Annotated in this window: 54 protein-coding genes and 1 CRISPR repeat array (2 of these 55 running past the window's edge); of the genes, 26 read left to right on the top strand and 28 right to left on the bottom strand. The window is 72.1% G+C overall.

The window, feature by feature from the left end; translation table 11 throughout:
- The 5 genes from BUE43_RS08965 to BUE43_RS08940 form a co-directional block, all read right to left on the bottom strand.
- A protein-coding gene (locus BUE43_RS08965; protein WP_073480880.1) for a radical SAM/SPASM domain-containing protein crosses the window boundary here: on the bottom strand, positions 1-562 show its beginning. It extends 1,052 nt beyond the left edge of the window; the window shows 562 of its 1,614 coding nt (coding positions 1-562); its start codon is at positions 560-562; the stop codon falls past the left edge of the window.
- Positions 559-2,022, bottom strand: a complete 1,464-nt coding sequence (gene amrS / locus BUE43_RS08960; protein ID WP_200797418.1) for an AmmeMemoRadiSam system radical SAM enzyme — start codon at positions 2,020-2,022, stop codon at positions 559-561. Before amrS ends, BUE43_RS08965 begins: the two co-directional genes overlap by 4 nt.
- Positions 2,023-2,253: 231 nt before the next feature.
- On the bottom strand, positions 2,254-3,600 hold the full coding sequence (locus BUE43_RS08955; RefSeq protein WP_073480878.1) for an ATP-grasp domain-containing protein: 1,347 nt from the start codon (positions 3,598-3,600) through the stop codon (positions 2,254-2,256).
- An 85-nt stretch (positions 3,601-3,685) separates the two neighbouring features.
- Positions 3,686-4,165: a hypothetical protein gene (locus tag BUE43_RS08950; protein ID WP_073480877.1), complete on the bottom strand. Its 480-nt coding sequence runs from the start codon at positions 4,163-4,165 to the stop codon at positions 3,686-3,688.
- A 327-nt stretch (positions 4,166-4,492) separates the two neighbouring features.
- The gene (locus tag BUE43_RS08940; protein ID WP_143174037.1) at positions 4,493-6,961 is read right to left on the bottom strand and encodes a hypothetical protein; all 2,469 of its coding nucleotides are present in this window, start codon (positions 6,959-6,961) and stop codon (positions 4,493-4,495) included.
- A 458-nt stretch (positions 6,962-7,419) separates the two neighbouring features.
- On the opposite strand from BUE43_RS08940, the gene BUE43_RS08935 reads away from it, so the two are divergent.
- Positions 7,420-7,890, top strand: a complete 471-nt coding sequence (locus BUE43_RS08935; protein WP_073480874.1) for an NUDIX hydrolase — start codon at positions 7,420-7,422, stop codon at positions 7,888-7,890.
- Positions 7,891-8,022: 132 nt separating this feature from the next.
- Entirely contained in the window at positions 8,023-8,820 is a 798-nt protein-coding gene (locus tag BUE43_RS08930; RefSeq protein ID WP_073480873.1) for a TetR/AcrR family transcriptional regulator, read from the top strand.
- On the opposite strand, the gene BUE43_RS35935 is transcribed toward BUE43_RS08930, so the two are convergent.
- Both BUE43_RS35935 and BUE43_RS08920 read right to left on the bottom strand, forming a co-directional pair.
- Complete coding sequence (locus BUE43_RS35935) at positions 8,727-9,338, bottom strand: alpha/beta fold hydrolase (RefSeq protein WP_407697106.1); 612 nt, start codon at positions 9,336-9,338, stop codon at positions 8,727-8,729. The two genes, BUE43_RS08930 and BUE43_RS35935, sit on opposite strands and share 94 nt — an antisense overlap.
- A 176-nt stretch (positions 9,339-9,514) precedes the next feature.
- Entirely contained in the window at positions 9,515-10,057 is a 543-nt protein-coding gene (locus BUE43_RS08920) for a MarR family winged helix-turn-helix transcriptional regulator (RefSeq protein WP_083959472.1), read from the bottom strand.
- A gap of 256 nt (positions 10,058-10,313) precedes the next feature.
- Between BUE43_RS08920 and BUE43_RS08915 the strand changes: the two genes are divergently transcribed.
- Positions 10,314-11,384: an alkene reductase gene (locus BUE43_RS08915; protein WP_073480871.1), complete on the top strand. Its 1,071-nt coding sequence runs from the start codon at positions 10,314-10,316 to the stop codon at positions 11,382-11,384.
- Positions 11,385-11,414: 30 nt separating this feature from the next.
- On the top strand, positions 11,415-12,338 hold the full coding sequence (locus BUE43_RS08910) for an NADP-dependent oxidoreductase (RefSeq protein ID WP_073480870.1): 924 nt from the start codon (positions 11,415-11,417) through the stop codon (positions 12,336-12,338).
- Here BUE43_RS08910 and BUE43_RS08905 read toward each other — a convergent pair.
- The 4 genes from BUE43_RS08905 to BUE43_RS08890 form a co-directional block, all read right to left on the bottom strand.
- Positions 12,319-12,540, bottom strand: coding sequence for a hypothetical protein (locus BUE43_RS08905; protein ID WP_143174036.1), 222 nt, complete (start codon positions 12,538-12,540; stop codon positions 12,319-12,321). The genes BUE43_RS08910 and BUE43_RS08905 overlap by 20 nt on opposite strands.
- Positions 12,541-12,599: 59 nt before the next feature.
- Positions 12,600-12,962 carry a hypothetical protein gene (locus tag BUE43_RS08900; protein WP_200797417.1) on the bottom strand — a complete coding sequence of 121 codons (363 nt, stop codon included), beginning with the start codon at positions 12,960-12,962 and terminating at the stop codon, positions 12,600-12,602.
- Positions 12,963-13,039: 77 nt separating this feature from the next.
- Positions 13,040-13,555, bottom strand: a complete 516-nt coding sequence (locus BUE43_RS08895) for a hypothetical protein (protein ID WP_073480867.1) — start codon at positions 13,553-13,555, stop codon at positions 13,040-13,042.
- 381 nt (positions 13,556-13,936) lie between these two features.
- On the bottom strand, positions 13,937-14,608 hold the full coding sequence (locus BUE43_RS08890; protein WP_083959471.1) for a TetR/AcrR family transcriptional regulator: 672 nt from the start codon (positions 14,606-14,608) through the stop codon (positions 13,937-13,939).
- A 103-nt stretch (positions 14,609-14,711) separates the two neighbouring features.
- Here BUE43_RS08890 and BUE43_RS08885 point away from each other — a divergent pair, with 103 nt between their 5' ends.
- Positions 14,712-16,193 carry an MFS transporter gene (locus BUE43_RS08885; protein ID WP_073480866.1) on the top strand — a complete coding sequence of 494 codons (1,482 nt, stop codon included), beginning with the start codon at positions 14,712-14,714 and terminating at the stop codon, positions 16,191-16,193.
- Positions 16,194-16,220: 27 nt separating this feature from the next.
- Here BUE43_RS08885 and BUE43_RS35000 read toward each other — a convergent pair whose 3' ends face one another.
- Positions 16,221-16,685: a carboxymuconolactone decarboxylase family protein gene (locus BUE43_RS35000; RefSeq protein WP_073480865.1), complete on the bottom strand. Its 465-nt coding sequence runs from the start codon at positions 16,683-16,685 to the stop codon at positions 16,221-16,223.
- 337 nt (positions 16,686-17,022) lie between these two features.
- On the opposite strand from BUE43_RS35000, the gene BUE43_RS08875 reads away from it, so the two are divergent.
- The 4 genes from BUE43_RS08875 to BUE43_RS08860 all read left to right on the top strand — a co-directional run bounded on the left by BUE43_RS08875 (position 17,023) and on the right by BUE43_RS08860 (position 19,781).
- Positions 17,023-17,427, top strand: a complete 405-nt coding sequence (locus tag BUE43_RS08875) for a winged helix-turn-helix transcriptional regulator (protein ID WP_073480864.1) — start codon at positions 17,023-17,025, stop codon at positions 17,425-17,427.
- 89 nt (positions 17,428-17,516) lie between these two features.
- Positions 17,517-18,176 carry a DUF4232 domain-containing protein gene (locus BUE43_RS08870; protein ID WP_234995609.1) on the top strand — a complete coding sequence of 220 codons (660 nt, stop codon included), beginning with the start codon at positions 17,517-17,519 and terminating at the stop codon, positions 18,174-18,176.
- A 24-nt stretch (positions 18,177-18,200) separates the two neighbouring features.
- Positions 18,201-18,827: a nucleoside triphosphate pyrophosphohydrolase family protein gene (locus BUE43_RS08865; RefSeq protein WP_073480863.1), complete on the top strand. Its 627-nt coding sequence runs from the start codon at positions 18,201-18,203 to the stop codon at positions 18,825-18,827.
- 93 nt (positions 18,828-18,920) lie between these two features.
- The gene (locus tag BUE43_RS08860; RefSeq protein ID WP_073480862.1) at positions 18,921-19,781 is read left to right on the top strand and encodes an alpha/beta hydrolase; all 861 of its coding nucleotides are present in this window, start codon (positions 18,921-18,923) and stop codon (positions 19,779-19,781) included.
- Between the two features lie 59 nt (positions 19,782-19,840).
- Here BUE43_RS08860 and BUE43_RS08855 read toward each other — a convergent pair whose 3' ends face one another.
- Entirely contained in the window at positions 19,841-20,608 is a 768-nt protein-coding gene (locus BUE43_RS08855; RefSeq protein WP_083959469.1) for a CPBP family intramembrane glutamic endopeptidase, read from the bottom strand.
- 276 nt (positions 20,609-20,884) lie between these two features.
- On the opposite strand from BUE43_RS08855, the gene BUE43_RS08850 reads away from it, so the two are divergent.
- Both BUE43_RS08850 and BUE43_RS08845 read left to right on the top strand, forming a co-directional pair.
- Positions 20,885-22,228, top strand: coding sequence for a sensor histidine kinase (locus BUE43_RS08850; RefSeq protein WP_073480861.1), 1,344 nt, complete (start codon positions 20,885-20,887; stop codon positions 22,226-22,228).
- A complete protein-coding gene (locus BUE43_RS08845; RefSeq protein ID WP_073480860.1) occupies positions 22,198-22,872 on the top strand; it encodes a response regulator in 675 nt (224 codons plus the stop codon). The genes BUE43_RS08850 and BUE43_RS08845 overlap by 31 nt, the downstream gene beginning before the upstream one ends.
- Before the next feature lies 1 nt (position 22,873).
- On the opposite strand, the gene BUE43_RS08840 is transcribed toward BUE43_RS08845, so the two are convergent.
- Together BUE43_RS08840 and BUE43_RS08835 are read right to left on the bottom strand one after the other, a co-directional pair.
- A complete protein-coding gene (locus tag BUE43_RS08840; protein ID WP_073480859.1) occupies positions 22,874-26,047 on the bottom strand; it encodes a glutaminase domain-containing protein in 3,174 nt (1,057 codons plus the stop codon).
- A gap of 263 nt (positions 26,048-26,310) precedes the next feature.
- Positions 26,311-26,865 carry a 6-pyruvoyl trahydropterin synthase family protein gene (locus BUE43_RS08835; RefSeq protein ID WP_083959468.1) on the bottom strand — a complete coding sequence of 185 codons (555 nt, stop codon included), beginning with the start codon at positions 26,863-26,865 and terminating at the stop codon, positions 26,311-26,313.
- 318 nt (positions 26,866-27,183) lie between these two features.
- Between BUE43_RS08835 and BUE43_RS08830 the strand changes: the two genes are divergently transcribed.
- Positions 27,184-27,900 carry a Crp/Fnr family transcriptional regulator gene (locus BUE43_RS08830; protein WP_073480858.1) on the top strand — a complete coding sequence of 239 codons (717 nt, stop codon included), beginning with the start codon at positions 27,184-27,186 and terminating at the stop codon, positions 27,898-27,900.
- Positions 27,901-28,034: 134 nt separating this feature from the next.
- On the top strand, positions 28,035-29,171 hold the full coding sequence (locus tag BUE43_RS08825; protein WP_073480857.1) for an adenylate/guanylate cyclase domain-containing protein: 1,137 nt from the start codon (positions 28,035-28,037) through the stop codon (positions 29,169-29,171).
- A gap of 74 nt (positions 29,172-29,245) precedes the next feature.
- Here the strand turns inward: BUE43_RS08825 and BUE43_RS08820 are convergent, their stop codons facing one another.
- Positions 29,246-30,436 carry an alpha/beta hydrolase family protein gene (locus tag BUE43_RS08820; RefSeq protein ID WP_083959467.1) on the bottom strand — a complete coding sequence of 397 codons (1,191 nt, stop codon included), beginning with the start codon at positions 30,434-30,436 and terminating at the stop codon, positions 29,246-29,248.
- 362 nt (positions 30,437-30,798) lie between these two features.
- On the opposite strand from BUE43_RS08820, the gene BUE43_RS34635 reads away from it, so the two are divergent.
- Positions 30,799-31,170, top strand: coding sequence for a VOC family protein (locus BUE43_RS34635; RefSeq protein WP_234995608.1), 372 nt, complete (start codon positions 30,799-30,801; stop codon positions 31,168-31,170).
- Positions 31,171-31,602: 432 nt separating this feature from the next.
- Complete coding sequence (locus tag BUE43_RS34630) at positions 31,603-33,165, top strand: endonuclease/exonuclease/phosphatase family protein (RefSeq protein ID WP_073481032.1); 1,563 nt, start codon at positions 31,603-31,605, stop codon at positions 33,163-33,165.
- 113 nt (positions 33,166-33,278) lie between these two features.
- Here the strand turns inward: BUE43_RS34630 and BUE43_RS08805 are convergent, their stop codons facing one another.
- Positions 33,279-34,736: an L-lactate permease gene (locus tag BUE43_RS08805; protein WP_073481030.1), complete on the bottom strand. Its 1,458-nt coding sequence runs from the start codon at positions 34,734-34,736 to the stop codon at positions 33,279-33,281.
- 100 nt (positions 34,737-34,836) lie between these two features.
- Here BUE43_RS08805 and BUE43_RS08800 point away from each other — a divergent pair, with 100 nt between their 5' ends.
- Complete coding sequence (locus tag BUE43_RS08800; RefSeq protein ID WP_073480855.1) at positions 34,837-35,382, top strand: XRE family transcriptional regulator; 546 nt, start codon at positions 34,837-34,839, stop codon at positions 35,380-35,382.
- Positions 35,383-35,454: 72 nt separating this feature from the next.
- Here the strand turns inward: BUE43_RS08800 and BUE43_RS08795 are convergent, their stop codons facing one another.
- The 3 genes from BUE43_RS08795 to BUE43_RS08785 all read right to left on the bottom strand — a co-directional run bounded on the left by BUE43_RS08795 (position 35,455) and on the right by BUE43_RS08785 (position 38,196).
- Positions 35,455-36,510: a CobW family GTP-binding protein gene (locus BUE43_RS08795; protein WP_073480854.1), complete on the bottom strand. Its 1,056-nt coding sequence runs from the start codon at positions 36,508-36,510 to the stop codon at positions 35,455-35,457.
- A gap of 41 nt (positions 36,511-36,551) precedes the next feature.
- Complete coding sequence (locus BUE43_RS08790) at positions 36,552-36,911, bottom strand: DUF3558 family protein (RefSeq protein WP_143174035.1); 360 nt, start codon at positions 36,909-36,911, stop codon at positions 36,552-36,554.
- 166 nt (positions 36,912-37,077) lie between these two features.
- Positions 37,078-38,196 carry an FAD-dependent monooxygenase gene (locus BUE43_RS08785; RefSeq protein WP_073480852.1) on the bottom strand — a complete coding sequence of 373 codons (1,119 nt, stop codon included), beginning with the start codon at positions 38,194-38,196 and terminating at the stop codon, positions 37,078-37,080.
- A 134-nt stretch (positions 38,197-38,330) separates the two neighbouring features.
- On the opposite strand from BUE43_RS08785, the gene BUE43_RS08780 reads away from it, so the two are divergent.
- From BUE43_RS08780 to BUE43_RS08765, 4 genes are all read left to right on the top strand, one after another.
- Complete coding sequence (locus BUE43_RS08780; RefSeq protein ID WP_073480851.1) at positions 38,331-39,326, top strand: TetR/AcrR family transcriptional regulator C-terminal domain-containing protein; 996 nt, start codon at positions 38,331-38,333, stop codon at positions 39,324-39,326.
- Positions 39,327-39,496: 170 nt separating this feature from the next.
- A complete protein-coding gene (locus BUE43_RS08775; protein WP_073480850.1) occupies positions 39,497-40,312 on the top strand; it encodes a class I SAM-dependent methyltransferase in 816 nt (271 codons plus the stop codon).
- A 29-nt stretch (positions 40,313-40,341) separates the two neighbouring features.
- On the top strand, positions 40,342-42,840 hold the full coding sequence (locus BUE43_RS08770; protein WP_073480849.1) for a molybdopterin oxidoreductase family protein: 2,499 nt from the start codon (positions 40,342-40,344) through the stop codon (positions 42,838-42,840).
- Positions 42,837-43,322: a hypothetical protein gene (locus BUE43_RS08765; RefSeq protein WP_073480848.1), complete on the top strand. Its 486-nt coding sequence runs from the start codon at positions 42,837-42,839 to the stop codon at positions 43,320-43,322. Before BUE43_RS08770 ends, BUE43_RS08765 begins: the two co-directional genes overlap by 4 nt.
- Here BUE43_RS08765 and BUE43_RS08760 read toward each other — a convergent pair.
- Positions 43,319-43,540, bottom strand: a complete 222-nt coding sequence (locus tag BUE43_RS08760; RefSeq protein WP_143174034.1) for a hypothetical protein — start codon at positions 43,538-43,540, stop codon at positions 43,319-43,321. The genes BUE43_RS08765 and BUE43_RS08760 overlap by 4 nt on opposite strands.
- Before the next feature lie 421 nt (positions 43,541-43,961).
- On the opposite strand from BUE43_RS08760, the gene BUE43_RS08755 reads away from it, so the two are divergent.
- Positions 43,962-44,687, top strand: a complete 726-nt coding sequence (locus tag BUE43_RS08755; RefSeq protein ID WP_143174033.1) for a GNAT family N-acetyltransferase — start codon at positions 43,962-43,964, stop codon at positions 44,685-44,687.
- Between the two features lie 79 nt (positions 44,688-44,766).
- Here BUE43_RS08755 and BUE43_RS08750 read toward each other — a convergent pair whose 3' ends face one another.
- The gene (locus BUE43_RS08750; protein WP_073480846.1) at positions 44,767-46,044 is read right to left on the bottom strand and encodes a serine hydrolase domain-containing protein; all 1,278 of its coding nucleotides are present in this window, start codon (positions 46,042-46,044) and stop codon (positions 44,767-44,769) included.
- Between the two features lie 222 nt (positions 46,045-46,266).
- On the bottom strand, positions 46,267-47,088 hold the full coding sequence (locus BUE43_RS08745) for a lipase family protein (protein WP_073480845.1): 822 nt from the start codon (positions 47,086-47,088) through the stop codon (positions 46,267-46,269).
- A 346-nt stretch (positions 47,089-47,434) separates the two neighbouring features.
- Between BUE43_RS08745 and BUE43_RS08740 the strand changes: the two genes are divergently transcribed.
- On the top strand, positions 47,435-48,427 hold the full coding sequence (locus tag BUE43_RS08740; protein ID WP_083959515.1) for an SMP-30/gluconolactonase/LRE family protein: 993 nt from the start codon (positions 47,435-47,437) through the stop codon (positions 48,425-48,427).
- A 129-nt stretch (positions 48,428-48,556) separates the two neighbouring features.
- A complete protein-coding gene (locus BUE43_RS08735; protein ID WP_073480843.1) occupies positions 48,557-49,624 on the top strand; it encodes a GDSL-type esterase/lipase family protein in 1,068 nt (355 codons plus the stop codon).
- A gap of 131 nt (positions 49,625-49,755) precedes the next feature.
- On the opposite strand, the gene BUE43_RS08730 is transcribed toward BUE43_RS08735, so the two are convergent.
- Complete coding sequence (locus tag BUE43_RS08730) at positions 49,756-50,220, bottom strand: flavin reductase family protein (RefSeq protein WP_234995607.1); 465 nt, start codon at positions 50,218-50,220, stop codon at positions 49,756-49,758.
- A 221-nt stretch (positions 50,221-50,441) separates the two neighbouring features.
- Between BUE43_RS08730 and BUE43_RS08725 the strand changes: the two genes are divergently transcribed.
- Positions 50,442-51,146 (top strand): ArsR/SmtB family transcription factor, encoded by a 705-nt coding sequence (locus BUE43_RS08725; RefSeq protein ID WP_073480842.1) that lies wholly within the window; start codon positions 50,442-50,444, stop codon positions 51,144-51,146.
- 420 nt (positions 51,147-51,566) lie between these two features.
- Positions 51,567-51,962: direct repeats of the CRISPR family, unit length 28 nt; unit sequence GAACCATCCCCGCGCGCGCGGGGCCGAC.
- A 95-nt stretch (positions 51,963-52,057) separates the two neighbouring features.
- On the opposite strand, the gene BUE43_RS08720 is transcribed toward BUE43_RS08725, so the two are convergent.
- Together BUE43_RS08720 and BUE43_RS08715 are read right to left on the bottom strand one after the other, a co-directional pair.
- Positions 52,058-52,903, bottom strand: coding sequence for an aldo/keto reductase (locus BUE43_RS08720; RefSeq protein ID WP_143174032.1), 846 nt, complete (start codon positions 52,901-52,903; stop codon positions 52,058-52,060).
- Between the two features lie 122 nt (positions 52,904-53,025).
- The gene (locus BUE43_RS08715; RefSeq protein ID WP_407697099.1) at positions 53,026-53,310 is read right to left on the bottom strand and encodes a DinB family protein; all 285 of its coding nucleotides are present in this window, start codon (positions 53,308-53,310) and stop codon (positions 53,026-53,028) included.
- A 91-nt stretch (positions 53,311-53,401) separates the two neighbouring features.
- On the opposite strand from BUE43_RS08715, the gene BUE43_RS08710 reads away from it, so the two are divergent.
- Positions 53,402-53,890 carry a pyridoxamine 5'-phosphate oxidase family protein gene (locus tag BUE43_RS08710; protein WP_073480840.1) on the top strand — a complete coding sequence of 163 codons (489 nt, stop codon included), beginning with the start codon at positions 53,402-53,404 and terminating at the stop codon, positions 53,888-53,890.
- A 52-nt stretch (positions 53,891-53,942) separates the two neighbouring features.
- Here the strand turns inward: BUE43_RS08710 and BUE43_RS08705 are convergent, their stop codons facing one another.
- Both BUE43_RS08705 and BUE43_RS08700 read right to left on the bottom strand, forming a co-directional pair.
- A complete protein-coding gene (locus BUE43_RS08705; protein WP_200797416.1) occupies positions 53,943-54,392 on the bottom strand; it encodes an Lrp/AsnC family transcriptional regulator in 450 nt (149 codons plus the stop codon).
- A 10-nt stretch (positions 54,393-54,402) separates the two neighbouring features.
- Positions 54,403-55,557 (bottom strand): M24 family metallopeptidase, encoded by a 1,155-nt coding sequence (locus BUE43_RS08700; protein WP_073480839.1) that lies wholly within the window; start codon positions 55,555-55,557, stop codon positions 54,403-54,405.
- Positions 55,558-55,857: 300 nt separating this feature from the next.
- Here BUE43_RS08700 and BUE43_RS08695 point away from each other — a divergent pair, with 300 nt between their 5' ends.
- On the top strand, positions 55,858-56,720 hold the 5' portion of the coding sequence (locus BUE43_RS08695; protein WP_073480838.1) for a 5'-3' exonuclease. 91 nt of this gene lie beyond the right edge of the window; the window shows 863 of its 954 coding nt (coding positions 1-863); its start codon is at positions 55,858-55,860; its stop codon lies beyond the right edge, outside the window.

The raw sequence follows: 56,720 nt of genomic DNA, 5'->3' as shown, positions 1-56,720 counted from the left end.
CGAACAGGTCGAGCGCACCTTCGGGAAGCAGCGTCAGGTTGGTGGAAACGCGGTGGACGAACCGGACGCCGCGTTCGGCCCCGACCCGCTCCGCGCGCTCGCAGATCTCGCGCAGCACGGGGAAGTTGGCCAACGGCTCCCCGCCGAAGAACTCCAGCCGGACCGACCGGCGGGGCGTGAGGTTGCGCTCCACGAAAGCGAAGATGTGGTCGACGCTCTCGTGCCCCATGGCCTCGGTGATGCGGCCGTAGTCGCCGCCGTCGGCGAAGCAGTAGGCGCAGGCCAGGTTGCAGGTGTTGGTGAGGTTGACGTTGATCGCCAGGTCCGCGCCGTCGACGGCCGTGCTGGCGCTCAGCGCGTCGCGGTTCTCCTGCGACACCAGCCCCACACCGACCAGGCTGCGCCACTCGGCGCGCTCCTCCTCGGTGAGGTGGTCCAGGCCGTGGCGCAACCGGTCGGCCAGCCCGGGGTCGACCACGAACGCGCGGTGGTTGCCGGCGAGGAAGAGCAACCCGGCGTCCTCGTCCAGGTCGATCACCCGGTAGTCGACGTCGGGCCTCATCGCGTCGATCCCTCGACGTCGAGCACGGGCAGTGGGCGGCCCACCGCCGCGTCGTAGCTGGGCAACGGCGTGACGTCGTCGTTGAGCGAGCCGGCACTCGTCTCCACCGTGGGGAAGTGCGCGCGGTCGAAGACCTCGTGCAGGCTGCACCGCACATCGTCGGACACGGCGACCTCCACACCCTGCTCGCCCGGTGTCGCCTTCGCCGCGATGAAGCGGTAACTCTCGCCGGGCAGGAGGTTCAGCGGCGTCCAGGCCGGCGCGCAGTCCGTGCCGAAGCGGCGTTGGTAGAGGGTGCGGGCGGAGTCGCTGTCGTTGCGCACCTGGATGTGCAGGGAACGCACGTCCCCGTGCCAGTGGAAACCCGCGGTGCGCAGGTGCTGGCCCGTGGGCAGCTCGGCGAGAGTCGCGCGGGCGGGCCGCGCCGGGAGAAGCGTCAGGTTGGCGGGTTTGCCGCAGCCACCGCAGGTTCCGTCCGCACCGACGCCCACAACGCTCGCGTTGAGGCCGTAGCGGGTGACCTGCCGGTGCCCGCACCAGTGGCAGGTGGTGACGGTGGCGTCGGTGTCGTAGACGTTGCCCAGGTAGACGTGGTGAATGCCCATGTCCAGGGCCACGCGACGCGCGTGCTCCAGCCGGTCGAGCGGCGTGCGCCGACTGTTGGTCATCTTGTAGTCGGGGTGGAAGCGCACGAAGTGCAACGGCACGGCGGGGTCCAGTTCCTCGCCGACGAACCGGGCCACGGCCCGCGCGGTCTTCTCGTCGTCGCTGAGGTCGGTCACCATCAACGTGGAGATCTCCACGTGCCGGCCGGCGCGGTGCACCTGCCTCGCGCCGTCGAGCACCGGTTCGAGCCACCCCTTGGTGAGCCTGCGGTAGTACCGGGGGTCCATCGACTTCACCGAGATCGAGAAGATGTCGATCACCGGGAGCAGCTCCGCCACGGCCTCCGGGGAGATGAAGAAGGCCGACTTGAACAGGTTGACCAGCCCGGCCTTGCGCGCGAGCGCCGCGGTCTCCGTGACGAACTCGTGCCACACCACGGGATCGTTGTAGGTCCAGGACAGGACCCGGATGCCGTGGCGCAGCGCGATCTCCACGACCTCGTCCGGGGTGTAGCGGTGGATGTCGTCGTCGGAGACGAACCGCGCCTGCGACGTCTTCCAGTTGTGGCAGTAGTCGCAGTTGAGCATGCAGCCGATGTTGCCCATCGACAGGATCGGCTCACCCGGCGCGTAGTGGAACACCGCCTCGGTCTCGATGGTCTCCTCGGTGGCGTGCACGGACCGCCCGTAGTTGAGGCTGACCAGTCGGCCGTCGCGGTTGGCCCTGACCATGCAGAACCCGTGCTGCCCCGGCCTGATCCGGCAGTGGCGCGGGCTGAGCAGACAGCGCACGACGCCGTCGGGCAGCTCCTCCGCGAGCCGCGCCGGATAGGGATCTTCCTTCCAGTTCACCACACCCAGGTCTCCCCGATCGCTCGTCCCGGAACGGGAGTTCCGCCATGACATTGACCTCGACACGGACCTTGACACCGACCTTGACACGGGTTCCTCATCGGCGCACCGGCCCGGAGCGGGTCCGACGAAGTGGTGGGCACACGGCTTTCCCATCCCTTCGGGAGGGCCCCAACTCGGATGTCCACTGTGGACTGTCGGTGACGTCGTCGTCGGCTCGGCGCGCGGCCGTGGTCAGGAGACCAGAACACTGGCCCCCGCGATCTCCAGCCGGACGTTGTCCCGCAGCCACGCGGCCTTCTCCCGCACGCCTTCGGCCGTGTCGTCCTCGACGACCACGAACCCGTAGCGGCGCCGGGAGGTCCGCGACGCGTCGACCCGGTCGCCGGGGCGCACCTCCAGGTACACCTGGCGGACACCGCCCCGGGCGCGGAGCTCGGACAACCCCTCGATCCCGGTCACCAGCCCCGGCTCGTCGGCGAACAGGACCGACATCGCGTAGTGCCGACGCGGCGGCCTGCTGCGCACGTGCACGGGCTTGCCAACGGCCAGGTCGATGGCGACGTCCATCAGGTCGTAGCCGCGGCTGCGCCAGATGAGGTCGACGACGTGCTGCCCGGGCGGTCGGGCGGCGCACTCGACGACGTGCGGGACGCCCTCCCGCAGGTGGACCTCCGCGTGGAACACGCTGTCGCGGATTCCCAGCGCCGCCACGCAGTCGGTGACCACCGCCCTGACCTTCGCCTCCTCCTCCGGCGACAGCGCCGCCGGCACCAGGTGCCCGAGGAGCACGAAGTCGTTCGAGGTGATCTTCTCGCAGAAGTTCAGGAACTCCACCCGGTCGTCCCGGACGTAGCCCTCGGCGCTCAGCCGCCGGCCCAGGACGACCTCCTCCAGGAGGATCTCCCTGCTCAACGGGAACGGCCCCGGGATGGCCAGTCGGTTGGTGATGATGGAGTCCCAGGCGTCCGCGAGCTGCTCCCGGCTGTTGACCCGGAAGACGTTGGCGCTCGTGCTGTGGTCGACCGTCTTCACCACGCAGTCCCGACCGAGGGCGATCCAGTGCCGCTCCGCCTCCGCCGGGTCCGCGGCGATCCGGAAGTCCGGAGTGGACACACCCCGTTCGGCCAGCCGCCGTTTCATCGCGCTCTTGGACTGCTGGCACACCGCGTCGGCGGGTGGCGGGCAGTCGAAGCCGAGCGCGCGGCCGGCCTCGAAGGTCGCCGGGATGTAGGGATCGTCACCGGGCAGCAGACCGGCGATCCGGCCGGCGAACGGCGCCAGCGCGTCGCGGATGGCGCTCGCGCTCCCGGTGTCGCACTGGATGAGCGTGTCGATGTGGCTCGTCGTGCCCACACCGGCGATCGTGGCGGTGTCCGTCACGGCGTCCATCCCGAAGGCGGCCCGGTTGTGCCTGGCCTCCTCGACCCGGCAGAACCCCGGGTCCAGCGCCAGCACCACCGTGCGGTACCCCTTGCGCCGCGCCACGGCCAGGTACCGGAACAACGCGACCTGGGGGTCGACCACCACCAGGACCGGCCGGTTGTCGTCACCGGGTTTCTCCGTCGTCACCGACTCCATCCGTTCTCCTCCTCGCCCGGCTCCCCGCGCCCCCGGTCCGTCGCCGGTCCGCCCGGCGGCGGGTTGGGGGCGCCGCCGTCCCGCATCACCAACAGGCCAACGCCATCGCCACCCGGGGCGTGCGGTCGGCCGCGTGTTCCTCGGCCTCGTCGGGCACGCACCTGGCCATGGCCTCGCGCGCCGCCGTGACGAGCTCCTCCCGCCTGTGCACCAGGCGCGCGAGGTCCGCGTCGATCCCCTCGATCTCGCTGTGGAATCCCCGCAGCCGCGCGTGCAGCGCCTCGACCTCCTGGCTCACCACCGCCGGGAGCTGGGCCAGGTGGCCGGCGGCGCGCGCCCCCAGCGCGCTCGGCGGGCGCTCGGCGGCGATCTCCCGCGCCAGCCCGCCCCTGACGTCCTCGGGAAGTTGTTCGAGCAGGGCCGTGCGCGCCCCGACCACGATCTCCTCGCGCCGGTGGACGAGCCGGGACAGCTCCTCGTCGACTTCCTCGATCTGGCGGTGGTACCCGGACAGCGCCTCCTGGACGGCCCGGAGGACGGCGTTGTCCCCGTCAGGTCTCGTCATCGTCGGTCCTCCCCGTCGCCGCTGGCCGCCGGGCGGCTGGCCGGCCCCTCCACAGTGGACCCGGCCGGTCCCGCTCCCCACTGTCCCCGCCCTCGGCCTCGCCCGCTGCCCGAAGCCACTGGTCGGCCCGCCCCGACCAGCACCGGAGCGCGGTCCGAACGCGGTCGACTTCACCCCAGCCGGTGATGGCCGAGAGATCGCGGACGGCGTACCGGTTCCACGACGACCGAAGGTCCACTGTGGTCCTTGTGGTCCTTGTGGTCCTTGTGGCCACGGCCCGGCCCGCCGCCCCGGCGCCGTCCCGCCCGCTCTCGAAGTCCACAGCGCCTACCCCTCTCCCCCACCCGACCCGCGCTTCGCGCCCGCGCCCTCGACCGGCCTGGCGACCATCGGGAGCACCGGGCCGAGGCGCGGACCGCTCGGACCGCTCGGTCCGTTTGGGCCGTCCTCGCCCGCCGGCACGCCGACCCGGGTCGGCGTGCCGGCCTGGCACACCAGCACCCGTTGGGTGAAGCAGGACAGCGCGAAGCGAGCGGTGAGCGCGAAGACGTGCAGGCTGGCCAGCTCGTCGTGCGGGCGGTCGCGGCAGGAGAACGTGAAGGTGAACGCCGTCTCCTCGCCCGGCCCCAGGTGGGTGTCGACGATCCCGGGCTCCACCGAGATCCCCTGCGCGCGCCACTCGGTGAACTGGGCGAACAGGGAGACGTCCTGGCGCACAGTCGACAGGTTGCGCACAGTGACCCGTCGGTGCTCCGTCCGGTCGGTGAAGGCCCCCGAACCGGCGAACGTCACGTCCAGCGCGGCCGGGTCCGGGGTGTCGGCGACGATGCCGCACCGCGGGCAGACCTCCACGGTTCGCGGCGCCAGGCCCCGACAGCCGCCGGTGTACCGCCAGGCGGAAGTGCTTGCCGCGCACCGAGGGCAGGGCCGCAGCGGGTCGTCGGCCCGCGTGCGGTCGGTCAGCCCGTAGCTCCCCGCGTAGCGGTGGCTGATCCACAGGGCCGTCTCTCCGAGGATCTCCCGCAGTTGGCCGAGGACGGCGCGACGCGCCACCCGCAGGACGCTGTCCCTGAGCGCGTCGTAGTGCCGGAGCAGGGTGTGGTTGAGGATGCTCTCCGGAAGCCGGGGATAGGCCAGGAGCGGGTCCAGGAGGTCGGCGATGCCCCGCGTCTGGGCGGCGAGGAAGGCGGGATCGAGCCCGAGGGCGGACAGGTCGGCGACGGCGCGGAGGTCGGCGCGCAGTCGGTCGAGTTCGTCCACAGTGGGCAGTGCGGCCCGGCGGAGCCGGAAACGCAGTGGAACGGCGGGAAACTCGGTCCGGCCGAAGACGAGAACGCCGACGCTGTCGGCGGTGGGCGGGGACCGGAAGGCGAACCGCACGTCGGCGGAGACGAGTTCCGCCGACACCGGCTCGACCGCCAGACCGCGGGGCACCGCGGTGACCGGACCGAGGTGGTCGAGGGGGATGACGCTGTCCAGCACCCGACTTCCGGCGGTTCGGCACTCGACGACCACCGCGTTTCCCTGGCGCGCCAACCGAACCGCCGAATCGACCCTCGGCGTGGTGGCCGGGACGAGCTCGGGATCGCCCAGCAGGACGAACGGCGCGTCCGGCACCCCGTGCGGGCCGACCAGCGAGTTCAGCCGCTCCGCGATCTCCCCCAACCGGTAGCCGCCGCGCACCAGGGCCTCGGCCAGCGACTCCAGCTCGGGGGTGACCATCGCGTGCTTGTAGGGCGCGATCACGGACGTGCACCAGCCGTCGAGCAGGTTGAGCAGCACGGAGTGCCCGCGCGGGGCGAAGCCGTCGCCGAAGGTCGCCGACTCGCAGCTCAGCAGGACGGCGGTGGTGACGGGGACGTCCGCGCCGCGGATGCGGCCGGGGTAGGGGCAGCCGCGCTCGCAGTCGAAGCCCTCCGGCGCCCCGGTGCGCTCCTCGACCGGGAACGCGCCGCAGACCACCTCGTCGTCGCCGTGGTGGACGTGCAGTTCGTTGCCGTGGCCGCTGAGGACGTAGTGCTCCAGGGGCGCGGTGTCGCGCAGCGGGACCGGCCGCCGGTCCGGTTCGCCGAACCGACCGCCCCCGGCCCGGAAGTCGCGGTGGGCGAGGAGCCGCCAGACGAGGCGGCTGAACCGGGCCGCCGAGTAGGCGGTCATGACGCCCGGCGCGAGCGGGGACTGCCGGGAGGTGGCGAGTTCCTGGAGGAACGGCTTGCCGAACACCCCGTGCTCTGCCACCAGGATCGCGCTGTCGTGCTCGACCCGGCGGAGCCAGTCGCCGAGGTGCTCGCCGCGTTCCACGACGGCGAACCGCTTTCCGGTGGCGGCTGCGTACCCGGCGGCGACGACGGCGAGCGGGCTGCGGGAGTCGGCGAGCACCCAGTGGCCACCGGGTTCCGGGGCCGGTTCCCGGAGCGCGGTGGCCGTCTCGGCGAACACCAGCGGCCGGTCCGAGCTGACGGCGGTGAAGACGGCGCGGGCGAGCGGGCCGGGCGGCCAGGTGGGCGCGGCCACCACGGGCGGGGCGTGCGCGGGGAAGAAGGCGTGCCGCAGGGCTCGGGCCCGCCGGTCCAGGTTCCCCGGCCCGGTCAGGGCGTCGAGGGGAATCCCGACGGTGCGGTAGTGCCCCTGCGCCCGCAGCTGACCGGGCGGCGGTCGGCCGGACACCGGGGTGGGGCGGCAGACGGGCTGGCAGGAGGACAGCCCCCGCTGGGCGGCGAAGCGGCGGCTGACCGACGCCGCGAGGGCGTACTCGCGGAGATCGCCGGTGAGCAGCATCGCGCTCGGTCGTTTCATGGCAGGAGTCTTTTCCTGACCGACCGACGCGCGACGGGCTGTTTCATCAGATCCGCTCACCTCGCCCCGGCGCGTTATTGATGACCGATTGAGCAGTGATCGCCTTTTTCGCCCCAGCCATGTCCGAGCCGGTCCGCGCCAGTCTGTGCCGGTCCGGGCTGGTCCGGGCTGGTTCCTGACCGTTGACGCCGTTGGGCCTGCCCACGGTACCGCCGGGCGCGAAGACCGCGGTATGCCTCTACCGGGGGTAAGGACTCACCGGATCGAGCAGCGAGTTTGACCCGCTGTCACGATCAGCGCCCCGGAAAATCAGGTGCCCCGCGAGGTGCCGGCGCGGGCGATGATTCGGTGAAGAATTTTCCACGAAACCAGGCCGGACAAAGAGGGAAGAACAATTTCGCCGAGGATTTCTCACGTCGTCTCGGGAACGCCGGCGGGCAGGGTGCAGACTGGGCGACGTGACAACGAGGCACAGCGCCGGGATTCTGCTGTTCCGCCGGAACGGCGACGACGGGGTCGAGGTTCTGCTCGGGCACATGGGCGGCCCGTTCTGGGCGAGCCGCGACGCGGGCGCCTGGACGCTGCCCAAGGGCGAGTACCCGCCGGACGAGGACCCCCTGGCGGCGGCCCGCCGGGAGTTCGCCGAGGAGCTCGGCGTGCCGGCGCCGCCCGGCGAGCCGACGCCGCTCGGCACGACGCGGCAGTCCGGCGGCAAGGTCGTGACGGCGTGGGCCGTGGAGGGCGATCTCGACCCGGACGCGGTCGTGCCCGGCGTGTTCGAGATGGAGTGGCCGAGGGGGTCGGGCCGGCTGCGGTCGTTCCCCGAGCTGGACCGGGTGGCGTGGTTCGACCTCGACCGGGCCCGGGAACTCGTCGTGACGGGGCAGCGCGTCCTCCTCGACCGACTCGCCGAACTGCTCGGCGCGTGAGCTCGGCGCGTGAGCGGGAGGACAGTCGGTCGGACCACCGGGCGGCGTAGCGGTCCCGGTCTGGCGTCCTGCTACCTTTACGCCGTAAAGAGACAGCGTCGCCACGGTGCCCGAGGGCGCGAGGAGTTGCGGGTGGTCATCTACGCCGGCCAGGGCGATGTCCGTCGTTCGATGGCCCTGCTGTGGCGCGCCCCCGGGTCGCCCGAGGTGCGCGCGCCGGGGCCCCGGCCCGGCCTGAGCGTGGACCTGATCGTGGAAACGGCCATCGCCGTGGCCGACGCGGAGGGCATGGCGGGGCTGTCCATGCGCGCGGTGGGCGAGCGGCTCGGCCGCACCGCCATGGCCCTCTACACCTACGTGCCCAACAAGAACGAGCTGCTCGACCTGATGCACGACCGGGCGCTGGCCGAGCTGCCGACCGACTACGACCTGTCCGCGGGCTGGCGCCCGGCCGCGACGGCCTGGGCCGACGCCCTCTGGTCGTTCTATCTCCGGCACCCGTGGGTGCTCCAGGTGTCGCAGGCACGGCCGGTGCTCGGGCCGAACGAGTACGTCGTGCTGGAGACGTTGCTGCGCGTGCTGTTCGAGACCGGCCTGCCCTCAGCGGCGGTGCGACGGCTGGTCGGAACGCTCTTCCACTACGTGCGGGGTTCGGCGCAGACGGTCGCGGAGTCCCGCCACGCCCCCGCGACGACCGGGGTGTCCGACGAGGACTGGTGGCGCGCCCGCGCCAGCCTGCTCCTGGAGGTCGCACCCGACTTCGCCGAGCGCTTCCCGATGGTCGCCCGCCTGGAGGGCGAGTCGTCGCCCGAACCGCCGGCCGACGCGGACGAGCCCTACCTGGAGCGCGAGACGAGGAGGACCTTCGAGTTCGGGCTCTCCGTCATCCTGGACGGCGTCGAGGCGGCCATCGCCCGCGCCAACGCCTGACCCGTCAGCTGAGGAACCGCAGCAGCTCGACCGCGAGTCGCGCCCCCTCCTCGCGGGACCACCGCCGCACCGCTCCGGCGCAGACCGGGTCGAGCCAGGCCGGGTCGAGCCAGGCCGGCGGTCTCCCAGCGCAGGAACGCCCGCATGCCGTGCGCGCTGGGCATGACGAAGAGCGGCACCGCGCGAAGGCCGTAGGGCAACCGGGGGCCGGAGAAACAGGAGGACGGGGCGAGCAGCACGAGCCGACGAACCCGCTCGGTCGCGTGCAGGGCGTGGCTCAGTGCGAGCCACCCGCCGTACGAGTGGCCACAGAGGACACTGTGGACAGTCCAATGTGGTCGAACACGGCGTCCAACCAGGACATGAGGTCCTCGGGAGCGCGGAGCCGGAGCCCGTCGTTCACGCTCCGGCCGGCGTCGCCGATCTGGTCGACGGCGTAGACGCACCGCTCCCGCGCCAACGCCCCCCGCCGTGGGGAACCAGACCGTGGAGGTCGCGCCACCGCCGTGGAGCAGCACCAGCGGTGGCGCCGAGGGCTCACCGACCACGTACACCCGGGTGCTCCCGTACGCCGAGGGCACGTCGACCGGCTCGACGCGCCGCACCCCGCGCACTCCTGCGCACCCGCCCTATCAGTCCGAAGTGGACAGTGTGCGTCAGGTGCGGATGTCCCACTGGTGCGGCGAAACAGAGCTCACGACGCGGTGGCCTCGCCGCACCGCCCGCTGCCCACGACGTCGAGCAGGTTCTGCTCCAGTTGTTCCAGCGTTCGCAGCGCCTCGGCCCGCTCGTCCTCGGAGAGGCCACCCACGGTGATCTCCTCGAACCGCTGCCAGACCTGCTCGACCTCCCGCCGCAGGGCCTGGCTGGCGACGGTCGCCTCGATGATGACCACGCGCTTGTCGGTGGCGCACGGGCAGCGGCGGACGAAGCCGGCGTGCTCAAGGCGGCGGACGGTGCGGGTCATGGTCGCGGCGTCGGAGTCGAGCAGGCGGATGAGGTCCACCTGACGCTGCGGGCCGAGCTCCCACAGGTACATCATCACCAGCTCCTGACCGGGGTGGAGCCCGGTGCGGCGCAGGAGCTGGCCGGCGATCATGCGGTGCAGGCGCGCCACCCGGAAGATCGCGTGGCTGACCGGGCCGCCCCGTGCGCCCTCGGGCAGGGCCAGCTTCCCGTCACACGCCTCCGCCAGGTCGACCGGACAGCACTCCTCCGCGGGCGGCTGCTGGGTCATCTCTCGTCCGCCTTCCCTCGCGCCACAAAGTTGCTCGAACAGGTTCCACTGTACTCCGCCCAGCCGCGCGACGACGAGCACAAAGGCGAAACCGCAGGTCAGAGCGCATTAACCCGATTCGGTCCGACGTGACCTGGAGCACAGCAGTTGCGGGGAATGCCAGCGAGGGAGTTACCTGTTCGAACAGGTAATCAGCGGCCGACGTAGCCGGCACCGACGGCACGGCAGCACCCCACGTTCACCCGAAAGGCATGACATGACCACCGCGTTCGACCCGATCGACCTCGCCGGCCTCCGCCTGGGCAACCGCATCGCGATGGCCCCGATGACCCGCAGCCGCGCCTACGGCCCCGGTGCGACCCCGACCCCGGAGACGGCCGTCTACTACAGCCAGCGCGCCAGCGCCGGTCTGATCATCAGCGAGGGCATCCAGCCGTCCGTCGTCGGCCAGGGCTACCCGAACACCCCCGGCCTGCACTCCGCGGAGCAGGTGGCGGCGTGGCGGGCGGTGACCGACGCGGTGCACGAGAAGGGCGGCGTGATCTTCGCGCAGCTCATGCACACCGGCCGGATCGGCCACCCGAGCCTGCTGCCGGACGGGCTGGTCCCGGTCGCCCCGTCGGCGGTCCGCGCGGCCGGCCAGGTCTTCACCGGCGCCGGGCTGCTGGACTTCGTCACCCCCGTGGCGCTGACCGAGGAGGGCATCGCCGAGACGATCGCCGACTTCGTCCGGGCCGCGCGCAACGCGGTCGAGGCCGGGTTCGACGGCGTCGAGCTGCACGGCGCCAACGGCTACCTGCTGAACCAGTTCCTCTCGACCAACACCAACCAGCGCACCGACGGTTGGGGCGGGTCCGTGCAGGGCCGCATCCGCTTCGTCGTCGAGGTCACCCGCGCCGTCGTCGACGCGATCGGCGCGAACCGGGTCGGCCTGCGGATCTCGCCGGCGAACACGTACAACGACATCGCCGAGGACGACCACCGCGACACCTACCCCGCCCTGCTGGACGCGCTCAACCCGCTGGGCCTGGCCTACCTGCACGTCGCCGAGGGCCCGGACCGCGAGCTGACCGGGCTGCTGCGCAAGCGGTGGAACAGCACGTTCGTGCTCAACCCGTTCACCCCCGACGGCTCGACCGGGCCCGAGCACCTGGCCCTGGTCGAGGACGGCTCCACCGACCTCGTCAGCTTCGGCGCGCTGTTCCTGGCCAACCCGGACCTGCCCGCCCGGCTGGCCGCCGGCGGCCCCTACAACACGCCCGACCGGGCCACCTTCTACGGCGGCGACGCGCGCGGCTACACCGACTACCCCGCCCTTCCCGCCTGACGACCCGCGAATCTCCGAGGAGACAAACCCATGCCCAGAGCACTCCAGTACTCCGAGTACGGCGGCCCCGAGGTGCTGCGGCTCGTTGACATCGACCTGCCCGAGCCCGCCGCGGGCCAGGTGCGGATCAGGGCGCGCGCCGCCGGCGTGAACCCGATCGACTGGAAGATGCGGAACGGCTTCTACGCCCAGGGCGAGCCCCTGGCCGCGCCGGCGGGCAGCGGGTTCGAGGTCTCCGGCGTCATCGACGCCGTCGGCCCCGACGTCGACGGGTGGGCGGTGGGCCAGGCCGTGTTCGGCCAGATCCGCTCCGGCGGCGCGGTCGCGACCCACGTGCTCGCGCCCGTCGACTCGCTCGTCGCCCGGCCGGACTGGCTGGACGACGAACAGGCGGCGGCGCTGCCCGTGGTCGTGGAGACGGCCTACCGCACGCTGCGCGAGCTGGGGCTGCGCAGCGGCCACACCCTGCTGGTGCACTCCGCTGCCGGCGGCGTGGGCCTGGTGGCCAGCCAGCTCGCCCGCGTCTGGGGCGCGTCCGTCGTGGTGGGCACTGCCAGCGAGCGCAACCACGCCTACCTCCGCGAGCTGGGCGTGGTCCCGGTCGACTACGCCGGTGACGACCTCCTCGGGCGGATCAGGGCGGCGGCTCCGCAGGGCGTCGACCTCGTGCTCGACGGCTCCGGCCGGGGCGTGCTGCCGCTGTCGGTCGAGCTGACCGGCAGCCCGGACAAGGTGATCAGCATCGCCGACGGCCGCGCCGCCGAGCACGGCGTCCGCTTCTCGGCGGGCGGCCCCTTCGTCCCCGCGATGACGGCGGTCCTCCCGCTGCTGGAGAACGGAACCGTGCGCGTGCCGGTCGAGCACGTCTACCCGCTGGACCGGGCGGTGGACGCCTACCGCCTCAGCGAGGGCGGCCACGTGCGCGGCAAGATCGTCATCCGGATCGAGGACTGACCCCCTCGGCCACCGCCCGCCCCCGCCCGGGGCGGGCGGTGGCCTCCCGCACGACGGACGTCCGCTGGAGGGGTCCCAGGCGCGGGTGATGGCGGAGGCGATGCGGAGAGCTGACCGTGCTCTCGACCGCCTCCCGGGCCGGGTTGGCCACGAAGATCCACTCGGCCCGCGACGGTCGGAGCAGGCCGTTGTCGGTGCTCACCGGCGACCACGTCAACAACCGCATTTCGTTCTTGCTGGTCCTGGGCACTCTCCGGCGGATCAGGCCTCGGGGCCGAGGACCCGGAGGTCGTAGAGGTAGGAGCGGCCGTTCTTGAAGCTCCGCCAGACAGTGGCCGCGGGTTCAGGTCCGTCAGCGTGGCCGCTGAGGGGATGCGCGGTGACGAGACCATCAGCGTTCTCGCAGTGCCAGCCCTCTGTTGGCGACCAGACACACCACACGTTGCCGTCCGCTCGGCGGTAGGCAGGGCGTCCGTTGCGTTCGCCGTCGCGTTCGAAGGTGTAGCGAAGCCCGTCGATGTGGCGCACGAAGGTGAAGGACGTCAGGGCCGTCATGCCTTCGCCACTGTATGGGGCGTCGCCGCTGGCGGCTCCGGAGTTCTGGCCGTAACCGGTGCTCTCCACTCCGCGCACCGTGGTGGAGCGGTGTTCCCACCGGGTGGGTTCTGGGCACGCTGATCACGCGGCGGGGAAGGCACGGCCTAGGAGTCGTCGTCCTCCTGGCCGTTGGGGTGGTCCAGCTCCGCCAGGTCGTCGTTGAGCTGGTGGTGGAGGCGGGAGCGGGTCACCGTGGCCAGGCACAGGGCCGGCAGGTCCTCCGGCCACGCGCTCGGCGGCACCAGGGCGGTCAGCTCCCCGGCGACCCAGACCGCGGCCAGCAACGCGGCGGCGTCCGCGCGCAGCGCGGCCAGCGCCTCGACGTCGTCGGGCATCAGGAGCGCGGTCTCGGGGCTCCCGATCACGTCGCGCAGAGCGCTCACGGCGGCGGTGTCGAAGTCGTCGCCGAGCAGGGCGAGCGTGTCCTTGGCGAACTGCTGGGCCAGGATCGCGCTGGTCACCAGCACCTCCTCCACGCCTTCCACGTCCTCCCCCTCGCCCTCGTCCGAGGCGGGGCCGAGGGCGAGCAGTCGGATGTGGGCGCGCTGGAGCTGTTCCAGGTGGGTGTCGAGCAGCTCCGCCAGGCGTTGGCGGAGCCGGTCCGGCCGGGGTGAGGTCATCGCCGAGCCACCGCCTCGCGGGCGCCGGCCGCGGTGGCCGGGCGACCGGCGGAGCGTCGTGCCGACCGCCGCGGGCGCTGGCCGGCGCGGGAGGGACGAACCACAGGCATGTCACCGATGGTCCCGCCCGGCCCGGTCCCCCCGCTGGTCGGGCCAACACCTTGGGCGACCCCGTTCGGGTCACCCGACACGGTGGCGAGCGCGGCGGCGCCGCCTCATCCTGTTCGCAACAGCGCGTTCGACGCGTGCCGGGTGCTCGCGGAGCTCACGGCGGAGATCAGACCACTGTAGACAGAGGAAGTGTCCTAAGAGGACAGCCGGGGTCCCGAGGAGACAACGAGAGCGCGGAACAGTTTTCAGCGACCCCAGTCATTGAGGGAATCACGAACACGCACTGACCGGTCTCGAAGCCGTCCGGGCTTCGCCGCCGCCCGTCCGGGTCGTGGCGCACGACGCGCCGAACAGGCGGTCCAGGTGGTAACGCAGCACGCCCAACGCCTCCTGCGCGGTGCGTTGGCCGACCAAAACGCCGGTGCCCAGACCGTGGTTGAGCGCGACGAGTCGGGCCGCCTCCGCCGCCGGGTCGCGGTCCTCCGCCAGCTCACCGTCGGCCTGCGCCCTCCGCAGCACCTCGCTGAGCTGCCGCTCAAGCCGCCGGGGACCTTCGACGAACGGTTGTTCGGCGAGGTCGGGATCGGTCATCGCCAGTACGGCGTAGGAGGTCCAGACGAGGTGGAAGGCGCGGCTGCGCTCGTCGGTGGGCAGCGCCTCGGCGAGGAACGCCTCCACGACCTCGCGCGCCGATCGCGGGCGGGACGACCCGGCCAGGCGCGCGGCCCACCGGCCGTCGCTCTGGTGCTCCAGGTGCCGCAGGGTGCCGAGCATGAGCTGCGCCTTGGTCTCGAAGTAGTACTGCACCATGCGCAGCGAGACCCCGGACTCGGCGGCGACGGAGCGCATCGTGACCGCGTGCAGGCCGTCGCGCGCGGCGACCCGGACCAGGGCCTCGGCGATCCGGGCACGCCGCTCGGCGTGGTCGACAGTTCTCGGCACAATCAGCCTCCCGCGCGCCAGGTTGTGGTACAGCTGTATACGGTACCGCTGTATCACGAACCGAAGTCGGGACCCGGCCGTCCGGGCCCCAGGGGGTGGGCTCGTGGGACATCACGACACCGAGAACCTCACCGAGAACGGCGCCGAGAACGGCACCGCGCCCGGTGGCGCGCGGGAGACACCCGCCCTCCGCTCCCCCTCCCGGGCCGTGCTCGTCCTCGCCTGCGCGTCCCAGTTCATGGTGGTGCTCGACGCGTCCGTCGTGAACGTCGCACTCCCCTCGCTCCAGGTGGAACTCGGCTTCGACGCCACGGACCTCCAGTGGGTCGTCAACGGCTACGCGCTGGCCCTCGCCTGCTTCCTCCTGCTCGGCGGCCGACTCACCGACCTCCACGGCCGGCGGCGCGCCCTCGGGCTGGGACTGGCGCTGTTCACCGCCGCCAGCCTGGTCGGCGGCCTGGCGACCAGCGCGGGCGTGCTGGTCGTGGCGCGGGTCGTGCAGGGGCTGGGCGCGGCGATCCTGGTCCCCACCACGCTGACCGTCCTCACCACCACCTTCCCCGAAGGGCCGGAACGCACCCGCGCCGTGGCGACCTGGTCGGCCGTGAGTCTCGCTGGCGGCACGGCGGGCAACCTGGTCGGCGGTCTGCTGACGCAGTTCCTGTCGTGGCGCGGAGTTCTGTTGGTCAACGTGCCGCTCGGCGTCGTGGCCCTCGTCCTGGCGGCCCGCGTCCTGCCGGCCGACCACGGCCACCGCTCCGCGCGGCGACTGGACCTGCCGGGGGCGGCGCTGGTGACGGCGGGCCTCGCCGCCATCACCTACGGCATCACGCGGACCCACGACCACGGCTGGGGTGATCCGCTCACCGCCCTGACCCTGGCGGGCGGCGTCTGCGCGCTGGCGGTGTTCGTCGTGACGCAGGCCCGGTTCACGCGCACGCCGCTGGTCCCGCTGCACCTTTTCCGCGTCCGCGCGGTCTCCGTCGGCAACGTGGCGATGCTGCTCGCCGGGGCCGGTCTGATCCCGATGTGGTACTTCCTGACCCTGTTCATGCAGCGGGAACTCCACTACGGTCCACTGTGGACGGGAATGGGGTTCCTCCCGCACACCCTGTTGTCGATGCTGGTCGGCACCCGCGTGACGCCGCGGCTCATGCGGCGCTTCTCCACCCGCCACCTGGTCGTCGTGGGCGCCGTCCTCGCCGCGGCCGGCTTCCTGTGGCAGAGCCGGGTCGGTTCGGACACCGGCTACCTCTGGGGAGTCCTGGGGCCGGCGGTCGTCATCTCGCTCGGCGGAGGTCTGCTCAACACCCCGCTCACCACCGCGGTCACCTCGGGGGTCGACACGTCCGACGCCGGCGCGGCGGCCGGCCTGATGACCACCACCAAGCAGATCGGCAGCGCGCTGGGCCTGGCCGTGCTGGTCACGATCGGCCAGAGCTCGGAGACCGCCGTCGACCACGGCCGCGTGTTCCTGGCCACCGCCGCGACGCTCGTCGCCACCGCCCTGGTCGCGCTCGGCCTGCCTCGGCGGCGCAGCTCCCTCACTCTGCGGGCGACGCGTCACCGCGAGCGCTCGCGGTGACGCGGACCCGAGGCGAGTCGGCGCGACCTACGACGACGGGAGTTGCCGCCGGGAGGTCACGTTCAGCCGGTTGAAGGTGTTGATGATCGAGGCCAGCCACACGAGGGTGGCGTACTGCTCCTTGGTGAAGACCCGCGTGGCGTGCTCGTACACGTCGTCCGGCACGTCCCGGTGCTCGGAGATCGTGGTGATCGACTCGGTCAGCGCCAGCGCGGCGCGCTCCTGGTCGGAGTACAGCGCGGTCTCGCGCCACGCGGCCAGCACGTCGAGCCGCCGCTCGGTCTCCCCCAGCCTGCGAGCGTCGCGGATGTGCATGTCCAGGCAGAACGCGCACCCGTTGATCTGGGAGGCCCTGATCAGCATCAGCTCGATCAGCCTGGGGTCCACGCCCCCGTCCACGGCCCGGCGCTTGACCTTCGTGTAGAGCCCGATGAACTCCTGGAGGACGTCCGGAAGAGCCGGGGACGCACCAATCCTTGGCGTCTCGTTCACAGGTCCCGACCCTAGACCTGGCGGGGCGAAAACGGTGCCGAGAGAGATCACTTGCGTCGACAACGATATCCGCTCTGGCCACGAGCGCGAGAAACCGGGCAACGAGCCGAAACCCGGCAGAGGCGACGAAACCACACCGGCGACCGACCCCGAGCGCAACAAGTCCACTGTGGACTGATAGTGCCGTCGCGTGCGGCGAACGCCGCTCAGTGCCGGGAGAACAGCGCGCGCCGGACTCACGGATCCTTCATCAGTTACCAGTGGTGACCTGGTCACCACCATTTCTCGTGTCCTAGGCTGCGAAGACGGCACCTTCCCGAGACGAGGTGAGCCACAGGTGACCACGCCAGCACGTGCGACCGGGGCGAGACCCGACGACTCCCCCGGCGACCTGTTCAACCCGGCCTGCCCCACGCGCCAGGTGCTCGACCGGCTCAGCGGCAAGTGGGAGTCGATGCTGATCAAGGTTCTCGCTGGCGCCGCCCCCGGCGAGGTGCGCTTCGCCGAGCTGCGCCGCCGGGTTTCCGGGATCTCGCAGAAGATGCTGTCGCAGACGCTGCGCTCGCTGGAGCGGGACGGCCTCGTCGCCCGCCGGGTCGAGCCGACGGTGCCGCCGGCCGTCCACTACTCGCTCACCCCGCTGGGACTCTCGCTCGACGGCCCGCTCGACGTGCTGCGCCAGTGGGCCGAGCGCCACGTCGTCGAGATCGAGACCGCCCGCACCCGCTACGACGAGGCGTGATCTGAACACAACGCGTCCACAGTGGAAGCTCTGCTGGAATCTCTGCTCCGCCGGCGACGGCGCTGCGCGTTTTTGGCTACGGTGGCCGCATGACCTCGCTGCACACCCGCGGACGCGGCACGCGCCTCATGTCGGCCGTGGTGCCCACAGCCCTGATGTTGTCCGCGCTGCTCGCGGGCTGTGGCGGCAGAGCCGCCGCCGGGAGCGACGGCGGGATCGGCCGTCCTTCGGTGACCGACCCGTCGGGGTCGGCGGCGGTGCCGACGACCAGGACGTCCGTCCAGTCGCTCGACCTCCCCTCGGCCGCCGGCACGCCGGTCCCCGCGTCCGCGTCCTGCCCGAAGTCGGGCGCGCTGGTCACCGCCGGCCAGGTGGAGGCCGCGCTCGGGCACCGGGCCTCGGTGCTCGTCGTGACCAACTGCGGGCAGCAGCCCTACCACCTCAGCGGGTACCCCGAGGTGAAGGTTCTCGACGGCGAGCAGAAGCCCTTGCCGGTGCGGGTGAAGCGCGGGTCGTCGTACATGGCGAGCGACCCCGGCCCGCGCGACCTGACCCTGAGCCCCGGCGCCACCGCCCGAGCGGTGCTGTCCTGGTCCAACACCGTCACCCACGGCGACATCGTGAACGGCTCGCACGTCACGGTCACCCTGACCCCTGACAGGAGCTCCACCACCCTGCCCCTGTCGACCGATCTGGGCACCACGGGCCAGGTGACCGTGACGGCGTGGAGCACGGAGCCGCCGCGCTGAGCGCCAGTTCCCTACGATGCCCCCGTGATCACTGGTCTCGACGGGGCCGAGGTGGACCGGACGACCGCGTTGTACCGCCTGTCGCGGGCGTTCGACCTGCGCTTTCCCGAACACGACGCGCCGGAGCACCGGTTGGGCCGGCTCTGCGAGGAGGTCGGCGAGCTGGCCGAGGAGGTCCTGTTCGCCGAGACGGGCGCGACCCCGGCCGGCCCGACGCGGGCCAACCTGGTCAAGGAGTTGCGGGACGTGCTGCGGGCGGCCGTCGGGCTCGCCCGGCACTACGAGCAGTCGGTCCGGTTCACCGTGCCTCCCCAGCCCAGCGCCGTCGACACGGCGTGCGCGGCGGACAGCACGGACAGCACGGACACTGTGGACGTTCCCCCGTTGGTTCTCGTGGCACGGCTCGCGGTCGCGACCGGCGACTGCGCGCGGTGGGTTCACCACGACGCCGGGATGGGCGTGAAAGTGGAGAAGCACGGGGTGTTCCGGCCGGAGCGGCTGGGCGCGGCGGCGCAGGCCGTGGTCGACGCCGTGGCCGGGGTGACGGCGCACTACGCGCTGACCGGTGCTCTGGATCGGTCCATTGAGGACGCCTACCGCCGGTACCAGTGGGAGGGATTCCTCGGCCCGGAGGGAGAAACCACCCCCTGATCTGGGGGAACGGCGCCCGGCCCGCCGAAGCGCCATCGTGTGACGCACATCGCCCAGCAGCGTTTCCCTGGTGAAAGATGTCAGGATTGCGCGGTGAGTCCCACCTTCGTGTTCGTGCACGGTTCCAACAGCAACTCGTTCAGCTGGGCGCCTCTCCAGCGGGAACTGGCGCTGCTCGGGCACCGCACGCTCGCTGTCGACCTACCCGGACACGGCTTCGGCGCCGCGTTCTCGGCCGCCTACCAGGCGCCCCAGGACCTCACGGCGCTGGCCGGCGCACCGTCCACACTGGCCGGTGTCCCGTTCGCGGACACCGTCGAGCACGTCTCGGACGTCGTGCGGCGGGTCGCCGAGCACGGCCCCGTGATCCTGGTGGGGCACAGCCGGGGTGGGTGCACCCTCACCGGCGTCGGCAACGCGGTTCCCGAGTTGGTCGACCGGATCGTCTACATCTCGGCGTGGTGCTGCGTCGACCTCACCGTCGGTGAGTACATGGCCACGCCGGAGTACGCGACCACGGCGCTCAACGACACCGCCGGCGTTCTGGTCGGCAATCCCGTGGAGCTCGGCGTGCTCCGGATGAACTGGCGCACCGCCGACCCGCGGCTGCTCGCGGCGCTGAAGCACGCGATCCTGGCCGAGGGCACCGAGCAGGAGTTCCTCGCCTACCTCAACACCCTGGAGCCGGACGAGAGCCTGGACGCCGGCGGTCCCGAGGACCGCGCCCATGCCGACACCTGGGGCCGCGTCCCCCGCACCTACGTGCGGCTCACCCAGGACACGTCGATCCCGGTCGCGTTGCAGGACCGCTTCATCCGCGAGGCCGACGCGCTCACCCCGGACAACCCGTTCGACGTGCGCTCGCTCGACAGCAGCCACGTCGGGTTCCTGGTCCGGCCGGCCGAGGCCGCGGCCGTCCTGGCCGACCTGGTCGACCTGACCGACGGGGAGTGAGCGGATCGGGCCGAACCCCGCGCACCCTCGGGGTTCGGCCCGGCCCCGCGACGTGGTCACTACCGTGGACCAGCCGACGCGCGCGCCGCCGAGAACCGTCCACTGAGGACAATGAACGCGGTGAGCACGGCCATCGGGACGGCGGTGATCAGCGTGACCGCCATGACCCCGAGGCCCGCGCCGCCGGTCAGCAGGGCGCCCGCCAGCAACGACAGGACCATGTTGTTGCCGGCGTGCGCGAGGCTCGGCAGCCAGATGCTGCCACCCCTGATCCTCAGCCAGCTCAACAGGAACTCCTGGAACAGGAACGACACGGTCCACACCAGGAGGCCCAGCGCGACGTTGTCGAACTCGATGTACCCGAGGAAGGCCAACGGGTAGTGCCAGACCGCCCAGACCAGTCCGGTCAGGACGGTGGACAGCACCGGGCGGTGCGGGAGCAGGCGGAGCCGCAGGTAGCCGGTCCAGCCGAACTCCTCGCCCCAGTAGACCGGCGTGAGCAGGGGCACGACGAGCAGGAGCGCCAGGACCAGCCCCCAGCCGGGCAGTCCGGGCACCACGTCGCCCAGGGGCGCCAGGCTCGGCTGCCAGAGACCGGCCGCGGCGGCGACCGCGAGCGACGCCCCGAGCAGCGCCCACGGCCCCAACCACGCGGCGAGGTAGTGGGGCCAGGCGGCGCGCAGGCGCGGCGCGAGCCCCGCGTCGCCGAAGCCCTCCCTGGTCACCCACTTCCGCACGGCGTACCCGGCGATGGCGGGGGCGAAGGCGAACGTGAGCTGGACCAGCGGGTTGACCAGGGACATGCCCAGTGCCCTCGCGACGAACATGCAGGCCCACGCGATCCCGAACGAGAGAAGGAGAAACGCTCCGAGTCCCGAGGACCGCGACCGCGTCGCACGCGACGGCGTGTTCGGCGCGTTCAGCGTGTCCGGCGCGGAGCTGGCCGGGGAAGTGAGGGTTGTCGTAGCCACGGCGTCAGCAGACCAGCGCGGGGCGCGCGGTTCACTACCGCTGGAGACCAGAACCGGGGTGGGGCTGGATATACCTCGACCACACCACCCAGACCTCCCGACACGAGCCGCCCGACCGGTTAGCGTCGTACGGTGACCGTCCCCAATCCGAGAACCCCGTGGGAGGCGTTGACGCACCGGCGGTTCCTGCTCGGCACGTGGCCGTGGCAGGCCCTGGGCCACCTCCTCGGGACCTGCCTGCTGGTCGTGGCGGTGGCGCCACTGCTGGGGCTGTTGGCACTGCCGTGGCTGGTCGCGGGGTCCCGCCTGCTCGTCGCGTCGTCCCCTTCCCTCGGCTCGTCGCTCGCGATGACCGTGCTCGGCGCCGGACTGCTCGCGGTGGGCCTGCCGCTCGTGGCGGTGCCGCTGGCCGCGCTGGAGCGACGGCGGCTGCGGATGGTGGACAGCCGACCGGTCCACAGCGGACGGCCACGTCCGTCCACAGAGGACCGCTGGCGACAGCTCCGGACGTGGTACGGGGAAATGGCGACCTGGCGCGAGGTCGCCTACGCCGTCCTGTTGGTCACGGTCGGACCGTTCCTCTGCGTCGTCGGCTTCGGCACGCTGCTCGTGCCCGTCCTGTTCCTCGCCAGTCCCCTGCTCGTCCAGCGGGGCGGCGCCCCGGTGATCCTCGGTTTCGTCTCGGTCTCCAGCACCCCGGAGGCGCTGGGCTACGCCGCGCTCGGACTGCTCCTGCTCCCCCTGGCCGCCTACCTCCTGGCGCTGCTCGCGGGCGCACACGCGGCGGTGGCGCGCGCGCTGCTCCACGGCGGTCACGAGCAGTTGCGCGCCGAGCTGGTCGAGGTGTCCCGGTCCCGGGCCCGCCTGGTCGACGCCTTCGAGGCCGAGCGCCGGCGCATCGAGCGCGACCTGCACGACGGCGCCCAGGAGCGGCTGGTCAGCCTCACCCTCCGGCTCGGCCTGGCGCGGCTGGACCTCCCGCCGGGCTCGACGGCCCACCGGAACGTGGTGGACGCGCACGAGCAGGCCAAGCAGCTCATGGCCGAGTTGCGGGAACTGGTCAGGGGGATCCACCCCAGGGTGCTCACCGACCGGGGTCTGCCGGCGGCGTTGGGCGAGCTGGCCGACCGCTCGCCGGTCCGGGTCGCGGTGCGCGCCGACCTGCCGGACCGGCTGCCCACCCACGTGGAGGCCACGGCCTACTTCGTGGTGTCCGAGGCCCTGGCCAACGTCGCCAAGCACAGCGGCGCCACCGAGGTCGTGGTGACGGCGCGCCGGGACGGCGGCCTGCTGACGGTCGAGGTCGCCGACGACGGCCGCGGTGGCGCCGACCCGGAGCGGGGCAGCGGCCTGACCGGCCTCGCCGACCGGGTCGCGGTGATCGACGGCAGGATGTTCCTGTCCAGTCCGGCCGGCGGGCCGACCCTGCTACGTGTGGAGCTCCCGTGCAGCCAGATCACCCCACCGTCCGCGTAGTCCTCGCCGAGGACGGCGTGCTGCTGCGCGAGGGGCTCGCCGGCCTGTTGGAGCGGTTCGGTTTCGTGATCGTGGCCGCCGTCGGGGACGCCGCCGCGTTGGCCGACGCCGTGGCGGAGCACGAACCCGACCTCGTGCTCACCGACATCCGGATGCCGCCGGGCTTCACCGACGAGGGGTTGCGGGCTGCCGTGGCGCTGCGGAGGGCCAACCCGGACCTGCCCGTCGTCGCGCTGAGCCAGTACGTGGAACGCAGCTACGCCGCCGAACTCCTGGACTCCGGCCACGGCGAACGGGTCGGCTACCTGCTCAAGGACCGGGTGGTCGACGTGGAGGACTTCGTGTCCACGCTGCGGCAGGTGGTCGCCGGCGGCACGGTCGTCGACCCGCAGGTGGTGCGGCAACTGCTGAACCACCGCCGCGACCCGCTCGCCCGGCTCTCCCCCCGGGAGCACGAGGTCCTGGCCCTGGTCGCCCAGGGCCACTCCAACGCGGCCATCGCGCGGCAGCTCGTCGTCTCCGAGGCGGCCGTGGGCAAGCACGTCGGCAACATCCTCGCCAAGCTCGACCTCCCGCCGACCGAGGACACCAACCGGCGGGTGCTCGCCGTCCTGGCCTACCTCAGGGGAGGCGCCGACCGGTAGGTCAGGACGTGCCACGCGCCGGGTGGGAGTTCGGCGCACCGAGACTGCCCAGCGTCGTGGTGTCCCACCGGTCGCCGCCGGCCGAGGTCTGCCACCCGTGCAGCAGGTGTCCATCCTTGGCGCGGACGAAGAACGTGAGCTTGCCGCCCGGATCGGTGATGGCGGCGGGGTTGCCGTCCACGTTCGTCGCGAGCACCGCGAACCGCCACGGCCCTTGGCCCGGTCTTTCCTGGCGCCCGCACAGCAACTCGTCGTTCCGGTGCCGGGTCAGGACAACCAGGTGGCCGGAAGAGTCCAGAGTGGACGCTGGGTCGCCGTGCGCCATCGGGGTCAGACGTGCGGAATCCCATGTCGTCCGGCCGGGGTTGGTCTGCCACCCGTGGAGCAGGTGGTCGTCGCGGGTCCGGACGAAGTACGTCAGCTTGCCCGAGACGTCGAGGGCGGCCGAGGGAATCCCGGCAACGTCACGAGCGATGGCCTCGAACCGCCACGGCCCCCGACCCGGGCTCTCCTGCCACCCCCACACCAAATCCCCATCACGAGAACGCACGAAACAAGTCAGCTTTCCGTTCACGTCCAGCAGACTCGCCGCATCCCCCACCACACCGTCAACCAGCTCGGTCCACTCCCACGGACCCTCCCCCGGGCGCGACTGCCACCCGTGCGCCAACCGCCCGGACACCGTGGTGGCGACAACGGTGAGCTTGCCCGCGATGTCCAGTGCCGCAGCGGGACTTCCGGCGATGTCGCGGGCGATGATCTCGGATCGCCACGGCCCCCGACCCGGGCTCTCCTGCCACCCCCACACCAGTTCTCCACTGCGAGTGCGCACGAAATAGGTCAATTTGCCGTTCACGTCCAGCAGACTGGACGCGTCGCCCACCACACCGTCGATCAGCTCGGCGCGTTCCCACGGTCCCTGCCCGGGACGTGACTGCCAGCCGTGGACCAGGCGCCCGGAACTGGTCGTCGTGACGAAGGTGAGCTTGCCGACGACATCCTGCGCGACCGCCGGGCCGTGCCCCGTGGTCGGGGCACTCGGGGTCCGCTGGTTGTCGACGGTCAGCGGGGCGAAGAAACCGCCCACGACGGGCCGCGCCTGGAACCCCTTGTTCACCGCGGAATCCGTGTCGTGCCAGTCGCTCAACGGGACGCGGGACGGCGTCTGGTGCGCGTAGTCGTGCACGCGCTCCACGATGAGCTGCCGAACGTCCTGCCTGTCCACCAGCCAGGCCGCGCACCACAGCTCCCAGTCGTTCTTGGTGTAGTGGTGGCGCACGTCCAGCGGGATGCCGTACCGGGCGGCGGATCTGAGGTACCAGTTGGCCTCCTGCGCGGCGACCCGGTGCGGGACCAGGCCGAGGCGCAGCAGCCGGTCGGCGTAGGCGTTGTACTTCAGGCTCCAGGTTCCCGGCCGGTCGTAGGCGAGTTTGAGGTGGTCCTCGGCGTCGTCCCTGGCCCGGTCCGCCCAGAGGGTGATGTAGCGGAAGGCGGTGGCGCGGTAGCGCAGTTCGTCGGCCTCCTCGCCGACGGCAGCGGCGAGGCGGCTCATCGCGCCGAGGCCGGTGATTCCCTTGAGCGCCAGGTTGACGCTGTGCGCGATCGGGCCCGTGAAGTCGTCGGTGTGGTTCTGCAGTCCGGGGTCCAGCGCGTGGTCCACCAGGTACTCGGCCCACTGGCGGAACACCGGGTACTCCCGCGTCACGAACCGCCGGATCTCCTCGTCGGGCAGGCGACCCACCAGCGCCGCCGCCATCACGAGCAGGTTCGCCGACTCCTCCACGGGCATGTCCCCGCTGCCGTACGCCTGGCCGTCCGCCCTGGGGTAGAGGCCGAGGTCGTGCGGCGCGTAGGGCTTGGTCCACCCGGTCCGCGCGTAGTCGATCACCGGCAGGAGCAACGCCTTCAGGTGTGCCGGTCCCAGGTGCAGGTAGACGGGAGCCGCCGGGTAGAGAACGTCCACAGTGGACATGAACGCGCCGGAGGAGATCTCCTTCTGGAACGCCCAGACCGCGCCGTCCCCGCGCACCAGCTCCGCGCCGGCCACGGCCTGACGCAGGGCCAGCCGGCACAGTCGCGCGTAGGCCGGCCCGCCGACAGCGGTGGCCTCGGCCACGATCCGCTCGTCCAGGCTGGCGCAGCGCCGACGGGCCGCGGGGAGGTCGGCGCGGAACCAGGCCAGCATCTCCGGCCAGTCGCCCCAGTAGGCCGACCACAGCGGGGGCAGGTCCGCGCCCTGGTATCGGACGGCCGGCGTCCGGACGTGACCGAGGAGCAGCACGAGCTCCTGGCTCGGCTCGTGGGGGCGCACGACGCCCAGGTCCTGCCGGAAACCCGCCACGGGCCAGGCATCGTTGATCGCGCGCGGCATGCGGGCGTCCACCTGGTTGGCCAACCCGCCGGTCATGCCCTGCCGGCGGACCACGGTGTCCGCGCCGATCTGCCAGGTCAGGCCCGGACGCGCGTCGGCGGCCCACACCACCGTCCCCCACGACGCCTGGTCGTGCCGCTCGGTCAACGGCTCGGGCGACGCGGGCGTGAAGGTCAACGCGGTCAACGGATTCGCGCCGGCCAGGTCGTGACGTGCCCATCCGACCGGACTGCTCTGGTCGCCGTGCGCCCACTCCGCGGAGATGTCCAGGTAGACGCTGACCTGGTGCGCACGCCCGTCCACGCTCCGGGCGGTGACGACGACGTAGCTGGCGGGGACGGACTGCCGTCGGAAGTCCTCCAGGTCGACCGGCGAGAGGAACGTCACGGTCAGCGCGACACCGGCGCCCTCCATCGTGAAGATCGACTCGGTGGAGGTCAGCGAGAAGTCCGCCTGGCGCATCCGCTTCGCCTCGGCGAATCCGGGCTGCCCGGCGAACACGAAGGACTCGCCGTCGACCACGGCGATCCCGCACAGCGCGGTGACCGCCCCGGTCCAGAACCGGCTCCAGGACCCGGCGAGGTCGTCGCCCGTCAACCAGGTGTTCAGGTAGGGAGCGCGAACGACCAACGGCGTGGCTGGTGGGCGCAGCCCGACGGCGTCGGGGGGAACGGGCCGGACCGCGCTTCCGGCCTGTGCGTCCGCACCGGTCGGGACGAACCCCGCGGCCAGCGCCGCGACGCCCATTCCCCGCAACACACTGCGCCTGTTGGGAAGCGGCGACCAGACCGGCTCGTGCGACATGGCTTCCTCCTCGGCAGGACGGCGGTTCCGTCATCCCACGGGGCCGGCATCGTCGGCATCCTCGGCGTCGTCGCTCGTCTGCCGACACCCCACGCGCTCGCTCGCTCGTGCTTCGTCGGACGATCTCGCAACGTACGCCGGTACTCCACGGGAAGCCAGGGCGCTCACCCACCCCGGCCACGTGGAACCGTCCCCAACCGGTCCACTATGGACAGAGAGGTGACAGATGAGGAACGGCCGCGCACCCGTCGACGCGCCGGAGATCAGAGGATGCCCTCCGGCCCGCACTCGGCGGTGTTGAGCGGCGCTTCGCGGACGGCGACCCGTCCGACCCGCGCCTCGGGCGCGTGCGGCAGCTCAGCGAGGATCTTCTGGCTCATGCGGCGCAACAGCACGGCGACGGCTTCCACGGTCGGCCATGCCAGGTCGGCGGCCAGCTCCTCGCCGTCGACGGCGGAGTGGCCGGCACCGAAGCGGAACACCCTGCAGTCGGCCGCGAGCAGTGGCTCCACGAGCGGGTCCTCAGTCCCGAGCATGGTGCCGTGGTCGAGGCGGGTGTCGATCCAGTCCCGGACGGCGGTCTTGAGCGCGCCGAACTCGACGACGGTCAGGTCGCCATCCAGGCGCGGGGCGGCGACTCCGACAGCCACCCGCCAGGAGTGGCCGTGCAGGCTGGCGCACTTGCCACCCAGGTGTGGCAGGCGGTGCGCCGTCTCGAAGGTGTGGTCGATCGAGACCCAGTGGGCGGCGCGCAGGCCCTCCCCCGCCGCCAGGCCCGCAGGAGAGTTCAGGCGTTGTGGTGTTGCCGGCTCGGCCATGGGGAACGACACCTCCGTCCGCGTGGGCGGGTTCGTCTCGCCTCCGCCCCGGGGTGGTCCACGTGCTGGCGCACGACGTGCGAGGAGTTCGCCGTCAGTCAACAACGCGGCATCCGCCACCGCTCGTCCGCTGGCGCACGCCAACAGAAGATCACCGTCACCCCGCGTAAGCACACCGCGCGCACCTTGGGCCGTTCGGGGAACAGGGCGGGCAGTGATGATGCGTTCGGGTGCATTCCTCTGCCACCAGAACCAGTGACACCACTCCCTCGTCAGAGTGACCTGGGTCATAGCTGTCACGAACGGTATCGAGGTGCGATGTCGGCATTCCCGCCATCCGACGCCGTAGGCGCGAACACGCCCTTCTTCTCCGCGATCCCCCCGTCGGAACGGGCCGAGCTCCGCGCGCTGGGCGACGTCCGCCCCTACGCGGCCCGGCAGACGGTGCTGCGCGTGGCGGACCCCGGCGTCTCGGCGGTGGTCCTGCTCTCCGGGTACGTCAAGATCGTCGGCATCTCCGTGGCCGGGGCCGAGGCGGTGCTGGACTTCCTCGGCCCCGGCGACATCGTCGGCGAGTTCGCCGTGCTCGACGGCAGGCCCCGCTCGGCGTCGGTGGTCGCGCTGACCCCGCTCAGCGCCCTCGTCGTGCCGGCGCCGGCCCTGCGGGCCTTCCTGGACCGCCACCCCCGCACCGCGGCCCTGCTCCACCGGACCGTCCTGGCCAGGGTGCGGCAGGCCAACCACAACCGGACCGAGCACACCGGGGTGGCCAGGGTGGAGCGGCGGCTCACCCGGCTGCTGCTCGACCTCGCCCGCCGGTTCGGCCGGCAGGAGCGGGCCGGGGTCGTGATCGGGGTGCCGCTGTCCCAGGAGGACGTGGCGAGCTGCGTGGCGGCGTCCCGGGAGCAGGTGATCCGCGCGCTGCGCGTGTTGCGCCGCGACGGCGTGGTCGCAGTCCGGCGGCGCGAGATCACCCTGCTCCGGCCGGAGCCGTTCGCCGGCTGGGCCGCACCCGGCACCTCGGCGAAAGAGTGACCCGAGATCGCGCTCGGTCCCGGGTTCCCCCGCACTGCGTCACATGACGCGGTCACAACGGGCGATTGACGTCACCCTTCGGACGCAAGCGTTGCCCCTCACCTTCTCTCCCTGTCACCCCGTGGAGGTTGATCATGAAGTACTTCGAGGCGTTCAGCGACGCGCTCCGCACCGAGGACCGGCCCCGCAAGACGATCCTGTTCGCCGACATCGTCGACTCCGCCAAGCTCAAGGAGCGCACGGCCGAGGTCAACTGGCTGCCCACGATCGGCAAGTTCCTCGACATCGCCACCAACGCCGTGCAGCGCGAGGGCGGGCAGGTGGTGAAGTACCTCGGGGACGGCGTGCTGGCCGTGTTCGACGACACCGGCAGCGCCAGCGCGATCCGCTCCGGGATCGCCCTGCAGGAGGAGCTGCGCCGGCTCCAGCAGGAGACCACCCTCATCCAGAACTGCCAGTGCACGGTGGGCATCTCGACCGGCAAGGTGGTCGAGTACAACACGCCGGCCGGGGCGATCGACGTCATCGGCAGCACGGTGGACCTCGCCGCGCGGCTGTCCACCTCCGCGGCGCCGAACGCCGTGTGGATCGACGTCAACACGTTCCACGCGGCCGACATGACCAAGATTGGCTCGGAGATCGGCCGGGCGCTGGACAGACCGACCAACGAGTACCACCTGGCCGGCGAGGTCGGGCTCAAGGGGTTCGGGCAGCGGGTCAGCTACTACGAGATCATCTGGGCGCAGAGCCAGTTCGGGGCCAGGAACGAGACCGTGCGGGAGAGCATCCAGATCTCCGCCAGCCCGCGACCGGCCCCGGTCGTGCGCGCGGGCGGCGGGCCCGACCGGTTCCAGCACGGCGTGGTCGACAACTGGAGCACCGAGCACGGCCGCGGCTTCATCCGCACCGAGCGGGGCGACCACTACGTCGACCGGCGGTTCCTCGCCGACGGCCAGCAGGACCTGACCAGGGGCAAGAACGTCCGCTTCCTGCCGACCGACCCGCTGCGGCCCGGCGACCGGCCGGTGGCCGGGGCGCTGGCCCAGGAGGGCTGGCGGATGAAGGGCGTGTTCACCAAGGTGTTCGCCGAGCGCGGCTTCGGCTTCGTCGACGTGCAGGACCAGCGGGGCAACACCCAGTCGCTGTTCGTCCACCTCGGGGACGCGGCCAACCGGTTCCGCGTGGGCGACCGGGCCTCCTTCGTCGTCAGCGCGAACAGCCGGGGCCTGTCCGGCCAGCTCGACGAGGACACGACCTCCTCGGACGACTGAACGCCAGAGGTCGGGTGCCCTCCCCTCAACCCGGGGGAGGGCGCCCGACCCGTTCCGCTCGGAAACCGGCGGGATCAGGGCACGAACCGCACGTCCGGGTGGGCGGGCGACGGGCCGTCGAACAGCGTGGTGGACCGACCCCGCAGGTGGAGGTCGAGGAAGGCCGCGAGGTAGGCGCGCTGGGCGGCGAGGGAGCGCCGCGGGTCGATGGCGCCGATCAGCGCGGTCACCAGGTCCCCCGGCACGTTCAGCCGGGTGGCGAACTGCGGGAGCAGGGACTGCACGTCGGAGAACGAGATGTGCGCCGCGCCGGCGAAGCTCAGCTCGCGCACCCACCCGCGCTGGGCGGCGCGGAAGGCGGGCCACGTCGGGTCGGTCCCGTGGGTGTGCGATTCGTTGGCGACGAGCAGGAACGGCCGGTCGAGGTTGGCCCCGACGACCGAGCCGTAGAACCGGCCGTCGAGGTTGACGCCCACGTCGATCCGCGGGTCGTCGTGCGTCACCTGCGCCGCCGCGGCCCCGCCGAGCGAGAAGCCGGTGGCGGCCACCCGGGAGAGGTCGAGCGCGCCCCGCAGCCCCAGCGGCAGCCGCGCGCCGTCGACGTCCGGGTTGTGGCCGGCGTTGAGCGCGGTGATCTGGTCAAGGACGAACCGGGTGTCGGCGACCCGGACCTGGAACGCCTTCTCGACCTGGGCGCGGTCCTCGACCGAGACCCGTCCGCGCTCGATCCGGCCGCCGGGGAACTCCACCTGCGGCGCCTCGTGCGTGTGGTCGACGGTGACCACCACGTAACCCCGACTGGCGAGGTCCTCCACCAGCACGCTGCCCAGCGTCCGGACCGACTGGAGCCCCGAGGAGAACAGGACGACGGGCCGCGGGCCGCCCCGCCGGTCCACCGGCGCGCCCACGCGGGCGTGGGTCTTCGTGGCGGCCCAGTCGATCGAGCCCGCCGGAACGCGGAAGTACCGCGCCGCGTCGCCGGCGAAGTCCGCGGCCGCCGCCGGCGCCATGTGGGTGGCCACCGGGTGGTACGGCGTGTGGTGGGCGGGGTACCACACGCTGACCATGAGCTCCCGGTGCGGACGCCCCTCGACCCACGGCTCAGGACGGGAGCGGTCCACCAGGTGCAGGTCCGCCCTGCCGACCTTGTGCGGCCCGGTGGGCGCGGGCAGCGTCAGGGTCAGCGGCGTCGACGGGGCGGGCGCAGCCGCCGCGCCGGCGGGCGCGACGAGGGCGGTCACGACCACCGCGGGCAGTGCTGTCATGACGAGTCGTCGTGACCAACGAGCTCTCTGCATCCGGTTTCCCTTCTCTCACTGGAGGCAGCCGACGTCATCGTGGCTCACCGAGGCTGAGAAACCGCTCAGCGTTCGGGAGCGCATCGACGTTCGGGAGCGCATCGACACCGACAGGTTCGGGACAGCTCTCGGGCACTCACGCCCTGGTGGCCCCAACTCGTGGGAGCAGAAAAATGGTTGACACCGTTGGGAAAGATGGATCGCCGTGGCGAACGAGGTGACGATCCCGCTCCTGCCCTGCGCGTCGATCGACGAGATCGGCGACTTCTACCAGATGCTCGGTTTCGCGGTCACGCACCGGCAGACCCGGCCCAACCCCCTATCTCTCCGTGCGGCGCGAGGATCTCCAGCTGCACTTCTTCGGACTGGAGGACTTCGACCCCGAGAAGTCCTACGGCACGTGCCTCGTCTACGTCGAGGACACCGGCGCGCTGTACGAGTCCTTCGCGGCGGGAATGCGCGCGGCGCACGGAAAGGTGCTCGTGTCGGGCATCCCGAGGATGACGCGCCCGAGGCGGCGCAAGAACACGGGGGCCACGTCGGGCTTCAGCGTCCTCGACCCGGGCGGCAACTGGATCCGGTTCTTCGCGGCGGACGGGGACGACAGCGAGGACGAGCCCCGGGAGGAGCCGACCAGCAAGCTGGGCAAGGCGCTGGAGAACGCGATCGTGCTGGGAGACTCCAAAGTGGACCCCCAGTAGGCGGCCAAGATCCTCGACGGCGCGCTGCGGCGGCGCGAGGAGGACACCCCGACGCACGACCTCGTCTCCGCGCTGGTCTACCGCGCGGAACTCGCTCTCGCCCTGCACGACCACGACCGGGCCGAGGCGTTGTTGGCCGAGGTGCGGGCCACGGCGCTGACCGACGAGGAGCGCGGGCAGCTCGGTGACGTGCTCGCCAACGCCGAGGAGCTGGACCGCGCGCTGCGGGTGGACCGCGAGTCGTGAGACGTGTCGTCGTCCCGGGCCGGCGGCCGCGAACATGGTCGTGGCTGTGGCTGTGGCTGTGGCTGTGGTCCGGGGCGGCGGCGGTTCGTTCACCACGCGTTCTGGTCCCCGTCACGGGTTCCTGGTGAGGTTCGGTCGTCGGGCCAGGTGGGCCCGACTGACCTCTCGTGGCTGGAGGGCTCGACGATGAGACCTGTCCGACGAACCAGGGCCGTGGTGGCGGTCCTGGTGCTGCTCAACCTCCTGCTGCCGATCTCGGCGGTGACGGCGCACGCCGCCACCGGCGCGGGCGCGCTCGTCGTGCCGGCCTCGGTCGAGAAGGGGCAGACCCTGGAGATCGGCTACCGGACCGACCGGCCGGCGGCGAAGAACTGGGTGGGGCTGTACACCGAGCCCGGCAACGGGCCGGTCGACCAGAAGTACGTGGGGCCGTCCACGGCGTGGCAGTACGCGCCGCTGGGCGAGGGGCGCGTCCAGTTCGACACGCGGGGGCTGGAGCCGGGGCGCCACGTCGCCTACCTCCTCGCCGACGACGGCTACCGGTGGCTGGCGCAGCCGGCCCGGTTCGACGTCGTCTCCGCTGATCCGTCGCGCTTCGTCACCAGGGCGTTCGAGACGCGGGCGGCCCGCGCGGGCGAGCGGTTCGAGCAGGCGGTGCGGGGCGTGGTGCGACCGGCGCGCCCGGATCTGGTCTTCCGCAAGCGCGGTGGCCCGAACTGGGTGTCGGTGTCCCGTGACGGCGTGCTGACCGGAACGCCGTCCACTATGGACAGTCTGCGTCCCACCAGGGTCGAGGTGGAGGTCTCCGACGCCAGGGGTCGCGTCGACGCGGCGACGGTCACGATCCCCGTGCGCGCCCCGTGGCAGCCCCTGGTCACCGACGTGAAGGTGATGTCGTTCAACCTGTGGCACGCCGGAACCCAGGTGCGCGACCACCGGACGAAGCAGCTCCGGTTCCTGTTGGAGCAGAACGTCGACGTGGTGGGGTTCCAGGAGACCTCGTCGGTGGCGGCCAGGAACCTGGCCGCGGACCTGGGCTGGCACCACTACCAGGCCAGCGCCAGCGTCGGCCTGATCAGCCGCTACCCCATCACCGCCACCTATCCGCCCAGCGCGGACGGCAAGGCGCTCAAGGGCGCGGGCGTGCGGATTCGGCTGGACGAGCGGTTCCAGCGCGAGATCGTCGTCTGGAGCGCGCACCTCAACTACACGCCCTACGGCCCCTACGACGCCTGCTTCAGCAAGATGAGCCGTGAGGAGGTGCTGAAGCGGGAGGAGCAGTCCGGCCGACCCCGGGAGATCCGGGACATCCTCGGGCAGATGGCGCCCCAGCTCGCCCAGGCTGACCGCATCCCGGTCTTCCTCGTCGGCGACTTCAACGCACCGTCCCATCTGGACTGGACCAGCGCGACGAGCGCTGTCCACTGTGGATACTCCGACATCCCGTGGCCGACCAGCGAGGAGGTCGAGCGGGCCGGGCTGCGGGACTCGTTCCGCGTCGCGCACCCCGCTCCGGCCCAGGAGCCGGGCGTGACCTGGTCGCCGGTCTACCCGTTCCACGACGGCAGTTCCGGCGCGCCGGAGCCCCAGGACCGGATCGACTTCGTCCACTACGCGGGCCGGATCCGGGTGCTGGACTCGCGGGCGGTGGTGGTCGGCACGCCCAAACCCGTCCCGCACCACGCCGACAACGAGTGGACCTCCGACCACCGGGCCGTGGTGACGACCTTCCGCCTGCCGGTCCTCTGACGCCGACGCCCCGAACCCGGCCCGCCCTGGCGGGAACTCAGGGCGGGCCGGGCTGTCACCGCGCGTCGCGGGGGCACAGGTTTCGACGCGCGGACCCCCAGCGGGATGGGGGGCTATCCGCTGACCGCGCTCATCGTGGTGATCACGGTGATCGCGGCCAGCGCGAGCAGAACCACGACGTCCACGGCGAGGACGACGGGCAGAACCCTGGTCGGGGTCGTGGTGTCGGCGGGCGCCGCCGAGTCACCGCTCTTCTGGTCACCGCTCTCCTGGTCGGAGGCGAGTTGGGCGGCCAGGGCGACCCGGGGCAGCGAGCTCATGATCGCCAGCGCCGCCGACACGTTCTGCACGCCGACCAGGGCGAGCGCGGGCACCCCCAGGGTCTGCGCCGCTGCCGCCTGGCTGGCGGCGAACATCGCGTTAGCCCCGGTGTTGGAGCCGGCGAGGAAACCGCCGAGCGCGGCGACGAACGGCGCGACGCCCAGGTAGGCCGGGCCGAGCCCAGCGGCAGCGGCGGCCAGCGCCGCGCTCATCCCGGTCACGGTGAGCAGCGCGCCGAGGGCGAGGAACACGACGGCGGAGGCGGCGACCGGCACCGCCCGCCGCACACCGGCGGCGACGCAAACCCGGGCCGTGCCGGGGTCCACGCCCTCCAACCGGGGCGTGACGGCGACGGTGACCACGAGCCAGAGCGCGGGGCTGACCAGCACGGCCGTCCACCACCCCTCCGCGTCGACCAGCGCGACCACCAGGCGGCTGCCCATCAGTCCGGCCAGTAGCACCAGGTAGGGCCGCAGCGTCCGCAGGACTCCGCCGCCGGTCCTCCGGCCCAGCAGCAGCGCGACGGTGATCAGGGCGAGCCCGCCGAGCACCCCGGCCAGCGGGACGCCGATCCAGGTGTTGGTCGCCCAGATCACCGTCCACAGCACGGCGGTGCCCACGAGCAGGTCGGGCAGCGCGCCCAGCAGACCGCGCCAGCCGGTCGCGACCAGCAGCGCGCCCGCCCCGGCCAGCAGGAACACCGGCAGCGACAGCACGGCGCTGCGCACCCCCAGCTCCTGGAAGCCGACGCCGCCGAGCTGGGCCCCGACGAGCGTGCCCGGCGCCATCGAGCCCCAGGGGACCGTGACCAGGCCGAGCAGACCGGTGATCGCGGCCTGGCGGGCCGACAGCCCCAGCCGGCGCAGCAGCGGGATCGCCACCACGACACCGATGCCGAAGCCGGTGACGGACTCGGCGAACGGCGTGACCCCCAGCACCACGACGACCACGGCCCTGCCCCGCCCGCCACAGGCCTCGGCGATGGCGTCGGCCAACCGCCGCTGCGTCCCGCTGGCCGCCAGCAGCTCGTTGAGCACGACCCCGCCGAGCAGGATCACCGCGACCTCGACCGCGGTGGGCGCGAGCCGCGCGCCGGTGTTCACCAGCGCGTCGAGCGGGGTCGGGAAGGCCAGCAGGGCGATGACCACCGCCACGGCCACCGCGCCCAGGGCGGCGGTGAGCGCCGTGCGGCGCAGCAGCAGGAGCAGCAGGGCGAACATGGGTGGCGTGGCGGCCAGCGCCGCGCTCACCGGGTCCACCGGAAGGTCAGCACCGTCTGTTCTCCGATCGGCGACTAGCGTTCTCGTTGAGGACCCAACGCTAGTAGACAATAGGAGAGGAGATCTACCTTTGGAGAAAGATTTCGGGGTCGAGGTGCGTCGGCTCCGCCAGGAGCGCCAGCTCACGCTGGAGGAGCTGGCCCAGCTCAGCGGGGTCTCCCGGGCCGCGCTGTCCAAGATCGAACGGGGCGAGCGCAACCCGAGCCTGCACTACGCCCTGCAGATCGCCGAGGCGCTCGGCCGGCCGCTGTCCGAACTCGTCGGCTACCGCCCCACCACGTCCACCGTGGTGCGCGGCGACCAGGTCTCCCGGATGGTGGACGAGGACACCGGCACGGTCCGCGAGGCGTTGCTGGAGCCCGTCCCGGGCACCGAGATCATCCGGTACACGCTGCCGCCGGGCGGGGCGCCCGCCGCGTTCCGCCCGCACCCCCCGGGCACGCAGGAGTCCTTCGTCGTGCTCTCCGGCACGCTCCGGGTCACCTCCGGGGAGACGACCGTCGACCTGCGGGCCGGCGACGCGGCCGTCCTCCCCGCCGACCGGACGCACCGGTTCGACAACCCCGGCGCCACCGAGACGGTGATGCTGCTCGTCGTGCTCCGCCCCCGAACCTGAGCCGGGCCAGGGGGCGGGGACGTCCTGTGTGGACGGTCGACCTGGTGTCCACAGTGGACACCCCAGGTCAGGTCACCTGGTGTGGCGGAGGACGCGGTACATCCCGCTCGCGTCGCCGGGCTCCCCCTCGCCCCGCAGGCAGTCCTCCCACCGCCGCCGCACCTCGTCCAGGTCCAGGCCCGAGCCGATGAGCACCAACCGCGTCAGCCGCTCCTCCTCGCGGCCCCACGCCGAGCGCTGGAAGGAGAGGTAGTTGCCCACGACGTGCAGGGTGTACTTCTGGCGGTACCCCTTGACGTCGAAGTGGACGAAACCCTTCATCCGGTACAGGCCCCGGGGCCGGTCGGTGAGGAAGTCCATCAGCCGGTTCGGGTCCACCGGCCGCTCCGTCGAGAACGACACGCTCTCGTAGGCGCTGTGCAGGTGCTCGTCGTGCCCGTGGCCGCAGCCGTCGTGGTGCTCGTGGGCCTCGTCCTCCGCCGCGAGGAGGTCGAACGCGAGCTGCTGTGCCCGCTCACTGCGCTCCGGGCGCGTCCGGACGTCGAAGAGCAGAGCGGGATCCACCCGACCGTGCGCGGTCGGCACGACCGGAGTGCCCGGGCTGAGTTGCTCGACCGTGGCGCGAACCCGACGGCGCTCCTCGTCGTCGAGCCGGTCGTTCTTGTTGAGCACCACCAGATCCGCGTAGCGCAGGTGCTTGTCCAGCTCGGGGTGGATGCTCCTGGTGCGCTCGAACTCGGCACCGTCAACGACCTCGACCAGCCCACCGTAGGTGACCCGGGGGTTGCCGCTGGCCAGCACCAACCGGATCACGCCCTGCGGCTCGGCCAGCCCGCTGGCCTCGACCACGATGACGTCGATCCGCTTTCTCGGATCGGAGAGCCGGTCGAGCAGCTCGTCCATGTCGGCCGAGTCGATGGCGCAGCACAGACAGCCGTTGCCGAGCGAGATCGTGGAGTCGACCTGCCCGGCGACGAGCATCGCGTCGATGTTGATGCTGCCGAAGTCGTTGACGATGACCCCGAGCCGGGTGTCCGAGCTGGCGTGCAGCAGGTGGTTGAGCAACGTGGTCTTCCCCGACCCCAGGAACCCCGCCACCACGACGACCGGGATCTGGTTCCTCGCCACGTCCGCCCCTCCACCCGTCCCACTCGCCGTCCGCCCCCATGCTAACGACGCCCCCGTCCCCTCCTCCCCCGCCCGTCGAGCCAACCAGCCCTACCGCGCCCCCTCAGGTTCTCGATCACCAGGGCCGCCACCTGGTCACTGACCTTGCAAGCGGTGGTGTAGTCAGGATTCTTGCGGTCCCCGATGGTGGTGTGCGCGGTGATGATGCGTTCCTCGGCAACCCCGACCAAGTTTCGGCAATCGCCTTGTCTGGGCGCGTCTCGATAGTCAACGGCCTGGACCGCGGGGTATCCGGCGACGGTGGTGGGCTGGAAGTGCCCGTACTTGTTCTGGCGCTGGTAGATGCCCTCCAGGCCACCGGACTTGGTGTTGATGGTGATCGCCACCGTGGTGTCGACCATGGGATCGGCACCTACCCAGGCGCACCTTGGCATGACTCGCCCAGTCCTGATGGTCGAGCGCTCCGTGTTCGCATCCTTCATCGCGCACGTGAAGTCCGGAGCCCTTGACCTGTAAGCAATGCCGGTCATGGCGTTGGCATCTCGCCAACGCCATGACCTCGTGCGACTAGCGGTCGAGGGAGATCGCGTTCTTCGCGTGGGCGGTTGCTTCCTCCGGGGTTTCGCCCTGGGGGTAGTCGGTCGCGAGGGCCTGGTTGAGCGTGACGAAGGGCCGCATGCGCTCCTCGTAGCGCTGGAAGGCGGACTCGTGGTCTCCGGCGGCCGCGCGCAGTTCGTCGGCCAGGACGTAGGCGCCCACCAGGGCCAGGCTCGTGCCCTGGCCGGACAGGGGCGACGGGCAGTAGCCGGCGTCGCCGACGAGGGTGACTCTCCCGGTCGACCAGCGGTCCATGTGGATCTGCGCCATGGCGTCGAAGAAGAAGCCGGTCGAGTCGTGCATGGCGGCCAGCAGGCGCGGGGTCTCCCAGCCCAGGTCGGCGAGTTGCTCGGCCATGATCCGCTTCTGCTGGTCGACGTCGCGGTAGTCGTAGTCCAGCGGTTCGGACCTGAACCCGAGGGTGACCCGGAGCTCGGTGTTGTCCCGCGCGGGGTAGACGGCGTAGCCCACGCCCTCGCGCGTGTTGTGCCTGACCCAGATCTGCCAGTTGTCGAGGTCGAGGATGTTGTCGGTGCCGAAGATCGCGATGTAGGTGCCGAGGTGGCGCAGGAATTCGCTCTCCGGGCCGAAAGCGAGCCGGCGGACGGCGGAGTGCAGGCCGTCGGCGCCGACCACGAGGTCGAACGTGCGGGGTTCGGCGTTGGCGAACTCGACCCGCACGCCGTGCTCGTCCTGGGTGAGGCCGGTGACGGAGTCGCCGAAGACGTACTCGACGTCGTCGCGCGTGTGCTCGTACAGCAGTGAGGTCAGGTCGTCGCGCAACACCTCGATGTCGTCGCTGTCGAGTCGGCCGCTGCTGAGCGTCATCTCGGTGGAGCGGAAGACCTCGTTGCCGTCCCCGTCCAGCACGGACATCCCGCGCATGCGGGTGCGCATCTCCCGCACCCGCTCCAGCAGCCCCATCCGCTCCACGACGTCCAGCGCGACCCCGCGGATGTCGATCGCCTGCCCACCCGGGCGGGGAGCGGGCGCGCGCTCGACCACGGTGGGCGCGAAGCCGTGGCGGTGCAGCCAGTAGGCCAGCGCCGGCCCCGCGATGCTCGCGCCGGAGATCAGGACACTACGCATGAAACCCTCCGCATACGTCGTACGCAAATCGACGTACGCAGTATGCACACCTCAAAAATGAGGCCCTGACCTAGAACAGGCTACTGTTCTGTCATCTTTCCGGGAATCTGTACTAGAACACGTGGGGAGGGTCAGTGGCGGAGCCGCCCTACCTGCGCATCGTGGCCGAGATCCGGCGGCGGATCGTGGAGGGAGATCTCGCCCCCGGCGACCCGGTACCCTCCACCCGGCAGGTCGCCAGGGAGTGGGGCGTCGCGCACGCCACCGCTACCAAGGCGCTGAACACCTTGCGCCAGCAGGGATTCGTCCGCACCGAGCCGAGGATCGGCACGGTGGTCGCCGAATCCGGCCGACGGCCGGAGGCGGCCGGGCCCGGCGGGTCCGGCGGGTCCCCGTCCCGCGCGCCGAGGCGGGCACCGGTGGCGGACCCCGACCACGAGCTGACCCGCGAGCGCGTCGTGCGGGCCGCGATCGAGATCGCCGACGCCGAGGGGCTGGCCGGCCTGTCGATGCGCGCGGTGGCCGCCCGGCTCGGCGTCGGCACCATGTCGCCCTACCGGCACGTCGCCGGCAAGGACGACCTCGTGCGCCTGATGATCGACGCCGTCTTCGGCGAACTGCGCTACTCCGAGCGACCGCCGCCGGGGTGGCGGGAGCGGGTGGAGACCGGCGCGCGCGAGCTGTGGGCGCTGCACCGCCGACACCCCTGGCTCGCGCAGCGCCACCTGCTGACCCGCCCGCTGGCCCTGCCGAACGTCGTGGCTGGCGCCGAGTGGATGATCGGGGCGCTCGACGGCCTCGGCCTGGACCCGACCACCATGGTCAACCTGCACGTCCTGGTGCACGCCTTCGTCCAGGGCCTGGCGGCGAACCTGGAGCAGGAGGCGCAGGCCGAGGCGGCCACCGGCCTGACCGAGGACGAGTGGATGGACAGCCAGCAGCGGGCGTTCGCCGACCTGGTGGCCTCCGGCCGCTACCCCGTGTTCGGGTCGGTGATGGCGAGCTTCGCCGAGACGGGCTACGACCTCGATCTGGACGTGTTGTTCGAGCTGGGCCTGCGCGCCCTGCTCGACGGCCACGCCCGCGTCATCGAGGACCACCAGCAGCGCACCCCTCACACGAAGGAGTGAAAGACAGCCACGCGGGGTGATCAGCACCGGGGCGGTGCCACGCGTGGAACCCGCTGGAGGCGCTGCTCTCCCCCGAAAGTGCCAGCACCCGTCGCCGCGCCAGCACCCGGGATCTGCTCGACCATGGAGGGGACACCCAGTCGGAGCAGTCTCGTCGTCGGGAGGTCGGCATGGGCGTTCCCGCCGATCGCACCGGGCTCGACGCGGACGAGGTGATCTCGTACCGCGATCCGGGCACCGCCGAGGACTACCAGTCCTGGGACGACGCCGTCTGCTGGGTGTTGGGCTACCCGTTCGTGCCGCTGGCGCTGGGCCTGACCGCCGGCGCGGACGACGGGCGCCGGACGGTGCTCGACCTCGGCTGCGGCACCGGCGTGTTCAGCCGGTGGCTGGCCCGGCGGCACGGCGTCCGCGTGATCGGCGCGGACCCGTCGCCGCCCATGCTGGCGCTGGCCCGGCGGCACGCGGCGGACCCCCTGGTCAGCTACCACCTCAGCGTCGAGGACCGGCTGCCGTTCCTGCCCGACGCCGCCGTGGACGCGGCCACGGCCTGCTTCGTCTTCAACGCGATCGCCGAGCTCGACCGCCTGCGCGCGCTGCTGGCGGAGGTCGCGCGCGTGCTGCGGCCCGGCGGCCGGTTCACCGCGCTGGGCCCGCACCCCGACCAGGTGGACGGGGTGCGGTTCGAGAGCTTCCGCCGGGGTGAGCCCGGCGTCCGCTACCGGGCGGGCCAACCCATCCCGGTCCAGGTCCGCCGCGCCGACGGGTCGTGGCGGCGGATCGTGAACGTCTACTGGCCAACGCGCACCTACCGCGAGCTGTTCGGCGGCGCCGGGTTCCACGACCTGCGCGTCGACGGCCCGGTGCTGGCCGACGCCGCCGGGGTGGCCGAGCCGGCGTTGCTGGCCTCCCGGGGGTGGGCCCTGGAGCGCCGGCGCCCACCGTTCCTCCTGGTGACCGGAGTTCGGGCGGCCGATCCCGATTGAGCACCCGGCTCGGGGGGAAGGAGAGGACCGTGGCGGATCGCATCGCGGACATCTGGGGAGCCCGCACTCCCCACGGCGCGGACTCCCCCTGGCCGGTGCGGGTCGACCAGTACCTCGCCGAGGGCGTGCCGGAGGGGGAGGTCCAGTGGGTCCCCTCCGCGTGCGTGCTCTGCTCCAACGGCTGCGGCATGGACATCGCTGTCCACTCCGGACAGATCGTCGGGGTCAGGGGCCGCGCCTCCGACCGGGTCAGCCACGGCCGCCTCGGCCCGAAGGGGCTGTTCGGCTGGCAGGCGAACAACTCGCCGGACCGGCTGACCGAGCCGTTGGTGCGCCGCGACGGCGAGCTCCGGCCGGCGAGCTGGGACGAGGCGATGGGCCTGGTGGTCGAGCGATCCCGGCAGGTGCTGGACGAACACGGCCCGCTGGCCATGGGCTTCTACAACAGCGGGCAGCTCTTCCTGGAGGACTACTACACCCTGTCGCTGCTCGTGCGCGCCGGCATCGGCACCCCGCACCTGGACGGCAACACCCGGCTGTGCACGGCCACCGCCGACTTCGCGTTGAAGGAGACCTTCGGCACCGACGGCGATCCCGGCTCGCTGCGGGACTTCGACCTGTGCGACACGATCTTCGCGGTCGGCCACAACATCGCCGAGACGCAAACCGTGCTGTGGGCGCGGATTCTGGACCGGCTGCACGGTCCGGACCGGCCCCGGCTGGTCGTGGTCGACCCGCGCCGCACCGCCGTCGCCCGCGAGGCCGACGTGCACCTGCCCATCCGCAACGGCACGAACCTGGCTCTGCTGAACGGAATCCAGCACGAGCTGATCGCGAACGACCGCGTCGACCGCGCGTTCGTCGACGCCCACACCGTGGGGTTCGACCAGCTCGCCGCGATCGTGGCCGACTACCCGCCCGAGCGGGTCGCCGAGATCTGCGGGGTGCCCGCCGAGGACATCCGCGCGGCGGCCAGAATTCTCGGCTCCGCCGACCGGCTCGTCTCGACCTGCCTGCAGGGGGTTTACCAGTCGCACCAGGCGACCGCCTCGGCGTGCCAGGTCAACAACATCAACCTGCTGCGCGGGATGATCGGCGAGCCCGGCCGCACGGTGTTCCAGATGAACGGCCAGCCCACGGCGCAGAACACCAGGGAGACCGGCGCGAACGGCGACATGACCGCCCTGCGCAACTGGCAGAACCCCGACCACGTCGCGGACCTGGCCCGGATCTGGAACGTCGACCCGCTCCAGATCCCCACCTGGGCGCCACCCACGCACGTCATGCAGATCTTCCGCCACGCCGAGACCGGGTCCATCCGCTTCCTGTGGATCGTGGGCACCAACCCCGCGGTCTCGCTGCCGGAACTCCACCGCATCCGGTCGATCCTGGCCCAGGAGAACCTGTTCGTCGTCGTGAGCGACGCCTTCCTCAACGAGACCGGCCACCTCGCCGATGTCGTCCTGCCGGCCGCGGTGTGGGGCGAGAAGACCGGCACCTTCACCAACCACGACCGGACGGTGCACCTGTCGGTGAAGGCGGTCGACCCACCGGGGCAGGCCCGCCCCGACATGGACATCTTCCTCGACTACGCGACCCGCATGGAGCTGAAGGACAAGGACGGCGCGCCCCTGATCCCGTGGCGGACGCCCGAGGAGTGCTTCGAGGCGTTCAAGCGGGTCACCGCGGGCCGGCCCTGTGACTACAGTGGACTGTCCTATGAGAAGCTCCGGGGCAGCCCCGGAATCCAGTGGCCGTGCAACGAGAACGCGCCCGAGGGAACCGAGCGGCTCTACGCCGACCACCAGTTCAACACGGACACGGACTACTGCGAGGACTACGGCCACGACCTGGCGACCGGCGCGGCCCACGAACGCAACGACCACGCGGCGCTGCGGACCAACGGGCGCGCGATTCTCAAGTCCACGCACTACCTTCCGCCGCACGAGGCTCCGAGCGAGGAGTTCCCCCTCCTCTACACCACCGGGCGCACGGTCTACCACTGGCACACCCGCACGAAGTCCCGGCGCGCGCCGCAGCTCAACGCCGCCGCCCCCGAGATGTGGGTGGAACTGGCCGCCGGCGACGCCGAGCGCCTCGGGGTCCGCGAGGGCGACCTCGTGCGCGTCGAGTCGGCCCGGGGCGCGATCGAGGCACGGGCGCACGTCAGCGGGGTACGTGAGGGCGTCGTCTTCGCGCCCTTCCACTACGGCTACTGGGATCTTCCCGACGGCGGCGCGACCGACGGCGACCCGACCGAGAACGGCGCAACCGGGGACGGCCCTGGCGGGAACGGCCGTCGGCGGGCCGCCAACGAGCTGACGGTCACCGAGTGGGACCCGGTGTCGCACCAGCCCCTGTTCAAGGTCGCGGCGGTCCGGGTGGAGAAGGTCGCCGACGGCGGCGGCGTCCCCTCCCCCGCCCCGACGACGACCACCGCACGGCCGGTGAGCGGGGACGCGCCGGGCACATCAGGCGGCGACGGCGTCCGGGAGACGGTCGAGGAAGCACGGGAGGAGACGCGGTGAGGGTCGACACGGCGATCAGCGAGGTCCAGGACGCCGAGCTGGACCTGGCCAAACAGCTCCACCGGGTCCGGGAGCGGCACACGGCCGAACCCGACGTCCACCACCTCGGCAACACCCTCGCCCACCGGTGCGAGGAGCACGTGCGACGCCTCGCGCCGTTCGCCGAGCGCTACGGGGCGCCGGTCCGCGAGCCCCACGTCGGGTCGCCCCGGCTGCTCGACGCGCTGCGCCGCAAGAGCGGCGAGCTGCTCGGTCACTCCGAGCTGGCCGGGCCGCTCCTGCTGCGCGACCTGTGCGACCTCTCCCTCGCCGCGCACGAGGTGGAGATCGCGTGGGTGATCCTCGGCCAGGTGGCCCAGGCGGTCCGGGACCGCGAGCTCCTCCAGGTCGTCACCACCTGCCACGAGGACACGCGGATGTGCGAGAAGTGGCTGCGCACGCGGATCAAGCAGGTCGCCCCGCAGGTGCTCGTGGCGGGTTAGCGCGGGCGACGGCGCAGGCGGGCGAACCAGGAGGGGCGGCGGACGCGCGCCTCCGGAGGTCCGTCAGCGAGGTGCAGCGGGCAGACGTCGTACTCCCGCTGCTCGTCGCAGTGCCAGCCGAAGCTCCTGGCGACCCGCCGCGCGCCCTCCGGCCCCCGCCCGAGGTAGGTCGGCACGCAGATCCACCGCCAGCAGTCCGAGTGCTGGCACCAGATCATCGTGAAGAGTCCAGTCCTGCTGGGCAGAGCGACCATCGCACGGCCCCACGACCTCGACGCGTCCTTGCCATGGCAACGACCGGGCTTCTCGCGCGGTTCCAGCCCGGATGAGCGGAGGCCCGACGCCCGAACGAGGAACGGCCCCCGCCGCGGTGGTCGTCCACCGTGGCGGGGGCCGGCCCCACGAGGTTGGTCGGCGCGCCAGGTCGCCTCTCGGCGAGTGGCGCGACGCGGCTCCAGCCGTACGGTATTCCGCGAAGGCGTGATCATATGCAGCCCGGGGGACACGTGACGCGCCGACCACAGGGCACAACCCACCACCCCTGGGTGGTGTTCCCCCCACCCCGCGAAAGTGATCCAGGTCTCAGTGGGACCGGGGCGAGGCCGGTCCGCACGCCTGACGCGCTGTCAGGATGAGCAGATGATCACGACATCCGACTCGTCACCGCCGACGCCGCACGCCGAGCCCGACCGGCTCCGGCGGCTCGCCGACGACTGGGCGCACGGCTGGGCGGTGTCCCGGGGCACGCCCCCGCCCGTCGCCGAGCCCGACGGCCACCGCATCGAGGTCGGCGCTCCCGGTCACCGCGTCCGCTACGTGCTGCCGGACACGACCACGGTGGGTCACCGCGCGACGACGCTGACCGCGCCGGGCACCTGGCTCAAGGTGTGCGCCGCGCCGGAGGTGGTCCTGCCCGCCCTGACTCCCGCGTGGACAGTCGGCGACACCGAGTACCTGATGAGCACCGACCTGTCGCCCGAGCCCGCCGCCACGCCCCCGCGCCCGTACGTCGTGGAGATCGTGAGCGACGGCGGCGTCCACGACGTGGTGGTGCGGACCACCGACGGCGCGCGGGCGGCCAACGGGCGCATCGCGGTGCACGGCACGGCGGCGGTCGCCGACCAGGTGGAGACGGCGCCGGAGCACCGTCGGCGCGGCCTGGGTCGCGTGGTCATGAGCACCGCGTGCGCGGTCGCCTACGCAGCCGGCGCGCGGCGGGCCGTTCTCGTGGCCACCGAACAGGGTCGGGCGCTCTACGGCGCGCTCGGTTGGTCGCTGGAGTCCCCGGTCACACCGGCGCACCTTCCCGAGATCTCGGAGAACGGGAGCGGTCCGGTCCTCGCCCACGAGCGCGAAAACAGTTGAGACACAAGTGGTTCGTGTGGCGTGGGGACAGAAAGGTGCGGTGGGCGCCGGGAAGCGCCCACCGCACCGGTGAAGCGGATCAGAACTGGAGGGACTTGAGGGACTGGAGGGTCGGCTGGGCGGCGTTCTCGCCGCTCGCCGCCTTCCCGCAGAACCCGATGTTGACGACCTTGTTCAGCGCCTTCACCAGCTTGTCCCTGGTGGCCGGGTCCTCGATGTCGAACGAGCCGGTGGTCACCGACATCTCGAAGCGCCGGCTGCGGTCGGCGTTGCTGAACATGAACGAGTTGTACCCGTGGATGCCGCCGGTGTGGCCGTACATCTTGCCGGCGCACGACGGGCCGGTGTCCTCGACCTCCAGGCCCAGGCCGTACCCGGAGCCGGGCCGGGTCGCCCGCTCCTGGCGCATGAGGTCCAGCAGCTCCGGCTTCAGCAGCTTGCCGCCCTGCAGCGCGGAGTTGAACCGGTCCAGGTCCCTGGTGGTCGAGATGATCTCACCGGCCGCGCCGCCCCACGACGGGTTGAGCCGGGTGATGTCGACCGTCTCCAGCTTCCCGTTCTCCTTGTAGGAGTAGTAGCCGTGCGCGTGCGGCCCGGGGATGCCGAACCGGGTGCCCGGCATCGTGGTCTCCCACAGCCGCAACGGCCGCAGGATGCGCTGCTCCACCTGGCTGGCGTAGGACCTGCCGGTCACCTTCTCGACCAGCAGCCCGGCCAGGATGTAGTTGGTGTTCGAGTACCGCCACTCGCTGTTCGGCTCGAACCGGGCCGGCTTGGACAGCGCGAACCGGACCAGCTCCTCCGGCTGGTAGGTGCGGTAGCGGTTCTTCAGGAACTCCGAGCCCTCCAACGGAATCCCGGGCTCGTTCTTGCCGTTGGCGTCGGTGTCGCCGGTGTAGTTGAAGATGCCGCTGGTGTGCTGCAGGATCATCCGCACCGTGATCCGCTTGTCCAGCCCGAACTGCGGCAGGTACTTGGCCACCGGGTCATCCAGCTTGAGCTTGCCCTCACCCACGAGCTGGAGGACCACAGTGGACAGGAAGGTCTTGGTGATGCTGCCGGCGCGGAACCGCCCGTTGGTCGGCACCTTCTCGTCCCGGCCGAGCTCCTTCACCCCGGAGCTGCCGGTCCAGTCGCCCTGCTGGTCGTGAACGCGCACCTGCACGCCGGCGACGCCGGCGGAGGCCAACTCCCCCATGGCCTGCTGCAGCGCGGCTCGGTCCTGCCCGGTCGCCGCCTCCGCGGGCGCCGCCTCCACTGGCGCGGCCGGCTCGGCGAACGCGGTGGCGCCGAACACGCCCGTCGCCAGCGTGGCGGCCAGGACGGCCGCGGTTAACCGGCGGATTCCCAGTTTCACGAAGATCTCCTCCCCACGGTCGCGAGCCCCGGTCCGGGGCCCGCCACCCCATCGTGGAGAGCCGGGAAGTACGTGCGCATCCCTCCTGAGAACGACCTGATACCGACCTGAGAAGGATCTTGTCAGCGGGTCCTCTCCGGGTTTTTCCCGGAGAATCCTCCTGGCGCACGCCGCGCCACGACCGCCCTTTCTCCGCCGCCACCTCGGCTTTCGCGCGGGCGGTCAACTGGTGATGTTCTTCTCCAACGCGTCGACGTACTTGTTGATGCTGTGGTCCCGCACCGCGTCGCTCGCGGGGGCGAAGGCGTCGGCCGTGAATCCCTTGGCGCGGTCCGCCAAACCGGTCAGCACGGGCATCCGCTCGCGCAGCTTCCCCGACGAGTCGATGTAGCGCACGACGTCGACGTGGTGGTAGGCAGGCTCGGGCGGCAACTGCGGCACGATGTCGTTGTTGTTGACGAATCGGAACATGCGGTCGGTGAAAGCCTTGTTGTGCGCCGCGGCCAGCAGCCGGTCGCAGGTGCGGGGCTGCCCGAAGGTGTAGATGCCGTCGACGCGCAGGTTCGGCTCCTCGAAGTACAGCCGGGCGCCGGCGAGCATGGCCAGCGCGCCGCCGAGGCTGTGGCCGGTGAACCAGATCGTCTGGTCCCGGTCGCGGAAGTCCTCCAGCGCCGCCCGCACCTGCGGGTAGATCGACTCCAGCGCGGCGGCGAAACCGTAGTGGACGTAGCCCTGCCCGCCCGGGCCCCGCGACGGCGGGGTGTTGACGTCGGACAGCCAGTCCTTGATCTTGGCCGGCTCGGTGCCCCGGAACCCGGTGACGATCATGTGGTCGCTGGCCATCGTGTACGCCTGGGTGTCCTCCAGCGGGAACGGCGGCCGGAACGTGGTCTCGTGGTGGCTGACCCGGCCGAAGCCCCACTCGTCGGCCTGCTTCACGATCACGTTCTGCGGCTGGTAGGCGAGCTTGGCGGCGCGGGCCATCCAGTAGGCGAACGGGAGGCTGTACTCCCGGGTGTGGTGGTCGAGGGCGGCGACCGGCATCGCGATTCCTCCGGGGACGAACTGGGTCTCGGCACTGGTTGTCGGAACTGGGCGACCACGAACGTGATCAAGGTTGGTCTAGCGGGGATCGGGCGCCGGCCCGCCCGAGCACCCCCGCGCACCACCCGAACGTGTCGGAAAAATCAGACTGACGAGCGATCCAGCGCGCAGTGCCCGCCGCCCAGCAGGTCACCGACCTCCCGAACGGACATCCGCGGGGGTGCCCGCCCGACCACCGTCCTGTTTCACCTGGTGGAGTGATGTCCGGCTGTCGCAGGGCGCGCAGGGTGACGCAAGCCGTCCTCGCCGCACGTCGGATCCGCCGGGTTCGGTCATGCTGGGGGTCATGTCGCCAGCAGGAGACGCGCCGGTCGTCCGCGGCCCCTACGAGATCCACGACGAGCGGTTCGCACCCTGCGCCCACGGCGACCTCCGCCTGGAACGGCTGTGGGACGACGGGCGCTGGCTGGAGGGGCCGGCCTACTTCCCCGCCGGCCGCTACCTGGTGTTCAGCGACATCCCCAACGACCGGCTCCTGCGGTGGGACGAGACCACCGGCGCGGTCGGGGTCCTGCGGTCCCCGGCCCACCACCCCAACGGCAACACCGTGGACCTCCAGGGCCGCCTGGTGACCTGCGAGCAGGGCGAACGCCGGGTCACCAGGACCGAGCACGACGGCACGACCACCGTGATCGCCGACCGCTTCCGGGGACTGCGGTTCAACAGCCCGAACGACGTCGTCGTGCGCTCGGACGGCTCGATCTGGTTCACCGACCCCGACTACGGCATCGCCAGCGACTACGAGGGCCACCGCGCCGAGAGCGAGATCGGCGGCTGCCACGTCTACCGGGTCGACCCGGCGTCCGGGCAGACGCGGGTCGTCGCCGACGACTTCCAGCGCCCCAACGGGCTCGCCTTCAGCCGCGACGAGCGGCAGCTCTACGTCGCGGACACCACCGCCGGGCACATCAGGGCGCTGGACCTGGCCGAGGACGACACGTCGAGCCCCGTCACCGGCGGCCGGGTGTTCGCCGAACCCAGCGGCGGCGACGTCGACGGCCTCCGGCTGGACGCCGACGGCCGGGTCTGGACGGCGGTCGGCGAGGCCGTCGACTGCTACGACCCCGACGGCTCCCTGCTGGGCCGCATCCGGGTGCCGGGCCGGGTCGCCAACCTCACCTTCGGCGGCGCGCGCCGCAACCGGATGTTCCTCTGCGGCGGCACCGCGCTGTACTCCCTGCTCATGTCGGTGAACGGAGCGCGCCGGCCGACCACGAGAACGGCCCTGGACCGAAGCGCGCTTCACCGACCAGCGAAGCTACCTCTTCCAGGGGGTTGACCAGCCACTTCAGTGGGACGGCCGACCCGTCGCGTCACCCGCTGTCGACCGGGTCCCGCCCTCGTCCGGCGGGACTCGCCCCACCGGCCGGTGCCAACCGGTGGAGCGACTCCTTACACTGATCACACTATGCGGCCTCTGCGAACCCGGCTGCTCGCCGCCTTCCTCATCCTCCCGGCGCTCACGCTGCTGCTCCTCGTCAGCGACCGGCGGTTCGTGCCGCCCTCGCCGCCCGAGGACAAGCCCAGGGCCCTGGTCGCCCTCGGCGACAGCACCATCTCCGGCGAGGGCGCCGGCGACTACGAGCGCGGCACCGACGGCGAGAACGGCAACTGGTGCCACCGTTCCGCCAACGCCCTGATCCACCGCACGGCGGTGCCCGGCGTCGAGCGCACGATCAACCTCGCGTGCTCCGGGGCCAACGCCGACCACGTCGCCCTCACCGACGCCCAGCACTACAACGAGGGCTCGCAGACGCGCCGCCTCGCGGAGGTGGCCAGGGACAACCGGATCACCGCCGTGGTCGTCGGCGTCGGCGCGAACGACGACCCCCGCTTCAGCGACATCGTCATGCGCTGCCTCTGGGCGTGGTTCCTCAAGGACGGCCCCGACTGCAACCGGGACGCCGGCAAGGAGTGGTCCGACCGCGTCGACCGCATGGTCCCGAAGGTCACGAAGGCCCTCACCGACGTCCGCTCCGTGATGCGGCGCGCGGGCTACCCGGACAACAGCTACACCCTCGTCCTCCAGTCCTACGCCGCGCCCGTGGGCACCTCCGTCTCCCCCAGCCTGCAGAACCTCAACGGCTGCCCGTTCCGCAGCTCGGACCTGCGGTGGGTCGAGGACAACGCGGTCGGCCGCCTGGCCGCCGGCCTGCACCGCGCGGCCGACCTGGTCGGCGCCCGGTTCCTGGACATGTCCCGCGCGGCCCGCGGCCACGAGGCGTGCGCCGGCGGCACGGACACCAGCCGCGAGTGGTTCGCCCGCCTCGCCCTGGACTTCAACGCCCTGCGCGACAACCAACGCGCGGAGCACTTCAGCCAGGAGTCCTTCCACCCCAACGCCCGTGGCCACAACCAGTTCGGCCGCTGCCTCGGCGAGTTCCTGACCACCAAGCACGAGGACGCCGCCTGCCTGCTCGGACCCGACGGCTCCCTGCACCCGGTGCCGAACCAGGCCGTCCGCGCCTCCGGATGACGTCGCCACCTGGCGACGCGCAGGCGGACAAGACCGCGAGTTCGGACAGGCAAAGGGAATCCGCCTGATCCCGACCTTCGCGTGGTGTCCATCCGGGACAGTCAGTTCGTGGACAGTCAGTCCGTGGACTGTCAGCCTGTGGACCGGAAGGACCGGGCGAACTCCGCGCCCCGCCCGAGATAGCGCCGGAACGCGTAGAACAGCGGTCGCCACGCGTCCACCACGACGTGCCGGCCGTCCGCGGCGGCCAGTTCCGGATGCACGTGCACCCGCAACACCTGTGCCTCGACCACGCCGACGATGTTCTCCTCCGCCACCCTGGTGGAGACCACCCGGCACTCGACCTGGATCGGGCACTCCGCCACGCGCGGAGCCGAGACCAGCTCGCTCGCGACCGGTGTGAGGCCGGCGGCGCCGAACTTGTCCCGCTCGGTGCGGAACACACCCGCCTTCTCCGGCGGAACGGGGTCCGCCGCCGTCAACGGCGCCAACCGCTCAACCCGCGGCCACAGGTCCTCGCTCGCGTAGTTCAGCACGCATTCCGGGTTTTCCCGCAGATTCTCGAACGTCTGCCCGGTCCGGCCCAGCCCCAACAACGCGGTTCCTGCCGATCACCCACGCCGAGGACATCGGCATGAGGTTCGGCGACCCGTCGGAATTCAGACTCGACAACAGAACGACCGGGGTTCCCGGGTACAACACGGGCGGGTCGAGCACGACGGACTCGGGCGCGGCGAACTGTGTTTGGATCACGACGAAAGACTCACCCAACGACGTCTCGGCGCGCGCCGAAACGTGCGTCGCCTACCGTGGCGGTGTGGAGAACGTCGACCTGGCCGCCGTCGCCGCCGTGCTCGCCGACCGCAGCCGCGCGGCCATGTGCCTGGCCCTGCTGGACGGCCGGGCCTGGACCGTCGGCGAGCTGGCGCGGGTCGCCGGCATCGCCCCGTCCAGCGCCAGCGAGCACGTCTCCCGGCTCCGCGAAGCCCGGTTCGTCGAGACGATCCGACAGGGCCGACACCACTACGTCCGGATCACCGACCCCAAGGTCGCCGACCTCGTGGAACGCCTGGCCGAACACGCCGAGGGCCGCCCGGTCCGCGGCCTGCGCGCCAACCTCCGCGCGAACCGCCTCGCCTTCGCCCGCCACTGCTACGACCACCTCGCCGGCCGCCTCGGCGTCGCCCTCCGCGACGGCATGCTCCACAAAGGACTGATCGACACCACCGACGGCCTCACCCTGACCCCCACCGGCCGCACCGTCCTCACCGACCTCGGCGTCCCCATCCCCCAACGCCCCCGCCGCCCCCTCCTCCGCGACTGCCTCGACTGGACAGAACGCCGCGAACACCTCGCCGGCGCCCTCCCCGCCGCCATCCTCCGCCACGCCCTCGACCAGGGCTGGCTCGAACCCGGCGAAGGCCGAGCCCTCCGCCCCACCAGAACCGCCACCACCCCCTTCACCCACCTCGGCATCCCCCTCCCCACCCTCACCCCCACCCCCCACCTCCACGCCGTCTAACCCCTCACCCCCACCACGCGGGGACGACGGACCTCTCTGGTGAGACCCACATCGCCGAGGAACCATCCCCACGCATGCGAGGCCGACAGCAGCGCGGTGGTGGCGTTGGTCGTGCCGTAGGAACCATCCCCGCGCGCGGGGCCGACCGCCCACGGGTCCCCGGAGGTGTTGACTCGGCGGAACCATCCCCGCGCGCGCAGGGCCGACGCCGTGGACGGTACGGCGGTGACCACGCACGCGGAACCATCCCCGCGCGCGCGGGGCCGACGCAGAATCCGCAGAATTCCACAGACCAGCTCGTGAACCATCCCCGCGCGCGCGGGGCCGACGCAGTGACGTTCGGCGTCGTGCTGCCTGCTCTGGAACCATCCCCGCGCGCGGGGCCGACTTCTTTTTGTCACCGGAAGCTACCGGAAGCTAAGAACCATCCCCGCGCGCGCGGGGCCGACGCCTGTCTGGTGTGGGTGTCCCGGCAGGGGGGGGAACCATCCCCGCGCGCGCGGGGCCGACTCGCACTGGCACAGCGAGGTCGCACGGCGCGGCGGAACCATCCCCGCGCGCGCGGGGCCGACGGCAGCGGCGAGCGGTCCGGTTGCGGGGGACGGGAACCATCCCCGCGCGCGCGGGGCCGACAACGCCACCGCTGACAAGTAAGAAACGCCAAGGGAACCATCCCCGCGCGCGCGGGGCCGACCTCATCATGAGCCCGGCGCAGTGAATCGGCCAGGAACCATCCCCGCGCGCGCGGGGCCGACCGTGGGCAGAGGCGTCACCTCGGCCACCCTGCCGAACCATCCCCGCGCGCGCGGGGCCGACACTTCGTGACCTGGGCTAATAGCGGGCCGGGGGCTCGGTTTTGACCATTTGCTTGTGGGATGTGCGCACGGGCGCAGGGAACATCATCAGCTGTGTCAGGGCGCTCCCGGGGTGTGGTGGTGGGCCAGGCGGTGGATGAGGGCGCGCTGGTCCGGGGTCAGGGGTGGGGCCGTGCCGGCAGCGGCGTTCGCGGCCACGTGGGTCGCGCTGCCGGTGGCGGGGAGGGCGGCGGTGACATGCGGGGTGGAGAGGGTCCAGCGCAGCAGGGCTTCGGGCCAGGTGCGGCAGCCCGTGGCCGCGATCTCGTCGGGTGACGGGCCGGACAGGAGCTCGCCCTCCGCGAACGGGCGCATGGCCAGCACGCCCAGGCCGAGTTCCGCCGCCAACGGCAGCACCTCGGCGATCACGTTGTGCTCCAACGGGTTCACGGGCACCTGGATGACGTCGACCATGCCCGAGCGCATCGCCGCGACGAGGTCGTCCCGGGTGCCGCTGCCCGGCATGTGGCCGTCCCGACGGTAGGTGATCCCGACCAGGCCGACGTCGCCCGCCTCGCGGCGCTCCGCGAGCCAGGGCAGGTGCGTGCGCCAGCCGATGAGGTTGTGGACCTGGATGAGGTCGAGCCGGCCGCCGAAGCGGCGGAGTTGGCCGTCGAACTGCGCGCGGCCCTCCGCGCCGTCCTCGGCCCAGATCTTGGTCGCCACGAACGCCTCGGACCGGCGGTCGCCCAGCGCGGTCGCCAGCGCCTCCTCAGAACGCCCGTACACCGACGCGGTGTCGAAAACCCTTACCCCGCTTGCGAAAGCGGCCGCGACGACCTCGTCGGCGAGGTGCTGTCGATCCGCCGGCAGGTCGAACCGCCGCCAGGTGCCCAGCCCGACGCAGGGAACAGAGGATCCTCGGCGGCCCAACTGGCGCGGCTGTGGTTCCCGGGCGTTCATGCGGCCCACAGTAGATCGCGCGTCAGCTCCATCTGCCCGTGGTGCTGGCACAACTCCTCCAGCACGTGGACCAGGGCGACCCCCTGCGTCCAGCCGCCGTCGGGCGGACCCCACGACGAGGTTCACGGCGCGGCGTGCAGGGGCGCGCCCGGGTCGAGGTTCACCAGGTCCGCGCGCAGGCGTCGCTTGGCCGCCGCCACCCGGGCCACCAGGTCCGCCACCGGTCCCGAAGCCGTGAACTCGGCCGCGCGGTCCCGGTGCACCACCCGGCCCGCCACCAGATGGCCCACCCAGTGCTCCATCACGCCGAGGCAGTGAGTCAGCAGCGCATAGGCGGAATTGGCTCCGTCCAACGCCGGCCGACGGTTGGCCAGCTCGTCACCCAGCTCCGTCACGATCCGGGTCATCCCGTCCAGGGCGCGGTCAACGAAGAACAGACAGTCGTCGCGTGAGAACACACCGTATGATCACCCGCGCCCGATCCAGCAGACTGTGGACATGACCACAGCCTCGTTCGCCGACGTGCGGGACGAATTCCTGCGGTTGACCACCGAGATCGTCTGGTCCACCGTCGCCACGGTCGACCGCCTCGGCCGGCCCCGCACCCGGGTGCTGCACCCCATCTGGGAGATCGTCGAGGACCTGCCCGTCGGCTGGGTCCTCACCACCAAGACACCGGTCAAGGCAGCGCACCTGGCGGCGAACCCGCACGTGTCCTGCGCCTACTGGTCCCCCGCGCACGACACCGTCTTCGCCGAGTGCCGGGCGAGCTGGGTCGAGGACCTCCCGACCAAACAACGCGTGTGGGAGCTGTTCCGCAGCGCTCCCCCGCCCCTGGGCTACGACCCGGGCGAGTCGCTGCGCACCACCCCTGACGACCCCACGCTCGTGCTCCTGCGCCTGGACCCCTGGCGCGTGGGGGTCCGCACGTTCGACGACCTGGCCGCCCGCCGTCCCGGCCGCGTCTGGCGCTCGCCCCGCTCCTGAACCGCCTGTTCCCCTGCGACGCGCGCGTCGCAGGGGAACAGGGAGGCCGGACTCAGACGGCCGGCGGCCGGTCCTCGTAGGGCGTGGACAGCACCACGGTGGTCCGGGTGGAGACGTTGGCCGCCTCCCGGATCTGCCGCAGCAGCTCCTCCAGCCCCGCCGGCGAGGCCACCCGCACCCGCAGGATGTAGGACTCGTCGCCGGCCACCGAGTAGCACGCCTCGATCTGCGGCAGGTGCTCCAACCGCTGCGGGTAGTCGTCCGGCGCGGCCGGGTCGAACGGCGTCAACGAGATGAACGCCGTCAGCCCCAGGCCGACCAGCTCACCGTCCAACCGGGCCGCGTACCCGGTCACGACCCCGCGCTGCTCCAACCGTCTCACCCGTTGGTGCACCGCGGACACGCTCAACCCGACGCGCTCGGCCAGGTCGGTGTAGCTGCACCGGCCGTCCGACGCCAGTTCCCGCAGGATCGCCCGGTCGATGGGCTCCAGCTGGTTCACCCCGAACTCCTCATGCGGGCAGCCGCACCAGGTCCCGGGTGCGGTTGTTCAGCCGCTCGACCCCGTCCTCGGTGACCACGACGATGTCCTCGATCCGCGCGCCCCACCGGCCGGGCAGGTAGATGCCCGGCTCCACGCTGAACGCCATGCCCGGCTCCAGCGCCAGGTCGTTGCCGCTCACGATGTAGGGGTCCTCGTGCACGTCCAGGCCGATGCCGTGGCCGGTGCGGTGCACGAAGTACTCGCCGAACCCGGCGTCGGCGATCACCGAGCGCGCCGCCGCGTCGATCTGCTCGGCGGTCACCCCCGGCCGCACCGCGGCCACGGCCGCCTCCTGCGCCGCCTGGAGCACCGCGTAGGTCTCGCGGACGTCGTCGTGCGCCGGCTCGCCCATCACGTACATGCGGGTGCAGTCGGAGTTGTAGCCCTCGGCCACCGGCCCGCCGATGTCGACCACGACGACGTCGCCGGCCTCGATGCGCCGGTCGGACAGGCCGTGGTGCGGGCTCGCGCCGTTCGGGCCGGAGCCGACGATCACGAACGCGACCTCGGTGTGCCCCTCGGCCACGATGGCCTCGGCGATGTCCGCGCCGACCTCGGCCTCGGTGCGGCCCACGCGCAGCCACTCACCCATCCGGGCGTGCACCCGGTCGATCGCCTCGCCGGCCTTGCGCAGCCCCGCGATCTCCGCGGCGTCCTTGCGCATCCGCAGCTCGCGCAGCACCGGCCCGGCCAGCACCTGGTGCGACCCGCTGACGGCGTCCCGCAGCCGCAGCGCGTGCAGCGCCGGCATCATGTCGGACACCGCGAGCTGCCGGGCCGCGCCGCCGCCGCGCCGCAGCAGGTCGTTGACGACCTGGTACGGGTCCTCCCCGTCCACCCAGGTCACGATCTCCAGGCCCAGGGCCTCCACCGGCACGTCCGCGTAGCCGGGCTCCTCCAGCTTGGGCAGCACCAGGGCGGGCGCCGCGGCGCTGCCGGCGGCCGGCAGCACCAGGCAGGTCAGCCGCTCGAACGACGAGCCGCCCACACCCAGCAGGTACCGCAGGTCGGAGCCGGGGGTGACCAGCAGCGCGTCCAGGTCGGCGTTCGAGGCGGCGGCGCCGGCGCGGTCGAGCCGGGCGCGCAACACCTCCGGGTCCAGGGTGGTGGTCGTCATCGACATGGCGCTGAGCCTAATCCGCCACCGCGACAGCCGCGTCCGCCCGGGGGCGCACCCGGGGTGCGGTCGGGTGGCCCGCCGCTCTGCCGCCGGACGGGGAACGCCAGCGGACACGGGATGGCAGTGCGGGCTCATTCTGAGCAGGCGAGTTGGAGGTGGAGACTTTCCGGGCGGACGGCGTGCTGTCCGGAAATTTTTTCGATCAGCACTGAAGTCATTCGGGCCACAGGGACAAAGAACAAAATCCGCTCGGCGTGGTGTGGGACCGATGTTGTGTCGGGCCCACCTGGCACCCTGTCCGGCGTGACCGCTCCCCTGGTGCTGCTGGACGCCGCGAGCCTGTACTTCCGGGCCTACTTCGCGCTGCCGGAGTCGATGACCGCGCCGGACGGCACGCCGGTCAACGCGGTGCGCGGTTACGCCGACATGGTCGCCAAGATCATCACGGACCTGCGGCCCGGGCGGCTGGTCTCCTGCCTGGACGCGGACTGGCGGCCGGCCTTCCGGGTCGAGGCCCTGCCCTCCTACAAGGCGCACCGGGTGGCCGACGCCGGACCCGACGCCGACGGCGCGGAGGAGGTGCCGGACACCCTCACGCCGCAGGTTCCGATGATCATGGAGCTGCTCGACGCGGTGGGCCTGACCACGGCCGAGGCCGAGGGCTTCGAGGCCGACGACGTCATCGGCACGCTGGCGCACCGCGAGCGGACCGACCCGGTGGTGGCCGTCACCGGCGACCGCGACCTGTTCCAGGTGGTGCGGGACGAGCCCACCCCCGTCCGGGTGCTCTACGCCGGCCGCGGCCTGGCCAAGGCGGAGCTGTTCGGCCCCGCGGAGCTGGCCGCGCGCTACGACCTGCCCGAGGAGGGCGCCGGGCCGGCGTACGCGGAGATGGCGGCGCTGCGCGGCGACCCCTCGGACGGCCTGCCCGGCGTCGCGGGGATCGGGGAGAAGACCGCCGCCCGGCTCGTGCGCGAGTTCGGTTCGCTGGCCGCGTTGCTCGCGGTGGCCAACGACCCGACCGACCGCCGGCTCAAGCCGGCCGCGCGCACGAAGCTCCTCGCCGCCCAGGAGTACCTGGCGGCGGCGCCGACCGTGGTCCGCGTGGTGACGGACGCGCCGGTCCGGCAGGACCGGGAGAGCGACGCCGTGCCCGCCGGGGCGGT

Origin of the sequence: Streptoalloteichus hindustanus, assembly GCF_900129375.1 — a bacterium.
Lineage (GTDB): Bacteria > Actinomycetota > Actinomycetes > Mycobacteriales > Pseudonocardiaceae > Streptoalloteichus > Streptoalloteichus hindustanus.
The sequence above is the reverse complement of the archived record's forward strand: the minus strand, read 5'-3'. Positions and strand labels throughout refer to the sequence as shown.

Bases quoted from the DNA above. Each gene is read 5' to 3' on its own strand.
- BUE43_RS08955 (WP_073480878.1), bottom strand. From the start codon at position 3,600: ATGGAGTCGGTGACGACGGAGAAACCCGGTGACGACAACCGGCCGGTC.
- BUE43_RS08950 (WP_073480877.1), bottom strand. From the start codon at position 4,165: ATGACGAGACCTGACGGGGACAACGCCGTCCTCCGGGCCGTCCAGGAG.
- BUE43_RS08940 (WP_143174037.1), bottom strand. From the start codon at position 6,961: ATGAAACGACCGAGCGCGATGCTGCTCACCGGCGATCTCCGCGAGTAC.
- BUE43_RS08920 (WP_083959472.1), bottom strand. From the start codon at position 10,057: ATGACCCAGCAGCCGCCCGCGGAGGAGTGCTGTCCGGTCGACCTGGCG.
- BUE43_RS08915 (WP_073480871.1), top strand. From the start codon at position 10,314: ATGACCACCGCGTTCGACCCGATCGACCTCGCCGGCCTCCGCCTGGGC.
- BUE43_RS08910 (WP_073480870.1), top strand. From the start codon at position 11,415: ATGCCCAGAGCACTCCAGTACTCCGAGTACGGCGGCCCCGAGGTGCTG.
- BUE43_RS08895 (WP_073480867.1), bottom strand. From the start codon at position 13,555: ATGACCTCACCCCGGCCGGACCGGCTCCGCCAACGCCTGGCGGAGCTG.
- BUE43_RS08870 (WP_234995609.1), top strand. From the start codon at position 17,517: ATGACCTCGCTGCACACCCGCGGACGCGGCACGCGCCTCATGTCGGCC.
- BUE43_RS08855 (WP_083959469.1), bottom strand. From the start codon at position 20,608: ATGTTCGTCGCGAGGGCACTGGGCATGTCCCTGGTCAACCCGCTGGTC.
- BUE43_RS08840 (WP_073480859.1), bottom strand. From the start codon at position 26,047: ATGTCGCACGAGCCGGTCTGGTCGCCGCTTCCCAACAGGCGCAGTGTG.
- BUE43_RS08835 (WP_083959468.1), bottom strand. From the start codon at position 26,865: ATGGCCGAGCCGGCAACACCACAACGCCTGAACTCTCCTGCGGGCCTG.
- BUE43_RS08830 (WP_073480858.1), top strand. From the start codon at position 27,184: ATGTCGGCATTCCCGCCATCCGACGCCGTAGGCGCGAACACGCCCTTC.
- BUE43_RS08825 (WP_073480857.1), top strand. From the start codon at position 28,035: ATGAAGTACTTCGAGGCGTTCAGCGACGCGCTCCGCACCGAGGACCGG.
- BUE43_RS08820 (WP_083959467.1), bottom strand. From the start codon at position 30,436: ATGACAGCACTGCCCGCGGTGGTCGTGACCGCCCTCGTCGCGCCCGCC.
- BUE43_RS34630 (WP_073481032.1), top strand. From the start codon at position 31,603: ATGAGACCTGTCCGACGAACCAGGGCCGTGGTGGCGGTCCTGGTGCTG.
- BUE43_RS08790 (WP_143174035.1), bottom strand. From the start codon at position 36,911: ATGGTCGACACCACGGTGGCGATCACCATCAACACCAAGTCCGGTGGC.
- BUE43_RS08785 (WP_073480852.1), bottom strand. From the start codon at position 38,196: ATGCGTAGTGTCCTGATCTCCGGCGCGAGCATCGCGGGGCCGGCGCTG.
- BUE43_RS08775 (WP_073480850.1), top strand. From the start codon at position 39,497: ATGGGCGTTCCCGCCGATCGCACCGGGCTCGACGCGGACGAGGTGATC.
- BUE43_RS08760 (WP_143174034.1), bottom strand. From the start codon at position 43,540: ATGATCTGGTGCCAGCACTCGGACTGCTGGCGGTGGATCTGCGTGCCG.
- BUE43_RS08755 (WP_143174033.1), top strand. From the start codon at position 43,962: ATGATCACGACATCCGACTCGTCACCGCCGACGCCGCACGCCGAGCCC.
- BUE43_RS08745 (WP_073480845.1), bottom strand. From the start codon at position 47,088: ATGCCGGTCGCCGCCCTCGACCACCACACCCGGGAGTACAGCCTCCCG.
- BUE43_RS08740 (WP_083959515.1), top strand. From the start codon at position 47,435: ATGTCGCCAGCAGGAGACGCGCCGGTCGTCCGCGGCCCCTACGAGATC.
- BUE43_RS08735 (WP_073480843.1), top strand. From the start codon at position 48,557: ATGCGGCCTCTGCGAACCCGGCTGCTCGCCGCCTTCCTCATCCTCCCG.
- BUE43_RS08720 (WP_143174032.1), bottom strand. From the start codon at position 52,903: ATGAACGCCCGGGAACCACAGCCGCGCCAGTTGGGCCGCCGAGGATCC.
- BUE43_RS08715 (WP_407697099.1), bottom strand. From the start codon at position 53,310: ATGACCCGGATCGTGACGGAGCTGGGTGACGAGCTGGCCAACCGTCGG.
- BUE43_RS08710 (WP_073480840.1), top strand. From the start codon at position 53,402: ATGACCACAGCCTCGTTCGCCGACGTGCGGGACGAATTCCTGCGGTTG.
- BUE43_RS08700 (WP_073480839.1), bottom strand. From the start codon at position 55,557: ATGTCGATGACGACCACCACCCTGGACCCGGAGGTGTTGCGCGCCCGG.